Source organism: Nonomuraea aurantiaca (assembly GCF_020215705.1).
In the GTDB taxonomy this organism is placed as follows: domain Bacteria; phylum Actinomycetota; class Actinomycetes; order Streptosporangiales; family Streptosporangiaceae; genus Nonomuraea; species Nonomuraea aurantiaca.
This window is the reverse complement of sequence record NZ_JAIWNB010000046.1, coordinates 1-46629: the sequence shown is the minus strand read 5'-3', so window position 1 is coordinate 46629 and position 46629 is coordinate 1. Positions and strand designations below refer to the sequence as shown.

Below are 46629 nucleotides of genomic sequence, written 5' to 3'. Positions count from 1 at the left end.
TGGAGGCGAACTGCTTGTAGAAGCCGCCGTGGGTCAGTCCGGCCGCCTTCATGAGGTCGGCGACGCTGACGTGGGTGCCCTGTTCGCGGAGGAGCCGGGAGGCGGTTTCCACGATCCGCCTGCGGTTTTCCTGTGCTTGCGCCTGTGACACGCGGCCCATCGGCCACCCCCTCATTTGGATGTCGGCTGTCATCTATCCTATGCTTCCAGCTTAGATTACAAACGTAATCTAAATGAGCCCGCAACGCTGGGAGCAGACATGGAACTGAAGAACGCGGTCGCCGTGGTCACGGGCGCCAACCGAGGGCTGGGTCGCCATCTGGCCCTCCAACTGCTGGAGCGCGGCGCGAAGGTGTACGCGGCGGCCCGCCGCCCGGAGAGTGTGGACGTGGCCGGCGCCATCCCGCTGCGTCTGGACGTGACCGACGAGGAGTCCATCCGGGCCGCGGCCCGCCTGGCATCGGATGCGACGCTGCTGGTCAACAACGCCGGGATCTCCACCGGCACCCCGCTGATCGCCAGCGACCTGGAGGCGGTGCGGCTGGAGATGGAGACGAACTTCTTCGGCCCGCTCGCCGTGACCCGGGCCTTCGCCCCTGTCATTGAGGGCAACGGCGGCGGCGCCGTGGTCAACGTCCTGTCCGTGCTGTCCTGGTGGCACCCCGCCGCGACCGGGGCCTACGCCGCGGCCAAGGCCGCCGCCTGGGCGCAGACCAACGCGGTTCGCGAGGAGCTGGCGCCGCGCGGCATCACCGTCTCGGCGCTGCACGTCGGGTACATGGACACCGACATGGCCGTTAGCGTTCCCGCCGAGCAGAAGACCGACCCCGCCGACGTCGCCGCCCAGCTCCTGCACGGCATCGAGAACGGCCTGCCGGAAATCCTCGCCGACGAGGTCACCCGGAACATCAAGCAAAGCCTGTCCACCACGCCGAACCCAGCCTGAACCGTCCCGCACGCGGACGAGAAAGGGAAACGATGATGAGGGCCTTCATGGTCGACAGCTACGGCGGCGAGGCTGGTGTGCGGGCCGGCGAGAGGCCGGACCCGCAGGTCGGCGCGGACGACGTGCTGATCCGGATCCACGCGGCAAGCGTCAACCCGCTCGACCTCAAGACCCGGGACGGGGAGTTCAAGGCGATCCTGCCGTACCGGGTCCCGTTCGTCCTGGGCAACGACCTGGCCGGGGTGGTGGTCGAGGTGGGTGCGGCCGTCAGCCGGTTTGCGGTGGGCGATGAGGTCTACGCGCGGCCCGACAAGGACCGGATCGGCACGTTCGCCGAACTCATCGCCGTGCACCAGGACGACGTCGCGACCAAACCGGCCACGCTGACCATGGAGGAGGCCGCGTCCCTTCCCCTGGTCGCCCTGACCTCGTGGCAGGCGCTGGTCGAGCGGGCACACCTGCGACCGGGCCAGAAGGTCCTCATCCACGCGGGCTCCGGCGGCGTCGGCACCATCGCCATCCAACTGGCCAAACACCTGGGCGCGCACGTGGCCACGACCACGAGCACCGCCAACGTCGACCTGGTGAAGAGCCTGGGCGCGGACGTCGTCGTCGACTACAAGAAGCACGCGTTCGAGACGGTCCTGCACGACTACGACGTCGTCCTGGATCCCCTCGGCGGCGAGACCCTCACCAAGTCCCTGCGAGTACTCAAACCCGGCGGGAAGATCATCAGTATCGCGGGCCCGCCCGACGCCGCCTTTGCCCGGGAACTCGGGGCGAATCCGATCATCCGGCTGGCGATGACCGCGCTGAGCTTCCAGACCCGCCGCCACGCCCGACGCCACCGCGTCACGTACTCGTTCCTGTTCATGAAGGCCAGCGGCGACCAGCTCCGCGAGCTCACCCAGCTCATCGACGCGGGCGAGATCCGGCCCGTCGTCGACCGCGTCTTCCCGTTCAAGGAAACCCGACAAGCACTGGCCTACCTCGAGGCAGGACGCGCCAAAGCCGGCAAGGTCGTCGTCACGATGACCTAAGAAACAGCTCTTAATCGAGATCCACACCGGCTGGTCTTAGTGAACAACTCATAGTTGTGTGACTTCGGTCAACCGGTTGTTTGACGAGCCTACTAGCTGCGCGTTTTGATCTCTCCATCAACGAGTGGTTGTTTCTGGGAGATGGCGGGGTGCGTGTTGGGAAGGTCGCTGGAGTGGCAGTTCAGGTGGTACTGGGCCGCGTACGCGGTCAGCACGTTCGGCACATGGCGCCGGTCTCCTCCTCCCCCGACACGACCACACGCCCCACCTCAAGGACGCCGACCAGGCGCCACCCGAAAGGCAAACACTCCTATGAGCACCGCCGCCGCGCTAGACCCCGCAAGCACCGCCCTGCTCGTCATGGACTATCAGCCCGCGATCCTCGCGCTACTCCCAGAAAGCGACAGTGAAGCCCTGCTGGGACGCATGGAAAAGGTCATCGCCGACGTGCGCGCCAGTGGCGGCACCGTCGCCTATGTCCGGGTCGGCTTCACCGAGGCCGACTGGGCCGCGATCCCGCCCACCAACAGGTCCTTCGCACCGATCGCCCAGCACCGTCTCATGCACCACGCAGACCTTGACACCGCTATCCACGAACGTCTCGCTCCCCAGGACGAAGACATCGTCGTGCGTAAGATCCGTTACGGAGCCCTCTCCACCAGCGACCTCGACCAGCGGCTGCGCGAACACGGCATCACCACTCTGATCATCGCGGGCATCAGCACCAGCGGCGTCGTCCTGTCCACCGTCCTCGACGCGGCCGACCGCGACTACCAGCTCTACGTCCTGGCCGACGGCGTCGCCGACCCTGACCCCGAAGCGCACGACGTCCTGCTCCATCAGGTCTTTCCCTCACGGGCACACATCCTCGAAACCGCCGAGCTGCACACCCTCCTGCGGGCCGACTGACGCCGGCCTGGCCCGCTGGACGAAGGCCGAGGCCATCCGGCGGACACGCGAGCGGGACCCGTACATCGACCTCGCCCTGTGACCTACCGCCGGCGGGCCGGTGGTTTCGCGGCCGATTGTCGGTGAGGATGGGGGTGTGTCCGCGCGGCTGTCCTGGTTGGCTTCGGTGCGACGCTCGCGCAGGGTTCCGGCCGGGGTCGCGATCGTCCTGGTGGTGCTGGGCGTCGTCGCGACCGCCGTCTCGCTGGACGCGCCGTCCGACGGCAGCATCGTGCGGCTGGGCTGGTCGACGTGGCGTCTGGACGGCGTCGTGGTGGACATGCCGGCCGCGCCCTCGGTGCCTGGGCTGCGGACCGGGGACCTGGTGATCGCCGTCGCGGGCAGGCGCCTGGCCGACGGGCTCGGCGCCGTCTCTCGTCCCGGCCTGGGCGCGAGCGTCCCGTACGGCGTGGCCGGCAAGGACGCGGTCGTGGCGGTACGCGTCGATCGGCCCGACCCGTACCCGCTGCTCGTGCAGGGCTGGGGCAACCTCGTGTTCGTCCTCGCGCTGGCGGGGCTGGCGGCCGCCCTGTACCTGCGGCGGCCCGAGGCGCCCGCGACGGCCCCGCTGCTCGTGCTCGCGGCCGGGCTGCTGGGCAGCACGCTCACCGTCGCCGTCGGGCTGCCCGTACTCACGCTGGCCACCGGCGGCCCTCAGCTCTGGCTGTTCCACATCAACGCGATCGTGTCGTACTCCATCGGCTGGGGAGCGTTCCTGGCCTTCGTGCTCGCGTTCACGGCTCGCCAGCCTCTGTCGCCCCGTACCCGCAAGACGATCGCCGTCGCGTACGCCGCGCCCCTGGCCGCGATGGCCGCGTGGAGCGGGGTCGCGGCGCTGGTGGCGCCTGACACGCTGCGGTGGCTCGGTCTGCTGCACAGCGGTCAGACGGCGGTGGTGGCGCTGGTGCTGGTGGCCGGGACGGTCTGGGGCGCGATCAGCTATCGCGGCAACCCGGATCCGCTGATGCGCGGGCGGATGCGCTGGATGCTGGGCGGCGGCGCGGCCGCGGCCGTACTCGGCATCGCGGGCTGGCACCTCCCGGAACTGATCATCGGAACGCAGCCGCTGCCCTGGGGCGCGCTCGGCCTGACGGGGCTGCCGTTCGTGGCCGGGATCGGGGTCGCGCTGCGCCGCCACCGCCTGTTCAACGTCGAGAGGCTGGCCAACCGCTCGCTGGTGTACGCCACCGTGGTCGCGATCCTGGTCGCCGGGTACGCCACCGTGGTCGCGATCCTGGTCAGCGTGCTGCGGCTGTCGGGCACCGTGGCCGCCGCACTCGCCGCGGCCAGCGCGGCGCTCGCGCTGGCGCCGCTGCGCAACGCGGCGCAGAGCACCGTCAACCGGGTGATGTACGGCGACCGCCACGACCCGGAGGGGGCGCTGACCCGCCTCGGGGCACGGCTGCAGGCGGTGCTGCTGCCCGCCGAGATGCTACCGGCGATCGTGGAGACCGTGGCCCGGTCGTTACGCGTGCCGTACGTGGCGATCGACCTGGTGGACGGCGCGGGCGAACGCCACTCGGCGGCCCGGCACGGCGTCGCGGCGGGCGAGGTGCACGCCGAGCCGCTGCGCTACCACGGGACGCTCGTCGGGCTGCTGCTGGTCTCGGCGCGCGGCTCGGACGACCCGCTCGACCCCATCGACCTCAGCCTGATCGCCTCGCTGGCGCAGCAGGTGGGAAGCGCGGTGCAGGCGGTACGGCTGCACGACGACCTGGCCCGCTCCCGCGCCGAGGTGGTGGCCTCGCGGGAGGACGAACGCCGCCGGCTGCGCCGCGACCTGCACGACGGGCTGGGACCGACGCTGGCCGCGATCGGGCTCAAGGCCGCGCTGGCGGCCCGTGCCGTACCGGGTGACTCGGCGGCGCGTTCCCTGCTCGGCGAGATATCCGCGGAGGCGAGCGCGTCGCTGACCGACATCCGGCGCCTGGTCGAGGCGCTGCGCCCGCCCGCGCTGGACGAGCTGGGCATCGTCGGAGCGGTACGCTCCCGGGCGGCGACCCTGGCGGGAGCAATGCCGATCGAGGTCATCGGCGAGGAAGGCTTGCCGCCGCTGCCCGCCGCGGTCGAGACGGCGGCCTACCGGATCGCCGTCGAGGCGATCACCAACGCGGTCCGGCACAGCGGCGCGACCGGCTGCACCGCCGAGATCGCGCTGGCGGCCGACGGCGTCGAGGTGACGGTACGCGACGACGGCCCCGGGCTCGATCCTGAGCGGGCGCCCGGGGTGGGGCTGCGTTCCATGCGGGAGCGGGCCGCCGAGGTCGGCGGGGAATGGTCGATATGCTCCCTGCCCGAGGGGGGCACCTGTGTGCGCGCCTTCCTGCCGGCGGCGACGGGCTCACGGTCACCTCCCGGATGCGGGCCGCCGCTCTGCCCACGCGTGCGCTGATCCTGACGATGTACGACGACGACGAGAACGTCCTGGCCGCCCTGCGGGCCGGCGCCCACGGCTACGCGCTCAAGGGCGCCGGCCCCGAGGAGATCACGGCCACGGTCCGCGCGGTCGCCCGCGGCGAGGCGGTCTTCGGTGCCGGCGTGGCGACGCGGCTGCTCGCGCACTTCTCCAAGGCCGTCGTGGCCTCCCCGTTCCCGCAGCTCACCGAACGGGAACATGAGGTGCTCGGACTGGTCGCCCGGGGCCTGGACAACACGGCGATCGCGCGGCGCCTCGGCGTGAGTGGCAAGACCGTGCGCAACCACGTCTCGAACGTACTGACCAAGTTGCAGCTGGCCGACCGGCCCGCGGCGATCGTACGTGCCCGCGAGGCGGGACTCGGCGGAGCGCCCGAATCCTCCTGACGCCCCCTTTCGCCGACACCGCGTCCGGGAACAACCTCCCGGATCGACCGGGACCCGTGACCCATGACGACGGGACACGGTATCGCCCACCCTGAGGGTGACTGATCGACGAGCCACCTTCAGGAAAGGACGATCCCATGCGCGGTACCCGAAGGACGCTGGGCGCCATATCGACCGCTGCGGCCCTGATCGCGGGGCTGACCTTCGCCACCACCGGAACCGCCCACGCGCAGGGCACCACCGCCCTGGCCACCAAGACCTTCACCTTCGGAACGATGCGGGCGGGCGACTGCACGATGTTCTCGGGCGCCCGATGGACCTTGACCTCCACCGGCAAGGCCTCCTTCGACGGCACGGTCACCAGCAGTGATGACGGCGACGCCTGGCTGATGTGGGCGAAGATCAAGGACGAGAACGGCGCCGTGCTCGGCTGGCTGCGACACACCCGCTCCAACCCCACGAACCTGACGAAGTTCGTCATGAACATGCCCAGCCACACCGAGCCGTACCGGTGGCAGATCAAGGACACCGAGGCGGAGTTCGACCCCGCGCTGTTCCCGCTCATCCAGCACATGTCGCTGAGCAAGCACTGCTGAGCCCGCACCGCCGGGCCTGACGACGGACATGAGAGCGCGGGCGCTCGGCGGGCTGGGGCTGCTGGTCTCGGCGATGCTCTGCCTCGCCGGGACCCTGACCGCATCCGCCGAGGTGATGTGGGGGGCCGGCGCATGGGCCGGGGCGATGTGGGGGGCCGGCGCATGGGCCGGGGTGGCGGCGACCGCGACGGTGTACCGCGACGTCGCGCGGCACGCAGGACGGGGGCGGGCCGCCGTCGCACTGGCCCTGCTCGGGGTGGTCGCCTCGGCCTGGATGGTCGAGGCGACGCTGTGGGCCGCCGGCGGGCGGTGGGTCGCGGCGCAGTCCGTCCCGCGGCTCGCCTTGGCCTGTGCCGCCGCCGTCGGCATCGCGCTGCTGGCGTACGGGCTCACCCGCGCCGGACTAGTCCGGCCGGCGGCTGGAGCGGCCATCGCGTTCGCCGCGCTGCTCGGCCCGCTCACCGGCGATCCGGGAGCCCCCTACCTCCTGGGCGCCGGGCCCCTCGGCGTCGCTCTGCTCGCCGGCGCGATCCGAACACGCATCCCGGCACGGAGGTCGCAGGACGGCCCGGCTTGATCCATAGGATACGAAAGGAAAGATCGTCATGACCAACCCGAACTTCTCATCGTGGCAGAGCCAGCAGAACGCCAGCCAGAACGCGGCCAGGGCGGCCCAGTGGGCGCGCCAATCCACTCAGGACTCGGCGCGGCTGGCGCGCCGGTCCGGCCGGTCGAGCTTCGTCGGCAACGCGATCGCACTGCTGATCGTCATCGCCGTCCTCGTCGTCGCCGCGCCGTTCGTCCTGGAGATCATCGCCCGCGTCGGCTTCTGAGGCTTCCAGGGATGTGTTCGCCCCGCCGTCGCCGCGGGGTGGCTGGGGGCGACCTGCCAGACCATGCTGCCCCGCATCGACCTGCCGGAGCTGCTGCTGGAGGCGCGCGCCTGAACCGGGCTCCTGGACGCCAAAGGTCGCACCCGCCGGAGACTCGTGCGCTCAGGGGGTAGCGCGGCGGCGGAAACGGTGAGGAAACACGCCGCTGTGTTGCATGTCCGCGTGACTCGATACCGATCATCATCCTCGCCGCCGGCATGGTCCAGGCGAAGGATGCTTGGCCTGCTGGGGGCGCTTCCGTTAGGAAGCATGAGCGGCCCGTCCGGCTTTGGCGTCAAAAATCCCCTGGACCAGAGCGGGACAGGCGGTCCCGCCGTCGCCGCCGGAATCCAGGAAATCATCCGCAGGCCTGAGTTCCAGGGCTCTCGCTGGGGCATGAGGTTCTGTTCGCTGCGTTCGGGCGAAGACCTCTATGCGATGAACACAGATCAGCTGTTCATCGCGGGGTCCTCGTTCAAAATCTTCCCCGCCGGCACCGCCTTCTCGACACTAGGCGACGGATACCGGTTCCGTACCCGGCTGCATCGCACGGGCCCGATCGTGCGGGGCGTCCTGAAGGGCGATCTGGTCCTGGTCGCGGGCGGGGACCTGCTGCTGGGCGGCCGCGTCCAGCGCGGCGGCAGGCTTTCCCTGCCGGATCCCGACCACACCTACAACGCGAAGCGGCTCGCCGGCGACCCACTGGGCACTCTCCGGGACCTCGCTCGCCAGGTGAGAGCCCAGGGGATCCGCCGCGTCGAAGGCGGCGTCCTGGTCGACGCCTCGCTGTTCCGCCAAGGGCTGGAGGACGTCTTCAGCGACGGCATGAAGGCGGCGGTGTCCCCCATGATGGTCAACGACAACGTCGTGGACGTGTCGGTACGGCCAGGGGCGCGGGTGGGCACGCCGGGGCTCGTGCGGCTGTCTCCGGACCTCGGGTACGTGCGGATCACCAACGAGGTGACCACCATCGCCGCGGGCACGGCGGACGCGCGACGGCTGACGTTCACCGGCGACGTCACGAACCCGGACGGTACGCATCAGGTGCGACTGGCCGGCGACGCCGTCCTCGGCGGCCAGGAGCAGTTCATCGCCTACCACGTGCCCGAGCCGACGCGTTTCGCCGAGATCGCCTTCACCAACGCACTCCAGGACGCCGGGGTAGGCGTGGACGCCGACCGGCAGGCAGCGACGGACCGCGACCGACGGGCGGCGTACGCCAAGACCCGCGACCTCCTGGTTGAGCACCTCTCACCGCCGTTGTCGGAGGAGGTGAAGGTCATGCTCAAGGTGAGTTCGAACGTGCATACCGTCCACTTCCCCTATCTGGTCGGGGCGATCGCCGGACACGAGGCGCGCAACGCCAAGCAGCGGGGCGACGAACTCCAGAGCCGGCTCTTCCGGCAGGCCGGACTGGACCCGAACCCGCCGGGCGCCTCCGACGTGAAATACACGCCCGACTTCTTCATCGGGTTCCTCCGCCACATGGCGCGACAACCGTACTTCCACGCCTTCCACCGGGCCATGCCCATCATGGGCAGAGACGGAACCTTGGCCGGCGTTCAGGTGGACTCGCCCGCCGCGGGGCATGTCTACGCCAAGACCGGCACAGCCGGCACGACATCCCCCGCCACCGGCAAGCCGCTGCTCACCAAGGCGCTGGCCGGATACATCGAGCTTCCCGACGGCTCCTGGACGGCGTTCGCCGCGTTCATGGAGCAGGAAGCCGCCTCTGCCGATCTCCTCACGGTCGCGGGCCAGGCGCTGGGCGAGATTGCGACAGTCGTTTACAACGAGACGAGCCCTTCATGACCCACGAACCATCGACCTCGCGTACCTCCCGGCGCTCGGTACTGGGCCTGCTGAGCAGCGTTCCGGTCGCGGCCGGCCTGCTCGCGGCCGGCCGGCCCGCGCAAGCGGAGGCCTCGACCTTCCGCTCGATACCCGCAGATCTGCGGCCCGGCGGAAAGTTCGACCGTTTCGTCGCCGACCAGGCCGCCAAGGACCTGTTCTCCGGCGTCGTGCTGCTGGCCTACCAGGGCAGGCCGGTGCTGCGCCGCGCCTGCGGCATGGCGAACAAGGCCGCTTCCCTTCCCAACCGGTTGGATACCCGTTTCGATCTCGCGTCGGTGACCAAGGCCTTCACCGCTGTGGCGGTCGCCCAGCTTGCGCAGCAGAGAAAGATCGCTTTCCACGAGAAGATCGGCACCTATCTCCAGGGGTTCCCGGCGGAGATCGGCCAGACCGTCACCGTCCACCAGTTGCTGACGCACACCTCCGGCATCGGCAGGCCGGCCGTCGGCACGGAACCGCCGACCAGACCGGAATGGGACACGGTCCAGAAGCTGTGGGACGGCACCGCCAAGGCCATCCGCGCGCTGCCGCCGCAGTTCACCCCCGGTACCCAGTACCGCTACAGCAACGACGGTTTCTTCCTGCTCGGCGAGATCGTGGCCACGGTGTCAGGGCGGTCCTACTACGACTATGTCCGCGAGCACATCTTCGCGCCGGCCGGGATGACCCACTCCGACTTCTTCACCAAGCCCCAGGTGACGGCCGACCCGACCATCGCACGCCCATATGCCACCCAGCGGTCCGGCCCGCGTGTCGACTTCACCACCAGCGACTTCTTCCCGTTCGTCGGCGGCCCGCATCGCGGCGCCTACTGCAGCGCCACCGACGTGCTCGGCTTCGTGCGCGCCCTGCGGAACGGGACGCTGCTCAGCCCGGCCTATGCCGAACTGTTCACCACGGCAAAGATGATCATGCCTCCGTCAGAACAGCAGGGTCTCACCCGCGAGCACCTGTTCTACGGCTACGGCTTCATCGACGCCATCGTCAACGGCCGGCACGTCGTCGGCCACTCCGGCGGCTCCGCGGGCGCCGCCAACAACCTGGACACCTTCCCGGGCCAGAACTGGGTGGCGATGATCTTCGGCAACTACGACACCCCCATAGCCCCCATCGTCGAGATGGCACGACAGATCATCACCTGATACGCCCGGCCGAGTGCCGGCGCGATTTCCCGACATATTCGACTCCGAGGGAGTTGTTCCTTTGAATCACGCGACCGTTGTCCGCACCATCACCGCGGCGACCCTGCTGCTGGCCACCACCTCGCCGGCCACGGCAGCCTCAACTCGCAGCGCTGCGACAGGGGACGTTCAACAGGCGATGGACGCCCTGGCCAAGACTCCCGGCGTGGTCGGCGCCATCGGCGGGGCGTACGCGGACGGCAAACCGGCCGGCCAGGGATCCGCGGGCTCCCGGCTGCTCGACGGCAAGGGAGGCACGATTCCCGCGAACTCCCGGTTCCGCATCGGATCACAGTCCAAGCAGATGGTGGCCACCGTGCTGCTCCAGCTGGTCGAGGAGGGCAGGCTCGGCCTGGACGACAAACTCGGCGATCTGCTGCCCGAGGTGGCCGCCGACGGGCTGGTGGAGCTGGCCGACGAGATCACCGTGCGGCAGTTGATCCAGCACACGTCCGGCATCCCCGACTGGTTCCACAAGGGCTCCTCAACGACACCGGCGTTCGACGTCTTCGACTTCACCACTTATTACCGGCCGATCGACATAGTGAAGATGACCCGCGGGTGGCCACGCACCGGGGCACCCGGTGAGAAGTTCGCCTACTCCAACACCAACTACACTCTCATCGGCATGATCATCGAGAAGGTGAGCGGCCACACTCTGGCGGACGAGCTCAACCGGCGTCTGTTCCGGCCGCTGGGCATGACCCGGACCTACCAGCTCACCAAGCCTCCGCAGGGCATCAAGGGCCCGCACGGGCACGGGTACTACCCCGACTCCACCGGCAGGCTGCGCGACGTGCACCGGTTCAACGCCAGTTACGGCAACGGAGCCGGAGGCGTGGTCTCCACCACGCACGACGTCAGCGCCTTCCAGCGAGCCTTCACACAGGGCAGGCTGCTGCCGCCATCCCTGCAGCAGATCCTCACCCCACCCCCTGCGGGCGGAGGCGGGCAGCAAGGACCAGGCCTGTGCGGAGGAAAGTTGAAAGGTGACATGCCCGGCGGGTCGGCACCCGGCCTGACCGCGTTGACCTTCGCCTCGGCCGACGGCCGGCGCCAGTTCGCCATATCCGTCACGGTGAGCACCGCCGACACCCGCAGCGTCATCCCCGCGATGATCAAGGCCGTCGAAGCGGTGCTCTGCCCGGTGAACTGAAGCCACGTTTCAGCAGCCTCATGGCCGCCGAGGCCGCCAACGAAGGCGTCCGCAGCGTGAGGCTGACTCGCCTGTGTGCCGAGCTCGGCGACGGCTTCCGGCTGTCGTACGAGAGCGCGGCCCGCTCCGCCGAGGTCCTCGGCCTCGACGTCGGCGACCTCGTACTGGAGGCCGAACGCGGCCGCGTACGCCGCAAGGCCGGCGCCATCGATACGAACCAGACCACCATAGGATTTCGACCCGATCGGCGCCGGCTGCCGGGGTGCGCCTCTCGGCATGGGGCTGTCCGTATGTCGCGGGAACGATGGCTTCGTAGGTGCAGCGTTCGGCGTCGTTTTTCGCTACTGCAGTTGGTCGCGGCGGCGGGTGAGGTAGGCGGTCTCGCCGGTGTTGCCGGCCAGTTCAATGGCCCGGTCGTAGGCCGCGCGTGACTGCCGGCTGTGGCCCAGCCGGCGCAGCAGGTCGGCGCGGGTGGCGTGGTAGGCGTGATAGCCGGCCAACGCCTCGGCGAGGCGGTCAACGATGGCCAGCGCCACCTCCGGCCCGTCGAGCTCGGCCACGGCGATGGCCCGATTGAGGGCGATGATCGGCGAGGGGTCGAGGCGGACGAGCTGGTCGTAGAGGGCGAGGACCTGCGACCAGTCGGTGTCGCGGATGTCGCGGGCGGAGGTGTGCACCGCGTTGATCGCGGCGAGGATCTGATAGCGGCCCGGAGCCACCCCGGCGGCGGCAGCGGCCAGGCGCTCGCGCACCAGCCGATGACCTTCGGCGATCAGTTCCGCGTCCCAGGCGCCGCGGTCCTGCTCGGCCAGGGCGACCAGTTCGCCGCCGGCCGAGACCCGGGCGGGGCGGCGGGCCTCGATGAGCAGCATCAGCGCCAGCAGGCCGGCCACCTCTCCGTCCTGCGGCAGGAGTGCGCGGATCAGGCGGGTGAGCCGGATCGCCTCGGTGGTCAGGTCGTGTCGTACGGGATCGGTGTCGGACCCGCTGGCCAGGTAGCCCTCGTTGAAGACGAGGAACAGGACGGCCAGGACGCCGGAGACACGCGCCGGCAGATCGTCGGCGGACGGCATCCGATAGGGGATGCGAGCCGCCTTGATCTTGGCCTTCGCGCGGGTGATGCGCTGCTCCAAGGTGCTCCCCTGCACCAGGAAGGCACGGGCGATCTCGGGCACGGTCAGACCGCCGACCATCCGCAGCGTCAACGCCACGCGCGCTTCCATCGCCAGCGCCGGGTGGCAGCAGGTGAAGATCAGCCGGAGCCGGTCGTCGTCGACGGCGCCCAGCGGCTCGGGCGGGGCGTTGTCGTACACCATCTGGGCCTCCTTGTGCTTGTCGTCGCGTTTGTTCTCGCGCCGGATCCGGTCGATGGCCTTACGGTTGGCGGTGGTGGTCAGCCACGCGCCCGGGTTGGGCGGCAGGCCGTCGGCCCGCCACCGCTCGACGGCGGTCGCGAACGCCTCGGCCGCTGCCTCCTCGGCGATGCCGAGGTCACCGAAGCGCCTGGTCAGTGCGGCCACCACCCGCGCCCACTCGTCGTGGTGGGCCCGGGTGATCGCCTCTTCGACGTCGCTCACTGGAACGGACGCACCTCGATCTTCCGATCGCAGACCTTCGACGCCTCGGCGGCGAGCTTGAGCGCCACATCCAGATCGGGGGCCTCCCACACCCAGACGCCGGCGAGGTACTCCTTCGACTCCACGAAAGGCCCGTCGCTGAACACCGCCTGCTCGCCCCGGTTGTCGATGACCGTGGCCGCGTCGGTGTCCGCGAGTCCGCCCGCGAAAACCCAGTAGCCCTCGGCGATCAGCCGTTCGTTGAACGCGCTGATGGCAGGCTGCCTGTCCGTGCTGCCGGGATTGCTCTTGTCATCGATCACGGAAACCAGGTAACGCATCTGAAGATCATCTCCTGTGGTGTCAAGACAGCGTGGTTCGGTGGTCCGGGACTTCAGGCCGTTGCGTACCGCGGGCGCCCGGCCGGCCGGTAGACCTGGATCGTCACGCCCTTCGAGTCGACCCGCGACTCGACCAGGTCGAGCGCGAGATCCGGACCGCTCTCCGGGAACAGTCTCGCCCCCCTGACCGAGGATCACGGGGACCACGATCATCATCATCTCGTCGACCAGGGCGTTCTCCAGCAGCCACCGGGTCAGGATGCCACTGCCGTGCACCTGCAGCTCACCCCCGGGCTTGGCCTTCAGCTCACCGATGGCCGCCGCGAGGTCACCGCGGAGAACGGTCGTGCCCTCCCAACGCGGAGCGGTGAGCGTGGTCGAGGCAACGTACTTCGGGGCCGCGTTCAAGGCCACGCCGATGGGATGTGCGCTTGATCCCCAGGAGGTGAACAACTCGTAGGTGCGCCGGCCGAACAGGAACGCCTCGGCGCGCTGGCAGGTCTGCGTGATGAATGTCCTGGTCTCGTCGTCACCCGCCCCCCGGGCCCATCCGCCGCGCTCGAATCCGTTCCTGCGGTCCTCATCCGACGCGCCGCCGTTCCCCTGCATCACTCCGTCGATGGTGACCTGAGTCACGGTCGTCAGCTTCATGAGCGCGGTTCCTTTGCCTTGGCGCCGCCCCTTACGGGCGGCCTCACCCCTGCTACGAACACCACCGCGCCGATCCGACAGCTCCTCCCGGACTTCTTCGAAGAATTTTCCGGGACGCCGGTCGTCATCGATCCGACCGCACGACAGTGTCGGCGGCGACCGCGCTCCATGCGAGCTGGTGATCAAGCGGCCGGCTCGACGTCGGTGAAGTCGGCCTCCTTACGCCACCATGGATGGCATCCACACGGGGGTCAGCCGTTGGTGACCCAGTCCATGTGTTCGATCCAGTGGTCGAGCAGCGCCCGATCCCCCTGCAGTTCCAGCGTAGGAGCCGCATCCAAGGGGCGACGCCTGCTGATCACGAGCAGGAGCTCGACGGCTGGGCCGCGTACCACGACGTCCGCCTTGGTGTGCGCGCGTTCCAGCACGACCATGTCCGGATCCCGGCGTGCCACCCACTCCCCCGACGCGTCGGTTGCGTGGAAATGCAGAGTCTGACCGCCTCCGCGCATCGCGTCGGCGAAGCCCGGCCTGTTCTCCCAGTAGCCGCGGGAAGTCATCATGTCCAGCCAGTCCTCGATGGCCGCAACGGCAAGCTCCGGCGCCAACTCGTACCGCATGCCGAGCGCCGCAGCCGCGTCCGCGCGATGCACGCAAGCCTCGCCGAACAGCCGACGTGACCAGAACGGCACGCCGGCGGTGCCGCCCGACGGATCCCACACCGGCGTGTCATCGGCGGCCGATGCGAACGCCTGTCTCGCCTCGGCCGCGCCGTCGCTCAGCCAGGCGCGCCACTGGCCCGAATCGGTCGGACCCGGAACGTAGCCGGCGTACGCCCTGCTCGACAACGGCCTTCACATACGCGGGTGTGTCCATCGCTGTACCTCCAAGTGGCCTGTAGACCGCGTTCAGGACGAACCGCGCCCGGCGCTCGCGGGTAATCTCTTTCGTTGACTGACTAAAGCATAAGAAAACGAGCCGTAGTAGGACATTGTCCGGACATTGTCCAGGCTTTGGAGGGGCGGCAAAGTAGAGGCGGCGGTATTTATGCAGCTAACGCGGGAGGTCTGGCCGGCCATCCTCCTGAAATGGTGCAGAGTCACTCGACTATGATTCACGCGCCACCGGAGCTCTGGTCCCGCTGATCGGTTCCAAGTCCAACGGATCCGCCATCTCACCGCTGACCAGATCATGCAGGGTTCCCCGGCCGCGCCGCAGAACAGAAGGCGAGCCATACCCAGTGATGCAGGAACAAGTGAGAGGGGATAGCGCCATGGAACCGGGTTACGTCCTTGCCGGCTATCGGGTCGCTACACGCGCTGATCGTCAAGATTGGCAGGATAGCGGCCTCCCTGGTCCTGGTCTGGTGTCGCTGAGCGGCTGCGTGGTGGATCTGGTGCCAGTGGATGCCAGTGGTTGGGATGACTGGTTCGCCAGTCCCCACGAGGCTGAGATCGCCCGAGATCAGGCCGGCAAGTCGGGGTTGCACGTGCTCGGGGTCGGATTCGCTTCCGCCGATGTTCCCGGACTGCTGGCCGATATGGCCGACGGCGGCTGGGACGCATCGGCCGGCAGCCTCCCGGAACGGCTGACCCGGCGTGAGAAGTTCCCCGACTCCGGCCACCGGCGACTGGGTTTCGAACTGGTCGGTTTCGGCAGCGGAAGCTGGCACACCTGGACCTGCATCGGGAACCTCGTCACCGACGTCCACCAGGCCACCGGCGTCCAGCCGGGACCCAGTGGGCTGATCCAGGACGAACAAGACGCGCGCCGGGCCGCTCAATGGCTCACCGACTCAGGCCTCGGCGATCCGAAGGTGTTCCTCTGGGCGGCCGCACTTCTCACGGACACCCCGCGAGCGACCCTCCAGACCCAGGAATAGCACCCGGCCGCAACAACACCCTTCCACGGGGATCGTGCCTGCCGAGGTCCGGACCGATTCGCTGGACGGGACCCCGAGAGCAAGCGATCATGGCTTCATATGCCAGCAAATCAGCCAGTAAGAGCACTTTTCGGGCGGGAGTCCGAACAGCGGCGTCTCGGCGATTTCCTGGACGGCATCCGCATGAGCGGCGGGGCGATGCTGGTGCGCGGCGAGGCGGGGATCGGAAAGTCGGCCCTGCTGCAGGACACGGCGGGGATCGCCGCCGCGCGTGGCATGCGGATCTTGCGGACAGCGGGTGTGGAATCAGAGACGCACATGCCCTTCGCCGGCCTGCACCAGGTGCTGCTCCCCCTTCGTACCGAGATCGGGGAACTGCCCGCCCCGCAGCGCGACGCGCTGGGAGCGGCGTTCGGGATGACCGACGCCCGGGTGCCCGACCCGTTCCTCATCGCCTTGGCGGCGCTGAACCTGCTGAGCGAAGCCGCCGCCCGCTCGCCCGTCCTACTCCTGGTCGAAGACGCTCACTGGCTGGACCGCGCCAGCGCCGACGTGCTCGCCTTCGTCGCGCGACGGCTGGACTCCGAACCGATCGTGCTGCTGGCCGCGATACGCGACGGTTTCCAGAGCCCCCTTGACGGCGCAGAGCTGCCGGAGCTACTCCTCGATCGGCTCGATGACAGCGCTGCGACCGCCTTGCTCGACGCCGGCAGCCCCACCCTGACGCCGGCCGTGCGCACACGGTTGCTGCGGGAGGCCGCGGGAAACCCGTTGGCCCTGGTCGAGCTCCCGATCGCCGCAGAAACCCAGGACGGGAAGGGACCCCTACCACCGGAGTGGCTGCCGCTGACCACCCGGCTGGAACAGACCTTCACCGCCCGCATCTCGGGGTTCCCGCCGATCCTCCGGACCATGCTGCTGGTCGCCGCCCTCAACGACAGCACCGCCCTTTCCGAGACCCTCGACACCACTGCGCTGATCACCGGCGTACCGGTCACGGCAGACGATCTGGCCCCCGCTGTCACCGTACGGCTGGTCGACGTGCACGAAGCCGGAATGTCGTTCCGGCACCCGCTCATGCGCTCGGCGATCTACCAGGGGGCGAGCATCTCCCAGCGGCACGCGGTGCACGCCGCCTTGGCCGACGTCCTCACCCGCTGGCCGGACCGTCGCCTCTGGCACCGCGCGGCATCCACCCCCAGACCGGATGAGACCATCGCCGTCGAGCTGGAGACCACGGCCAAAAGCGTGCGACGTCGGGGCGACCTGCTGTCGGCCGTCACGGCGCTGGAGCACGCCGCCAGACTCAGCGAGAATCCCGCTCACCGGTCCGAACGGCTGGTGCGCGCCGCCGAGTACGCCGCCGAAATGGGACGGCGCGACATCGTCACGCGACTGCTGGGCGAAGGCGAGCGGCTGCAACTGTCGGCCCAGCAGCGAGCCCGTATCGTGTGGATCCGCGAGACCTTCGAGGACGGCATCCGCGACGACAGCGCGGCAGCGCACTCCCTGGCCGACCTCGCCGAGAGCATGGCGGCCCAGGGACACGTCGAGCTCGCACTGAAACTCCTGTCCAGCGCGTCCTTGCGATGCTTCTGGGCGCATGCTGACGAGCGGTCGCGGCAACGCGTCGTCACCGTGGCCGAGGGCCTGCCCGTCGACGACCTGGACGGGCGGTTGCTGACGGTCCTGGCGTTCGCGGCTCCCATCGAACGGGGCAAGGTCGTGATCGAGCGACTACGCCACCTGGCCGCCCACCCGACCGGCGACCGGCTGGCGGCCCGCCTGCTCGGCAGTTCGGCGTTGATGGTGGGAGCATTCGACCTGTCAGAGGAATTCTGCGCCGCCTCGCTGCCGGCCCTGCGCGCGCAGGGCCGGCTCAGCCTCCTGGCACGAGACCTCGGGGCACAGGCGTGGAGCGCGGCCCGGCTGGCCGACCTGAGCGTGGCCATTCCCGCGGCCGAGGAGGCCGCCCGTCTGGCGCACGAGACATCCCAGCCGCTCATGCACGCCATCGCTCAGGCCACGGGCGCGGTGCTCGCCGCGCTACGCGGCGAACAAGATCGCGTGGAGAGCCTCGCGGCGGCGGCCGAGCAGGTGGCCCTGCCCATCGGAGCCCGCCCCGTGCTGGCCACGGTGCAGCATGCGCGAGGGCTCGCCGCGCTGGGCCAGGGACGTTACGCCGACGCCTTCGACCACCTGCGACGAATGCACGACCCCGCCGATCCCGCCTTCCACCTGGCGCTACGCTGCTTTTCCATCGCCGAACTCGCGGACGCCGCAGTGCACAGCGGTCAAAGCCGCGCAATCGCCGGCACCATCGAGGAACTGGAGACGGTGGCGCTCACCACACCGTCGCCGTCCTTGCACGCCGACCTGCGCTACGCCCGCGCCGTTCTGGCCGATGAGGCGGCAGCAGAACCCTTCTTCGATGCCGCGCTCGGCGCCGACCTGCGGCGATGGCCCTTCGTGCGAGCCCGGGTGCAGCTGGCCTACGGCGAATGGCTGCGGCGCCAACGGCGTACGGCCGAGTCGCGGGCGCCCTTGCGCACGGCTCGCGAGACGTTCGACGCCTTGGGAGCCATCCCCTGGAGCGAACGAGCGCGCCACGAACTGCGGGCCTCCGGCGAGAGCAGCCGCAACCGCAACCGCGAAGCACGCGACGTGCTGACCGCACAGGAACTCCAGATCGCCCAGATGGCGGCCGACGGCCTGACGAACCGGGAAATCGGCGAGAAACTCTACCTGTCCCATCGAACCGTCAGCTCCCACCTCTACAGGATCTTCCCCAAACTGGGGATCACCTCGCGATCGGCGTTGAGCACAGCCCTGCGCGTAACAGCCTGACCTCACCGCCTCGCTCGGGTGACGCTCAGTGACGCAGTCATGTGACGTACGCGAGGCACGCAGAGGGCTTCCTACGGTGAGGCCATGACCACAGGCAGATCCTTCAAGAACGGCAGCACGCCGACCGTCGTACTGGTCCACGGCGCCTTCACGGACGCCTCGAGCTGGGCGGGCGTGATCACCGAACTCCAAGCCTCCGGGATCCCCGTGACCGCGGTGGCCAACCCGCTGCGCGGACCGGCCACCGACGCCGCCTACCTCGCCGGCGTCGTCGCCGCGATCGACGGTCCGGTCCTGCTGGTGGGCCACTCCTACGGCGGTGTGGTCATCACCCGGGCCGGAGCCCAACCGGGCAACGTGGTCGGGCTGGTCTACGTGACCGCTTTCGCCCTGGACGCAGGGGAGAGCGTGCTGGACCTCACCGGCCGCTTCCCCGACAGCCTGCTGGGCCCGGCGCTGCGGCCGGCCGTCTTCCGCACAGGCGATGGAGAGGAGGCCGTGGAGCTGTACCTCAAGGACGACCACTTTCCGGCGGTCTTCGCCGCCGACCTGCCTGAGCGCCTCACCTCGGTGGCGGCCGTCGCGCAGCGCCCCATCGCGGCCGTGGCGTTCGAGGAGAGCTCTCCCGCCGCGAGCTGGACGAGTCTGCCGTCCTGGTACGTCGTCGCGACCGCCGACCAGGCGATCCATCCCGCCGCACAGCGTTTCATGGCCCAGCGCGCCGGGGCCGACACCATCGAGGTCGACGCCTCACACGCGATCGCGTTGTCACAACCGGCAGCCGTGGCCGGCCACATCCGCACCGCCGCGACCGCGACCCAGGCGGTCAAGCACACCCATCCGGCATGACAGCCGTGTTCTTGAGGAGCAACCGATGACCACACCGACCATTCCTGTCATCTTCATCCACGGCCTATGGCTGCACGCCACCTCCTGGTCCCCCTGGACCGAGCTGTTCACGACCGCCGGCTACGACGCGACGGCCCCCGGCTGGCCGGGCGACGGCGAAAGCGTTGAACTGTCCCGAAAAAACCCCGACAACATCGCCGACCACGGCATCGACGACGTCGTCGCCCACTACACGGAGATCATCAACGCCCTGGACGTCAAGCCGATCCTCATCGGCCACTCCTTCGGCGGCATGATCGCCGAGAAGCTCCTCGGGCAAGACCTGGCCAGAGCCGCGATCGCGATCGACGCCGCACAGATCAAAGGGGTACTGCCGCTGCCGCTGTCGGCGCTGCGCTCGACCCTGCCGGTGTTCAAGAACCCGGCCAACAAACACCGGGCCGTCTCCCTCACCCTCGACCAGTTCACCTACGCGTTCGGCAACGCCATCCCCGCTCAGGAGGCCGCCGAACTGTACGAACGCTGGACCATCCCCGCACCGGGCAAGCCGCTGTTCGAGGCCGCCGCCGCCAACTTGTCCCCCCACTCCCCCGCCAAGGTCGACACCGGCAACAACGCCCGGGGACCGCTGCTGCTGATCGCCGGCGGCAAGGACCACACTGTCCCCGAGACCGTCACGAAGGCGACCCTCAAGCAGTACCGGGACTCCACCGCGATCACCGACTTCCAGGAGTTCCCCGACCGCGGCCACTCCCTGACCATCGACCACGGCTGGCGTGAGGTGGCCGAGACGTGCCTGACCTGGCTCGCCGGGTACGACCTGTAGACGAGCGAAAGCGATCCGCCGCGGACTGTGCCACAGAAGGGGATGCCATGGACTTGAAACTGCACGGCAAGGTCGCGGTGGTGACCGGCGCCAGCAAGGGAATCGGACTGGCCATCACCCAGGCCCTGGTCGAGGAGGGAGTCCACGTCGTCGCCGGATCACGCCGAAGCACACCCGAACTGAAAGAACTGGGCGGAAGAGGAAGCGTGCAGGCGATCGAAGTCGATCTCGCCACCACCGCGGGCCCAGCCCACCTCATCGCCGCCGCGCTGACACACGGCCGCCTCGACATCCTGGTCAACAACGTCGGCGCGGTCGCGCCGCGCCTGACAGGATTCCTGAACGTCACCGACGAACAATGGCTGCACAGCCTGACGCTCAACCTGATGGCGACGATACGCACCACCCGCGCCGCGCTGCCGACCATGCTCGCCGCCGGGCATGGCAACATCGTGACGATCAGTTCGGTCAACGCCTTCCTGCCCGACCCGGCAGTGATCGACTACAGCGCCGCCAAAGCCGCCCTCACCAACTTCTCCAAAGCCCTGTCGAAAGAGGTCGGGGCCCACGGCATCCGAGTCAACACCATCAGTCCCGGCCCCGTCACCACGGACCTGTGGCTCGGAGACGAAGGCGTCGCCGCGACCGTCGCCCGCGCGAGCGGCGCCGACCCGCAAGCGGTGGCCGAGCAGACCGCCGCTCAAGCCGAGACCGGCAGGTTCACTCACCCGCACGAGATCGCCGACCTGGTCCTGCTCCTGTGCAGCGACCGGGCGGGGAACGTCACCGGCACCGACTTCGTCATCGACGGAGGATTCACCAAAACCCTGTGAAACCGGCCGCTTTCAGGATGAGCGATGGAACTGGCCGGGCGGCATTCTTCGAACTGTCTGCGCTGGTCTCCTTCACCGCTCCACCGCTGTCCTGTCAGTAAGATCATCCCAATGTGGGTTTTGGGCTTATGCGTTCTGACCCCCTTCCTGACCGGGATCACCGCCGCCGAACGCGAGCGGATGCGCGCCGAGCGCCTGGCCCGTGGCGAGCCCTACGACTACGACCTGTGGGAGGACGATGCCCAGGCTGCCCGCGACCACGGCCAGGACGCCGAGACCGACGTAGACGCCGACGTGGCCGTGCGCCGGACGCGGGTCGTCGACGTCGCCGTCACAGAGGTCCTCGCCCCGGCGGAGGTCCTCGACCCGGCGCTGCGCGACACGGACGCCAGAGTGCTCCGTGTCGTCGAACACCGCGATGTCGTCGAACGCGGCGATGATGAGCCGGACCCTGACGGTGGCGCCGACCCGGCGCCGGCGGCCGCCGCGCCCACCACCGTGGCCACCACTGTGCATCAGTTCAAGGTGGCCTTGCGGGAGGCCCGGCCGCTGGTCTGGCGGCGCATCCAGGTGCCGTCGGCCGCCAGCCTGTTCGACCTGCACAACGTGATCCAGATCGCGATGGGCTGGCAGAACTACCACCTGCACCTGTTCGCCAAGGACTGGGTCGAGTACGGCGACGGCAATCGCCTCCTGGCGCTACTATCCGATCTTCACCGACAGCCGGTATGCGATGCTCCATGCCGAGGAACAGCATCGTGATCACGCCGTGCAGGAGCAGGCCTACGCCGACTTGATCGATGGGCGCTTGCGGCACACTTGTCCGGATATTTGTACATATTGGCGAATGTCCAAAATGCCTCGCGGTCGTCTATAGGATCGCCGACCATGAACAAGAAGATCTCTGCTGTTCTCGCGTCTGCCGCCGCAGTCGCGTTTGTCTCGCTCACTCCGATCGCCGCGCAGGCGGAGCCCGTACCGGATGATTGCCACCACGGGATCGGCTGGCAGCCCAACACCACGTGGGCCAGTTGCAACAAGGGCTCGGGTTACGTGCAGGCCATCGCCAAGTGTTCCAACGGCAGTACCACGAAGACCGTCAAGGGTCGCTGGGTGACGGTCCCCAGCGAACAGTCTGTCGCCGTCTGCCCGAGCACACACAAAAAGGCCGTGGGTCACAGCTTCGACATCAAGAAGTACTGACCCTGCGCCCCTTCCACCTACAGCCCCTCGCCGGTGGCACCACACGGTGCCCACAGGCGAGGGGCGTCCCTCTGATCAGTCGATCCAGAACGGGTCCCCGGCCTCTCCGGCCCAGACTCGGCCGCCGCCCTCCAGCCCGGTCACGCGGCCCGTCACCCCGTCGGCGACAAGTGCGCCCCTCAGCGTGCGGGTCCGCAGCGTCAGAACCGGTCAGCCGGTGCAGTTCGTAGGCCTGGGCGCCGTCCGCCTCCTTCGCGGCGAAGGCGAAACGGTAGGTCAACTCCTCGACGGCGTCGCCGTTCGCGTCGATCTTGAACTCATACCTCCCGTCCGGATGGAAGCCGCGCGCGATGTCGGTCCCGGCGATCGAGTGCGACACGTTCATGACGAACGCGTCCCCTGCTCGCCACGGAAGACGTACAGGTCGGTGATGTCGAGGCAGGGGGTCCTGGCGGGCCGCTGGGGAGTCAAGATGGTGCGACATGGCCGGTCTCGCTTTCTCTGGCAGGGCAGGAGATCACTGAGCGGCACGAAGCCGCCGTTGATGATCAGATCGAGGGTGCCGAGCTTGCTCGTTCTCCAACCGTAAAAGGGCGGTCAGGGCATCTCTTGAGTCACTCGCCTGCCAGAATCGCTGGCTGGGGGTGTGCCGGTCAGCGCCTCCCCTGCCGAAGCGGCCCGCGACGCCTCGGCAACCACTCCACATTTGCCCCGGATTCGACAGCGACCTCACCGGGATCCGCAGTCGCTTGACTCAAGCCCGAGCCGCCGCAGCTTGCCTAACGTCCTCCTTCATCGGCCAATGGAACATCAGTGAAGGAAGACGATGAAACGCATCATCCTGGCCCTCACGGCCGCCATCCTGCTCGCCCTGGCCCCTCTCGGCACAGCCACCGCCACCGCGGAGGCTCGCAGCACAGCCAAACCGACGATCGTGTTCGTCCATGGAACCTTCGCCGACTCCAGCGGCACGGACTATGACGTCTACATCAAGCCGGACAGCTTCCGTGCCGTGTTCGCCGCCGACCTGCCCGCGAACACCGCCGCGCTCATGGCCGCCACCCAGCGCCCGCTGTCGATGACGGCCAACAACGAGCAGTCGGGCGAGTCAGCCTGGAAGACGCTCCCCTCCTGGGCCCTCATCACACTCGATGATCGCGCGATCCCGGCCGCGGGGCAGCGGTTCATGGCCGAGCGAGCACACGCGCGCATCCGCACCGTCCACTCCTCGCACGCGGTGATGGTCTCGCACCCGGATGCCGTCGTCTCGATCGTGCTGGTCGCCGCAGGCAGCCTCGGCTGATGGACGGGAGGCCGGCATGGAACTCGGACTTGACGGCGAGGTGGCCATGGTCGCCGGTGCCTGCTCTACCAACGGGCCTGGAGCACAGGCGAGCGCCCGGTCGTGCTGTTCGATCTGGCCACCCACCGCCTGGTGGAGGCCAAGCTCCTGCTGCCCGGCAAGATCGCCGCACTGGCCCGCTTCGCCCACCCCGCCCGCGCCCAGGCCGTCGCCGAACTGGCCGGCGATCGCAAACTCGCCACCCTGCTCGCCTTCGCCGCCACCGTGGCCCCCCAGTCGGCCGACGAGGCGATCGAGGTGTTCGACCTGGCGGTCGGCGACCTGCTGCGCACCTCGGCGTTCAAAGCGAACAAGGAGCGCCTGACCTGGCTGGGCGATCCTGCCTTTGTCGAACTTCGGAGAGATGCCCGGGCGGCTAGGAGATGCACCCGGCGTGGGACGAGGTCGTCGACGCGGAGAGCTTCAACCCGTCGGGCACAGGACGGCTTGGCCGGCCTTGACCATCGCGGGGATGATGGCGTCGTCGGTGGTGCTTCGCGTGACGGAGATCTCGAACTGCCGCCGGCCATCGGTGGAGTAGAGGATCAGTGTGGTGTAGCCAAGTCCCGAGCCGCCCTGCATGTTCAGGTCTTCTTCGCAACTTTCCGTGCCCTGCCGCGCGCTGCGGCTGCCATTGCCGCCGGCAGAGCCACCGGCGAGGACCTTCCGCAGCGACGGCGGCAGCAGCCGGCCCTGGTCGAAGGCCCGCTGGAAGGTGCTGACGTCATGCGTGGTGGAGACGACGTTGCCGGCGCCGAAGCCCCAACTGGCGTTGGCGCGGTGCATGTCGCGCAGGGTACCGGTGGAGTCGGGGTAGTAGCCGTGCCCGTGCGGGCCCTTGATGCCCTGCGGGGGCTTGGTGAGCGCGTAGGTTCGGGTCATGCCGAGTGGGCGGAACAGGCGCTGGTCCATCTGGTCCGCCAGGGTGCTGCCGGTCACCTTCTCGATGATCATGCCGATGAGGGTGTAGTTGGTGTTGGAGTAGGCGAACTTTTCGCCCGGCTCGCCGGTGCGCGGCAGGCCGCGCGTGGTCTTGACGATGTCGATGGGCCGGTAGTAGGTGGTGAAGTCGAAGACGTCGAAGGCCGGTTCGGTCGAGCCGCTCCGGGACCACCAGTCGGGGATGCCGGAGGTGTGCTGGACCAGTTGCCGGACGGTGATCTCGTCGGCTCGTTCGACCAGCCCGTCGGCGGCCACCTCGGGCAGCAGGCCGGCGAGTTTGTCGTCCAGGCCGAGCTTGCCCTTCTGGACGAGTTGGAGGAGTACGGTGGCCACCATCGCCTTGGTCTGTGAGCCGATGTAGAAGCGGGAGTCGGCCGGGATCGTGCCGCCTTTGCCGTTGAGCAGCCGCGACCCGGCGGTGCCCTGGCCCGCGGCCTTGCCGTCCACGTACGCGCCACCGATCACGCCCACGACACCGGGCGTCCTGGCCAGCTCCTCCATGGCCTGCTGGACGTCGCCGGCCGCGCTGGCGGCGGCCGTCGCGGGCGAGGCGCTGGCCAGCAGCAGAACTGCCGCGGTCGCGGCGGCAACGGACATGTGCTTCAAGATGAGAACTCCTTCGAGGGGACGAAAAGGGTCGACATGGCGCGGGCGGATCACCTGATGACCCGTCGTGCCGTCTCGCCGATGGACGCCATGGAGGCGTCGGAGATGCCAGGGGCCACCATCGCCAACACGTGACAAGCCGCCGAGTCTCACGGCACGCTCCGCAACTCGCCCGCCGGTCAACCCCGATCCACTGTCGGCCAGTCGTGTCCTCATCTCGTCCGCGCCGTGTCATGATCAAGTCACGGTCGCGCCGACAGTGACCGCTGCTCAAGAAACCGTGAGATGCGGCAGACGCACATTCGGAACGTCCAGGTGACAGGTCCGTTCGGCGGCCCCCGGTCTGCACGGCGCGCTCGCCTGAGGACTTCAACGGCTTCTCCGGCTGGCCGCGCTTCGGCAACGATGGGGTCATCGCCGACAACGATCGGCCGAGCAGGAGAAGATGATCAAACTCAGCTCGCTGCCGGCCAACTGCGCGATCTTCCACACTGCGCGGGGCATGACCGAGGTGCTGTGCCGGCTGCTGGCCCAGGGCTCGCCATCCTGACTGCCAGGCGCGAGAGCACCAGCACCGAGCAGCTCGCCACGGCTTCCGGGGCAGCACGGCGCCGCCACCGTCCCTTCCGGCAGATCCACCGCCCGCCATACGAACTCCGCCACGGCGCCTTCTCCAAGCCGGCGAGCCTGACGGGCCGCGTGACCAGGCGTTATCTGCCAGCACGGCACCGCCGCCAAGGCGCGCGGGATTACGGCTCAGGCAGCGAGATCAGGGCGGCAGGGACCTCGACGGGCCGTTCGATGGGTGCCAGGTGGCCGGTGTCGGGCAGGTCGGCGCGCCCGGAACTGGTGCTCCCACATGCGCCGGTCGGCGACCCCGGCATGCACGAACACCACCGCCGGTGCGGACGTGGCGGGGCCCTGCTCGTCGAAGGCGATCTCCACCCCATCGATGATCAGCGTGTCCGGCAACCTACTCCCGCCCGTGGGCCCGCAAGCGGCTCGTTCGCCGCAAGCTCACCCCCCACCACCTTGCGGCGGATCTCGATGTCGCGCATGTCCGTCACCGCGACACGCAGCAGCAGCCGGTAGGGGTGCCCCTGCGCAATCCAGTGCCGCCATAGCCGACCCGGTGGCCTCGTGCTCGCCGTCGCCGCTTCCCGGCGCCTGGCCTGCGCGCCACGCCAGTGACCCGCCGGGCCTCGTGGGCGGCGGACAGCTGTGGGCGCTGTCGACCGAGCAGGTGCGGAGCCGCCGCTGCGCCTGGCCGTCGGGGCCGACGCCGGTCGACGGCATCCGGGCCGTGCTCGAATCCCGCGCGGCCGAGCTGGAGAAGTCAGCTCAGCGCGGCCGCCTTGCGCAGCAGCACTGAGCGTTCGCGCTGGTTGGCGCACAGCCGGGCCGCCAGCTCCAGCTCGGCGCGCGCTTCCGGTCGTCGGCCGAGCCGGGCCAGCAGTTCACCACGTACGGTCGCAACCAGATGTGAACCGGGGAGCCGGTCCAAGGCGATCAGCTCGTCCACGATGGCCAGGGCCTGCGCCGGGCCCGAGGCCATGGCCACGGCGACGGCCCGGTTGAGCTCGACCACCGGCGAGGGCGCGACCCGGCCGAGCACCTCGTAGAGCAGCACGATCCGCTCCCAGTCGGTCGCCTCGACGGAGGGCGCCGCGGCGTGGGTGGCGGCGATCGCGGCCTGCAGGCCGTAGGGGCCGAGGCCGCGCGTCGATGCCTTGGCCAGCGCGGCCAGCCCGCGGCGGATCGCCGAGAAGTCCCACAGCCGCCGGTCCTGGTCCTCGAGCAGGATCGGTGAACCGTCCGGGCCGGTCCGGGCCGGGAAGCGCGCGGCCGTCAACTCGCACAACGCCAGCAGGCCGTGCACCTCGGGCTCGTCCGGCTGCAGCGCGGCCAGCGTGCGGGCCAGCCGGATCGCCTCATACGCGACGTCGGGGCGCAGCAGCCGCTCGCCCGACGTGGCCGTCGACCCCTCGGTGAAGATCACGTAAAGGACACTGAGCACGCCGCCCAGCCGTTCCCGGCGCTCGGCGGCCGCCGGCAGTTCGAACGGCACCCCGGCCGCCGCGATCGTCTTCTTGCCCCGGGTGATGCGGGCCTGCACGGTCGGCACGGGTACGAGGAACGCGCGGGCGATCTCCTCACTGGACAGCCCGCCGACCACGCGCAGGGTCAGCGCCACCCGGGCCTCAGGGGAGAGCACCGGGTGGCAGCTGATGAACATCAGCGCCAGCACGTCGTCATCGATCTTGTCGGGATCGATGTCCTCGTCAACCGCCGAGCCGGCCGCCGGGCCGACCGCCAAGTCGGCCGCCAGCTCGGCGTATCGGTCCTGCAGGGCGGTCCGGCGGCGGATAGCGTCGATCGCCCGCCGCCGGGCCGTGGCCATCAGCCAGCCGGCCGGATTGGCCGGACAGGCGAGCGGCCACGACACCAGCGCCTCGGCCACCGCCTCCTGGGCCGCGTCCTCGGCCAGCCCGAAATCGCCGGTGAACCGGGTCAGCGCGGCGACGATCCGCGCCGACTCGATCCGCCAGACGGCCTCGACATCGGCCCTACCCATCACATCTGCCCGTTGCTCTCGCGCCCGGCCCCGTCCTTGACGATCACTGGGCGGCCTGCGGAACCTCGTCGCTCCCGGCCACCCGGCGGACCTCGATCTTGGATCCGGGGGCCGCCGGGACCCGGCTGGCCCACTCGACCGCCTCCTGTTGCGAGGCGACATCGAGCAGGAAGTAGCCGCCGAACAGTTCCTTGGTCTCGCCGTACGGCCCGTCGGTGACCACCGGGGCCTGGCCGCTGAAGTCGACCACGACGCCCCGGCTCGGATCGTCCAGTCCTTCGGCCGCCAGGAGAACGCCGGCCTTGACCATCTCCTCGATGAACTGGCGGGTCGTGGCCATCATCTCGTCGATGTCGGCCATCATGGCGGCGTTCGACTCGTCGGTGCCCCGCATGATCAGCATGTACTTCGCCATCGCGTTCTCCTCATCCGGCGGGGCCGCCTCTCGGCCCTCGCACCCATACGTCGAACGGGCGGCCCGCGGATCGACACGGCCCCGGAGAAATCTCTCGCCGCGCCGCGGCCGATCCCTCCGACCCGCGTTCCGCCCATCAGACCGGCCCCTGAGCGATGGGCGCCATGCCGATCAGAAAGCTTAACGTCGCAGCTTTGGAAGAGTACGTCGTTGACCAGGCGATCAGGGAGGGCATGGACGCGGCGCCGTAAAAGGATTGGACGGGGTGATGCCCGGGCTTGTAGCTTGCGTTCGACCGTGACACCGCCCCAGGAGGTGAGACCCATGAACGCTGTAGCGATGTGGGTGCTCCCCCGTTCCGTCACGGCCGGCGATTGATGTAGGTGTCGCCGGGAGCGCCTCGCCAACAAGGCACTCCCGAAAGGCAACACCTATGCACTCTCCGCAGTTTCCCGCCGAGCCGCCGTCGACCGATACGGTCGACCGCGACGTCCCCGGACTCCGATCGCCGGCCTCCGACGCCGATCGCGCGCCCCACATGTTCGATGTGATCATTGCCGGGTGCGGGCCGACCGGCGCGATGCTGGCCGCCGAACTGCGGCTGCACAATGTGCGGGTACTCGTTCTGGAGAAGGAAACCGAGCCCAAGTCGTTCGTCCGCATAGTCGGTCTGCATATTCGCAGTCTCGAGCTGATGGCGATGCGCGGACTGCTGGAGCGCATTCTCCCGCATGGAAGACAGCGTCCGGCCGGCGGATTCTTCGCCGCCATCCCCAAACCCGCGCCCAAGGGCCTGGATTCCGCGCACGCCTATCTGCTGGGCATCCCACAGCCGGTCATCGAACGCCTGCTCGAAGACCATGTGATCGAACTCGGTGCGGAGGTCCGGCGCGGTTGCGCGGTCGCCGGTTTCGAGCAGGACGACGAGGGGGTGACCGTCGAGCTGGCCGACGGGGAACAGCTGCGTTCGCGCTACCTCGTCGGCTGTGACGGCGGGCGCAGTACGGTGCGCAAACTGCTCGGCGTCGGCTTCCCCGGCGAGCCCTCACGTATCGACACGCTGATGGGCGAGATGGAAGTGGGCGTGCCGCAGGAGGAGATCGCCGCCAAGACGGCCGAAATCCGCGAGACCTATCAGCGATTCTGGCTCCGGCCCTTCGGCGCAGGGGTCTACAGCGTCCTGGTCCCCGCCGCCGGAGTCAGCGACCGCGCGGAACCGCCCACCCTCGAGGATTTCCAGCGACAGTTGCGCACCATCGCCGGAACCGATTTCGGCGTGCACTCCCCGCGCTGGATGTCCCGCTTCGGGGATGCCACCCGGCTGGCCGAACGTTATCGGGTCGGGCGGGTGCTGCTGGCCGGCGATGCGGCACACATCCATCCACCCACCGGCGGACAGGGCCTCAACCTGGGCGTTCAGGACGCAGTCAACCTCGGCTGGAAACTGGCCGCACAGATCCGCGGCTGGGCGCCGGAAACACTGCTGGACACCTACCAGGCCGAACGTCATCCGGTCGCCGAGGACGTACTGGACAACACCCGCGCCCAGATGGAACTGCACTCCACCGAACCGGGCCCGCAGGCCGTGCGCAGGCTGCTCACCGAACTGATGGACTTCGACGAGGTGAACCGCCATCTGATCGAGAAGATCACCGCGATCGACATCCGCTACGACTTCGGCGAAGGCCCCGACCTGCTCGGCCGCCGCCTGCGCGACATCGACGTGAAACAGGGCCGCCTCTACGATCTGCTGCATCGCGGCCGCGGCCTGCTGCTGGACCGCACCGAACGCCTGACCGTCGGCGGCTGGTCGGACCGGGTCGACTACCTCGCGGATCCCACTGCGGCACTGGATGTTCCGTGCGTCCTGCTACGCCCGGACGGCTACGTCGCCTGGATCGGCGACGATCAGCAGGACCTGGACGACCACCTCTCCCGCTGGTTCGGCGAGCCCGCCCACTGATTTCGGCTGAGCAACCGAAAGGCCCCGTGAGGAGGGTTGGCCTCCTGGCGACGGCGAACCGGATCGCCGTCACCCGGTCGTCGGGATGCTACGCGGCCGGCCACCAACGCCTTCCCGTGAAGGTCGGTCGCGTAGATCGCCTCCGCCGTCGTCGCCTCGTACACCACGAGCTTCTTGACCAGCTTGAACGCGGTGACCGGCGGCTCAGTTCGGTGAGTGGGCCTCGACTGTCTCCGGTGTGGCGAGGACGGCGGGCTTGAGAGTCCGCGCGCACCACTGCGCGAATCCGGTGGCCGGGGCCGCCTGCGGCGAGCGGTCGACGCCCGAGTCCAGGCCCTGGTCCTTGGCGCGCTTCATGTCGACCATGCCCTCGACGAACGCCTCGTTGAGGCCGTAGCCGAGCAGGGTGGAGCGCAGCTCGTCGAGCGGCTGGCGCTGGTAGCGGACCGGACGGCCCAGCTCCTCGGTCATGATGCGGGCCAGGTCGTTGGGCGACAGGTCCTGCGGGCCGAGCACCGGAACGCTGCCGACTCCGGTCCAGGAGCGGTCCAGCAGCAGCCCGGCCGCCGTCGCGGCGATGTCGGCGACGGCCACCAGCGGGGCCGGACGGTCCGCGGCGACGGTGTCGGTGAAGACGCCGTTCTCGCGAATCGAGTCGGCCTCCTCCAGCAGGTTCTCGAAGAAGGACGGGCAGGCCAGGGCGCGGTAGGCGACGCCGGAGCCGGCGATCAGGTCGTCCATGGCCAGGGAGGCGGTGACCAGCCCGGCCTGGGCGGCCTGCGGGGTGCCGCGGCCGAGCGCCGAGACGCCCACGACATGGCCGACGCCGTGGGCGGCGAACGCCCGCGCGGCCGGGCGGGTGAAGCCGCTGTACGCCTCGTCGGGCGTGGCCGAGGCGTCCGGCGGCACCAGCCAGAAAACGGCGTCGGCACCGGTGAAGGCGCGCTCGACGGTCGCGGCGTCGCCGTGCGAGCCGGTGACCACCTCGACCCGGCCGCGCACGGCCTCGGGGAGCCGGGCAGGGTCGCGGACAACGACGCGCAGCTCCTCTCCGCGGACGGGCGCGGCCTCGACCAGCAGCGACAGGAGCCGCCGGCCGATGTTCCCGGTGGGGGCGGTAATGACGATCATGAAAACCTCGCGGTCTGTGTCGGATCGGCAGACCTCTTGATCGTGCAGACCCGAGCCGCATTGCCACAATGGGAACTTCAGCATCCAATCATTGCCCGAAACGGAATGATGCCGGTGAGCAGCCCAGCCCCGAACCTCGACGCCAATCTCGCCGTCGCCCTCGACGCCCTGCTGACCGAGCAGAGCGTCACCCGTGCCGCCGCGCGGCTGCGCACCTCCCCCGCCGCGATGAGCCGCACCCTGGCCCGGCTGCGCCGGGTGCTCCAGGACCCGCTCCTGGTGCGGGCAGGACAGGCGATGGTGCCCACACCCCGCGCGGAGGCGCTGCGGGACGAGGCCGCCGCGGTGGTGCGCCGGCTGGCGGAACTACTCACCCCGAGCGGCGGGATCGACCCCGCGGCACTGCGGCGTACCTTCACCGTCCAGGCCTCGGACCTGGTCGGCGCGGCGCTGGCGCCGGGTCTGCTCGGGCTGGCCCGGCGCCGGGCGCCGGGCGTCTCGCTGCGGGTGCTGGCCGAGGAGTGGGAGGCGGGCCCCGCGCTGCGCGAGGGCCGGATCGATCTGGAGATCGGAGCCATCGACCACGTCGACCCGGAGACCCGGGTCGAAGAGCTGGTCACGCTGCGGATGGCGGCCGGCGTCAGGGCCGGGCACCCGCTCGCCGAAGGAACCCTGACGCCCGCCAGGCTGGCCGCGGCCGAGCACGTGGCGGTCAGCCGCCGGGGACGCTTCACCGGCCCGCTGGACGCGGCGTTGGCCGAGCAAGGGCTCAGCCGGCGGGTCAGCGCCGTCCTGCCCGGACATCTGGCGGCGATGGCGCTGGCCGCGGTCGGCGACGTGGTCTGCCTGGTGCCGACCGCGCTGCCGGGCGAGCCCCCTTCACCACTCAGCGACGTGGCGCACGCGCTCGGACTACGCTTGCTGGAGATCCCGCTGCCGTTGCCACCACTGACGATCGGCATGGCCTGGCATCCGCGCCACACCGCTGACGGGGCCCACCAGTGGCTGCGTGGCGCCGTGCGCCGGGTACTCCGTACGGCCCGGGAGGAATAACCCATGGCGCGGGTCCGCGCATACCCGGGCGCCCGGACCCGGATCGTGGCCAGAAGCCTGGGACAGTCGCGGCATCGTGTCGCGACCGCGGGTTGAACACGTCCCCCGGCGGGGTTCCGGATTCAGCGGCCGGCTGATTCGGCGCCCGCCTGGCCCAGTTCGGCCAAGCGGGTCAGGGCGGGGAGGGCGTCGGTGATCGCCTGGCGCTGCTCGGGGGTCAGCTGGGCGATGAGCGGGACCAGATGGCGGGCGCGGTCGTCATGGCGGGAGCGCCCGATCTGGCGTCCGGCCTCGGTGATGTGGACCAGGACGGCGCGCCGGTCGCTGGGGTCGGGGCGGCGTTCCACGAGTCCGTCGCGCTCCAGCCGGGTGACGAGCTGGGTGATGCCGGGCTGGCTGACCTGCTCGGTCTTGGTGAGGTCGGTCAGCCGCATGGGGGTGCCGCGGGTGGCGAGGGTGTCGAGCACCGACAGCGTCGTGAACGACAGCTTCTCCAGCACGGGGAGGCGGATGTAGAAGCGGTTGAAGTTCTCGATCGCGGTGGCGAAGGCGTCCACGTCCAGGTCGCCGTCGCGGTCGGCGTTCTGGGCGGGGTCGAGGTCCGAGTCGCGGTCGCCCAGTGTGTCGTCCGGCGTGGTGTTCACGCCGGAAATATATCGCAAACTTATTTAAGTTGCTTATGATATCCGGCATGACACTTAGATTGGGCATCAACGGGTTCGGGCGGATCGGCCGGAACGTCTTCCGCGCGGTGGCCGCTCGCGCCGACGCCGACATCGAGATCGTCGCGGTCAACGACCTCGGCGACGTGGCGACCATGGCGCATCTGCTGGCGTACGACTCGATCATGGGCCGCTTCCCCGGCGAGGTCGCCGCCGAGCCGGGCGCGATCCGGGCCGGTGACGCGACCATCAAGGTTCTGGCCGAGCGTGACCCCGCCGACCTGCCGTGGGGTGACCTGGGCGTGGACGTGGTGATCGAGTCCACCGGGATCTTCACCAAGGCCGAACAGGCCCGCGCGCACGTGGACGGCGGCGCGAAGAAGGTCGTCATCGCCGCGCCGGCCAGCGGGGAGGACGTCACGATCGTGCTCGGCGTGAACCAGGACGTCTACGACCCAGCGCGCCACACGATCATCTCCAACGCCTCGTGCACCACCAACTGCCTGGGTGTGCTGGCCAAGGTGCTGCACGACGCGGTCGGCATCGAGTCGGGCATGATGACCACCGTCCACGCCTACACCCAGGACCAGAACCTCCAGGACGCGCCCCACAAGGACCTGCGGCGGGCGCGGGCGGCGGCCCTCAGCATCGTGCCCACCTCCAGCGGGGCGGCCAAGGCGATCGGTCTGGTGCTGCCGGAGCTGCGGGGCCGGCTGGACGCGTTCGCGCTGCGGGTGCCCGTCTCCAACGGCTCGGTCACCGACCTGACCGTCACCACCCGCCGCGCCACCACCGTGCAGGAGGTGAAGGACGCCTACGCCGAGGCCGCGGCCGGTCCGTACAAGGGCCTGCTGACCTACACCGACGCGCCCATCGTGAGCAGCGACATCGTCGGCGACCCGGCCTCGTGCGTCTTCGACGCCGAGCTGACCCGCGTGATGGGCTCGCAGGTCAAGGTCGTGGGCTGGTACGACAACGAGTGGGGGTACTCCAACCGCCTCATCGACCTGGCCCTCATGCTGTAGAAACCTCGGGTCGACTGCTAGGGCGGCCGGGCGGGGCGGGCAAGTGCCGGCGAGCGCGTCCGCGTGTTGCGGAGCGGCCCGCGCCGGATTCCGTTCGGATTCACATCCACCTTGATGCCACGATCCTGAGCTGGGACGATCGAGACGATGGATTCCGCCGAACGTCTCGCGCTGACCGTGTTATGCGGTGAGCTGCCTGAGCTGCGTGCCGAATGCGCTCGCCAGTCCGAGCGCCACCAGCGGCTGCTCGGCGCCATCGAGGCTGCGGCTCGCGCGCGGCAGCCGATCATCCCCATGCTGGGGCAGCTGCTCGGCAGCGACGGATCCGGCGTCCCGCGCACGCTCGGCAGCGCGCTGCCGGGTAGCGGTCCCGGCCGGGCACACGAGGAGGCGTTCAGCTGCCCGGACGGCGCGTGTGACCGGGTGGAGGTCCCCTTGCCCGGCGGGCCGATTCCAGTGTGCGGGGTGACCTCCGCGCCGATGCGGCCCAGGTAGCGATCGTGGGCGATTTCTTCGCCGAGCTGGCCAAGAAGCTCGCCGAGCGATGGGTCTCACTGCTTCTGCTTCCCGGGGTGCTGTTCCTCGCCACCGCGGCGCTCGGCGTTGGCCTGGGGCATGCTCATGCCCTCGACGGGGACCTGGCGGCCAGGGAGGTGTCCGCGTTCTCGGAGGGGTTCGCTCGAAAGCCCGTGGGGGCCCAAGTGGGCCTGCTGGTCGCCGTGCTGGTGGCGACCGGCGGGGTCGGGCTGCTGGTGCAGGCGATGGCCGGCGTGACGCGTACCTTGTGGCTGGGCCAATGGCCGTGGCCGTTCGGCGGCCTGCGGAGCGGGCTCGTACGGCGAAGACGCTTCCGCTGGCATGCGCTGCTGGAACGCCGCCGGGATCTCACCCGCGCCCATCCAGCCGAGACCAGGACCGCCGGGCAGCAGGAGCAGATCGATCAGGCGGCGGCCAGGGTCAACCGCGTGGCCCTGGCCGAGCCGGGCCGGCCGACCTGGCTGGGTGACCGGATCCACGGTGCGGAGAAGGTCGCACAGGACCGCTACGGCCTGGACCTGCCCTTCGTCTGGCCGAGGCTGTGGCTGGTGCTGCCCGAGGCCGCGCGTGCCGATCTCATGAACGCCAACACCGCGCTGGCCGCCGCGGTCGCCATCGGCAGCTGGTCGTGGCCCCTGGCCGCTCTTGCCGTCATGTGGTGGCCCGCCGCCCTGGGCGCGGGCGCGGTCGGCGCCGCCGGATGGGTACGCGCCCGCAGCGCCGTGGCCGAACTGGCATTGCTCGTCGAGTCCGTGGTGGACCTGCACGGCCGTACGCTCGCGGTGGCACTGGGCGTGGCCGACGACGGGCGGGCCGGGCCGCTCACCGTTGAGGAGGGCAGCCGGGTCACCGCTGTGGCACGGAAAGGACGCTGAGGTGAGGATCCGTGGTGCGCTGTGCCGCCTTCGGCTCAATCTGATCGCCCGCCGGATCCGCCGTCGGCTCGCGGCCTATCAGCGTACCGGCGACGACCGGACCGTGCTCGCCGACGCCGCTCTCGCGGACGCGCTCCGGCTGTGGCACGGCGCCGTGCGGCGGGAACCCGCGGACATGACCGGCCTGGAGCGGGAATGGCTGTTCAGGGCGCATATCGCCATCGGGTGGCTCTTTCACGCCCGCTGGGTGGCCACGCAGTCGAACTTCGAGCTGTCCCAGGCCGTTTTCCACCTGGCGCCGGTCGCGCACATCCCTGATGTGGTCCCCGAGTCGCTGCGGCCGCTGATCGGCCCCGACGCCGACCCGGAGATCCAGGCCGACACGGCGACGGTCATGCTGGCCGAGTTGCACACCACCTCCGAACCGTCGTACCTGACCGCTGTCATCACCCTGCTCGCCCAGGCGGCGGCCGGGACACCCGCCGGCAGCCCGGCACTGCCGCTTCTGCTCACGAACTTCGGGGTCGCCTGCCGCCACCGCTACCAGCGCCACGGCAATCCCGGCGACCTCGATACCGCGGCTTCGGCCACGGAGGAGGCGCTGGGCCTCGTGAGCGCGCCGAGCTACGAGTGGTTCGCGGTGGCCGTCAACCTCACCGCGATCTACCAGCAACGATATGAGCTCTGCGGCGATGTGGCCGACCTGGACGAGGCGATCCGGCTGGGCGACCAGGTCGTGGACACCGCGCCCGACGACCATCCGCAGCTGCTGGTCGCGATCGCGTACCTCGGCATCGGCTACCAGCTGCGTTACCTGAGGGACGGCGGGCTGACCGATCTGCTTCGCGCGATCACGCTGACCGAGACGTCGGTCGAGGCCACCCACCCGGACGACCCGGACCGGCCGGGCCGGTTGAACAACCTCAGCATCGCGTTGCTCCAGCGCCACCAGCGTCTGGGCAAGGTGTCGGATCTCGACCGCGCGATCGAGCTGTCGGAGGAGAGCCTGGCCGCGGTGCCCGACGACCATCCCGAGCGGGTGATCTACCTCAGGCAGCTCGTCGCCGTACTGGCGCGGCGCCACGAGCACGGCGGCGATCCGGGGACGCTGGACCGCGCGATCGAGATCGGTGAACAGGGGCTCGCGCTCGTGTCCGGCGACGCGGACCAGGCCAAACAGCTCGCGGACCTCGCCCTCGGCTACCTGTGGCGGTACGAGCGCGGCGGCGACGGCGCGGACCTGCGACGCGCGGGCGAACTCGCCCAGAACGCCCTCGCGCGGCTGCCGGGCGGCCACCCCGCGACCGCCGCGATCGTCTCCATGACCACCGACATTCACTCGGCACGCCGCGCCGGTTCACCCGCCGTGACGGTGGACGAACTGCGGCAGCTTGCCGAGCTGGCCCGCGGCGCCGTCCGCTCGGTGCCCAGCCACAGCGTCCGCGCCTTCGCCAAACTGGCCGCGCTCGCCGGCGACCTCGGTGACCTGCCGCTCGCCGCCGACCTGTACGCCGCCGCGGTCGCGCAGCTGCCCGCCGCGGTGTCCAGGCGCAACGCCCGCGTCGATCAAGAAGAACGGGTCGGCGAGTATCCGCACCTGGTGGGCGAGGCCGTCGCCGCCCACCTGGCCGCGGGCGACCCGGATAGCGCCGTCGCCGTGGCGGAGCAGGGCAGAGGCATCCTGCTGGCCGACGAGGTCGACCTGAACGCCGATCTCGCCGAACTGGCGGCACGCGAACCCGAGCTCGCCGAGCGCTTCCGGGACGTACGCGACAGGCTTCGCACGACGTCGCAGGTCAGCCCCGGCGGGTTCATGGTGTACACCACCGACCTGGTCAACGACCGCACGCAGCTGTGGGCCGAGTACGACGACCTGGTCAAGGAGATCCGGCGTGGCTTCCCGCGCTTCCTCGGCCGGCCGGACCTGGCCGAACTGCGCGCCGCGGCGGAAGGCGGCGCGGTGGTGCTGGTCAACTCGGCGCGCAGCCGCGGCGACGCGGTCATCATCACCACCGAGGACATCACCCCGGTCGCGCTGCCCGACCTTTCCTGGACCGACGTGGCGGCGCACGTGGCCGAACTCGTCATCGCCATGCGGGCATCGGCGGACGGCACGCTGACCGGTGCGCTGCGCCTGCAGCGGGTGGTCAAGGAGACTGTGGAGTGGCTGTCGGCCACGATCGCCGAGCCGATCGGAGCCGCCCTGTCCGGAGTGGACCGGGTCTGGTGGCTGCCCATCGGCATGCTCGGCGTCCTCCCTCTGCACACGGCGCTCCCCGACCACGTGGTGTCCTCCTACACGCCGACGCTCCGCGCGCTCGCCCGGGCACGGTCGCGCACGCCGGCCACGGTACGCCGCCAGCTCACCGTCGCGGTCAGCAGCGCACCCGAGCTGCCCACTCTCAACGGCACCGCCGAGGAGGCAGAGGCGCTGCACCAGCACCACCCCGGCATCCTGCTCGTCGACGAGGACGCCACGACCGACCGGGTACTCGCCGAGCTGCCCGGCAGCACCTGGGCCCATTTCGCCTGCCACGCGGCAACCGACGCCGAGAAACCGTCGTTCGGCGGCCTCGTCCTGCACGACGCCCTGCTGCCCATCGGCGCGATCGGCGCAGTGCCCCTCGACCAGGCCGAGCTGGCTTACCTGTCGGCATGTTCGACCGCCTTCAGCGGGATCTTCCACGCCAACGAGTCGATCCATCTCGCGTCTGCGTTCCAACTGGTCGGCTTCCGCCACGTCGTCGGCAGTCAATGGCCGCTCGACGATGCGACGGCCGCGGCGGTCGCCCGCGAGTTCTACCGCCGGCTGGGCGGACCTGACGCGTACGACGCCGCTCGCGTGCTGCACCGCGTCATGGGTGACCTGCGCCGAACCCACCCGGACAGACCTGATCTTTGGGCGGCACTCGTCCACCACGGCCCTTAGCGCTTCGACCGGAAACGATCAACTGAAGGGCGACCGCTCCTCCACCGATCTGGACCGGGCAACCCAGCGTGCCGGACAGCCGGAACCGGCGGATCCGCACGTTCAACCGCCAGGAGTTTCAGCGGACCCGTCCGCAGTCAGGAGAGGGGCTCGAGAACGAGGACTGGGATGGCGCGGTCGGTCCGCTTTCGGTACTCCTCGTAGTCGGGCCATGTCTCCACCGCCATGGACCAAGACTACGTCCCGGGGTTCCGCTCGCCGCTTCGCGATCAGGTCGGTCATATACGCGGCGCCAGCTCCCCCATGTCGGCGGCGATCTCCTGCTCGGACTTCCCGGCCACCGACAGGGTGGAGGAACTCCAGCGCTCGAACTTCTCCCGATCGGACGACGGCACGCCCAGCAGCGAGCTGAGCATCTCGACGGGCAGCGGTACCGCGTACTCGGCGACGAGGTTGCGTACCCCGCCTCGGGCGATCATGCCGTCGATCAGCTGTCGGCCACCGTCTCGATGGTCAGGCCGGGCTCATGGATGCCAGGATCCGCACGGCAACGCCATACCGACCGTGCAAGCTGCCGCGGCCGCCCTCTACGTCACGCCTGTGATGCTGATCTTCCTCTTCGCCCAGCGCTACTTCATCCGCAGCGTCGTCACGTGCGGCATCAAGGGATGAAGAACGGAGCCGTAGCCGAGCGCGGCAATGCCATGAAACTCTGACCATGAAAACAACAACACGAAGGGCACTGTGTGACTGACACCAAACTTCGCTGGGGCATCCTCGGGACCGGGTACATCGCGTCCCGGTTCGCCGAGCAGGTGCCGACGTCGCCGGTCAACACGGTCGTCGCTGTGGGCAGCCGATCGCTCGTCTCGGCCGAAGCGTTCGACAACCGGTTCGACATCCCCCGCCTGCACGGTTCGTACGACGACCTGCTCGCCGACGCGACGGTGGATGCGGTCTACATCGCTACACCGCACCCGCAGCACCCCGAATGGGTGATCAAGGCCGCCGAGGCGGGCAAGCACGTGCTGTGCGAGAAGCCGCTCGCGATCAACCGGGCCTGGGCCGAGGCGATGATCGAGGCCGCGGAGCGCAACGACGTCTTCTTGATGGAGGCGTACATGTACCGCTGCCTGCCGCAGACCAAGCTGATCGCCGAGCTGGTCCGCGATGGCGAGCTCGGCACCGTGCACCAGATTCAGGCGTCGTTCGCGTTCCAGGCGCAATTCCAGCCCGAGAGCCGGCTGTTCGCCGACGAACTGGGCGGTGGCGGCATCCTCGACGTCGGCGGTTATCCGGTCTCGATGGCCCGGCTGATCGCCGGCGCGGCGATCGGCCGCCCGTTCGCCGATCCGGCCGAGTTAACCGCGGTCGGGCAGGTCGGGGAAACCGGCGCGGACGAGTGGGCCGTGGCGACGTTGTTCTTCGACAGTGGGATGACCGCTCAGGTCAGCACCGGTGTGCGGCTGAAGGACGAGAACCGGGTCCGCATTTTCGGCAGTAAGGGCTACCTGGAGATCGAGGACCCGTGGTTCGGCGGCGACGGCAAGCCGGCCCACGTCACCCTGTACAAGGTAGGCGAGCAGCCGCGCGACATCTCCGCCGAGCCGGCCCTGATCTACGCCGCCGAGGCCGACGCGGTCGCGGCCGCGATCGAACAGCGGCAGGCGCCGGAGATGACCTGGGCCGACACCCTCGGCAACCTGACCGTGCAGGACGAATGGCGCAAGGCGATCGGGCAGCAGTACGCGAGCGAACGTGACGACGCGAGCGTTCCGACCGCGACCGGCGGCCCGCTGGCCCGGCGCGACAACGCCCCGATGACGTACGGCAAGGTGCCCGGCCTGGACAAGCAGGTTTCCCGGTTGGTGATGGGCGCGGACAACCAGGAGACGCTGACGCACGCCGCGGTGATGTTCGACGACTTCGTCGAGCGCGGCGGCAACACCTTCGACACTGCCTACATCTACGGCGGCGGCCTGGGCGAGAAGCTGCTCGGGCAGTGGATGGCGATGCGCGGGAACCGGGACGAGGTCGTTGTCATCGGCAAGGGTGCGCACACGCCGCACTGCGACCCGGAGTCGATCACCCGGCAGCTGCACGAGAGCCTGGAGCGGTTACAGACCGACCACGTCGACCTCTACCTGATGCACCGGGACAACGAGGAGGTGCCGGTCTCGGACTTCGTCGAGGTGCTGGACGAGCACTTCCGGGCCGGCCGGATCAAGGCGTACGGCGGGTCCAATTGGTCCACCGCCCGCTTCGACGAGGCGAACGCGTACGCCAAGGCGAACGGCAAGCAGCCGTTCACCCTGCTCAGCAACCACCTGAGCCTCGCCCGGGCGTATGACGTGCCCTGGCAGGGCTGCCGGCACGTCGCCGACGACGCGTCGCAGGCGTGGTTGCGGGAGCGGCAGGTCGCGCTGTTACCGTGGTCGAGCCAGGCCCGCGGGTTCTTCACCGGCCGGGCCACGCCGGAGGACCGCTCGGACGAGACGCTGGTCCGCTGCTTCTATTCCGACGAGAACTTTGAGCGGTTACGCAGAGCTCGGGAGCTGGCGAAGCAGAAGGGCGTCGAGCCGACCGCAATCGCGCTGGCCTGGTTGCTGCACCAGCCGTACCCGGTGTTCCCGCTGATCGGCCCCCGGCACATCACCGAGACTCGGACGTCGCTCCAGGGTCTGTCGGTCGAGCTCACCGACGACGAGGTCGCCTGGCTTGAAGAAACGCGCGGAGAAGTACACCGGCCCGGAGACCCCGCCGCTTGACCTCGCCGACGCTGATACGCACGAACTGGTCGGACGCATACTCAAGGAGGTCTGCGCCCTGACGGCGGGACCGTACGTCCACATCGGAGCGGACGAGGTGTTCGGCCCCCCGACGCGTCGTTCGCCCACGCGGTACGCGAACTGCGCGCTCTCGTACGGGCGTCCGGAAAGCGCCCGGTCGCCTGGCAGGAGTCCTCGCGCGCCGGTGTTCCAGGTTCATGAAATTGCTTGCTTCAGATCGTCGGAGGCGCCTGGGATGAAGTCGAGAATGCTGTTGAGCGAGTAGGCGGCGGCTTCGGGGGCGTCGCCGTCGAGGGGGATGCCGGGGAAGTGCGTGGCGAACACCTCGGTGAGCGCCCGCCCGGCACGAGAACACCAGCCTGCTCACCCAGATGATCGCCGATACCTGGAAGCCCGGCTCACCGAGATCGTCATCAGGCTGGATCACAGCGACGACGACGACGCCATCACGCCCGAGGCCACGATTGGAGGTCCTGGAGCCGGTGATTGCCCTCCTGCAGGGCCTCCCAGGGCAGGAGCGGCAAGCCCTCGCCGAACTGATCAACCAGTGCGCGCAGAAAGGAACCGACCCAGAGCGGCATCTGACAGCCTGGGAAACACCCGAAACCCTAGACCTACTGGCCTGAGAACATCACTGCACACCAAGACTCCGCCCCGGCACGATGGACGCTCTTGACCTCAAGAGAACTTAAGGTTCTATCGTCCATGTCATGAGCACAATGAACATTGCTGACCAGACGAGCCAAGCCGATATCGAAGCGATCGAGCAGGTGGTGGCCACGGTTGAGCACTCCCAGAACAACGAACTCCCTGACGAATTCGTTGCTCTGTTCCGAGCTGACGCGATCTGGACAACGGGCAGCGGCAAGCGCCTCTTCGGCCGTGATGCGATCTCGACGTTCACTCACCAGGTGCTTCCCGGCGGGATGCAGGGTGCGACGGTCACGTTTGAGGTGGAACATGTGCTGTTCATCCGTCCCGACGTCGCAGCCGTGAAGGTGTGTCAGGTCTATCGGAACCCCGACGGGACGGAGGAGGTGGGCACGCCGCTGTTCGTCATGGCAAAGGAGGACGGGCAGTGGCGCCTGACCGCCTGCCAGAACACCAGCGTGCTCAGCAGCGACTGACCGCAGTCGACACGATGGCCCTGGACATCGGCGCCCCGAGGGCCCCGGTGCAACAGAAGGTCATGTCGGACGGCACCGGGAGCTGGGGCACCTACGTGCCCGGCTCGCTGCGGGTGGTCGACGGCCCGGGCAGCGGGGACAAGACCGACCAGGCGGGCGACGACCAGGGCGAGTTCGACGCCGACAAGGTCTCCTTCACCCTGGGCGACGACGCGACCCCCGCGGCCGGCGGCTCGCTGCCCAACGCCGCGAGCCTGCCCGGCGGCACCACCGTGGAGTTCAAGGTCAAGGTCGGCCGGGACGCCGCGGGCAGGCAGGTGACCAACCAGGCGACGGTCGGCTCCGAGAACCGCCTCGGCCCGGAGCCGGAGCAGTTGACCTCTACCAGCGGCGACGCCGTTACCAAGGTCAACCCGGCCGTGGACCTGAGCGTGGTCAAGTCCGCCGATTCGACCAAGGTGACCGTCGGCCAGACCGTCACCTACCGCGTCACCGTACGCAACGCCGGCCCGAACGACGCGACGGGGGTCATGGTCAAGGACATGCTGCCGTCCACCCTCACCTTCCTGTCCGCCACGGCCTCCAACGGAACCTACGCGGCGGCGAGCGGGATGTGGACCGTCGGCGCGCTGGCCAGTGGCGCCTCGGCCACGTTGACCGTCCATGCCAAGGCCACAGCGGTCGCGGAGACGACCAACACGGCCACCGCCGACGCCACGGAGCTGGATCTCGATCCCGCCAACGACTCCGACAGCGTCAAGATCTGCATCGACCCTGAACCCTTCTGCCCGTACTGCATCAAGGAAAGCGGACAGAAGCCGAGGAACTAGCGACAGGACCACGCCGGTCGGCGCATCCGACCGGAAGCCCCCCTGCCACCGATCGCCTCGTGGCAGGGGCGCGGTCGTCCAGGCTGAACAGCCGGGCGCGCAGCGACAGCCGCCGCCCGTCGCGCTCGGCGCGGGCGTATCCGGCGATGGGCGAGTGACAGCGCGGCATCGTCGACATCCGATTCTTCGAAAGTGCGGACTTCCGCTTATTTCTTGATCTCGTAGCGCAGAAGCACCACGCCGATTTCGAAGGAGCCGGCCTCGATCAGCTTCAGATGAGCCCCACCACGCGTGCCTTGAACGCGCTGCTGGTGGTCTCGGCCGGCGCCGCAGCTGGTGGAAGGTGTAGATGTGTGGCGCAGCCCAACGGGCCGTTCTCGTGGCCGAGGCTGTACCACTTGCTCGGACGAGCCATAACGGGAGAACCTGGCGGGTTGCTGACCCAGGTTCTGGCCGCCGAATTCCCAGTGGACGAGGAAGATGTCGTAACCAACGGGGTCAGTAGACAGCCGAGTGGACTGCCCTTTACAAAGTAGATCACTGTGCGATGAGTTCCGGCGAGCCGACCTCAGCTCGTCGCTCACCTCACTGCACGCTGGTCAGGCGTATGAGCTGACCGCTCTCGACCGCGACCGTGATCTACGCGGAGCTACTTGGCGCTGGGGACACATTCGGGAGAAGCCCCCCGGCTCCGGTGGCCGGAAAATCAGTCGCCTCCGCGTACGCCCTGCGGCAGCATGGTCACGGACGGTTGTCGGGTTTGGGAGGGGCGGATGGCTGTGCTCGGATCGCTTCAGGGCTCCGGAGGTGTTTCGTCCGTACGAAAGTCGGCGGTCCTGCTCGCGCTGCGCCACTACTCCGGTGAGCTCGTGCGCCAGCGGCGCGTCGCGGTGCCCGCGCTGACGATGCCCGCACTCGGGAACATCTGCCTGTTCTACCTCGCGCCGCTGGCGGTAGCCGGCATTGTGGGGCAATTGTCCGCCGGCGGTGACGGCTCCGTTGGCGCGCTCCTGCCGTACGTGCTCAGCTTCGCCGGGCTGCTACTGGCCGGTGAGGCGCTGTGGCGGATCGGGCTGCATTTCCTGAATCGTACGGACGCCCGCGGCATCGAGCACCTCGGCGTGGTGGGCATGGAGGAGTTGCTGACCAAGGACACCGCGTTCTTCCACAACAACTTCGCCGGCTCGCTGACCAAACGGGTGCTGGGGTTCTCCTCCCGATTCGAGGACTTCGTCGACACGCTGACCTTCTCCATCATGGCCAAGGTGGTGCCGATCGCCTTCGCCTCGGTGGTGCTGTGGACTTATCACCCGCTGCTGGTCTTCGTTCTGCTGGGCCTCATCATCGTCACGGGCTGCGTCGTCGCGCCGCTCATCCGCCGCCGCCAGGCGCTGGTCGACAAGCGTGAGGCCGCCAAGGTGCGGGTCTCCGGCCACGTCGCGGACGTCCTGGCGAACATGGACACCGTACGCGCGTTCGCCGCCGAGGACCGCGAGGCCGCCGAGCACCGTGTAAGGATCGCCGAGCAGCGGAGACTGTCGCTGCACTCCTGGGACTACGGCAACCTGCGGGTGGACACCGTGGTCGCACCCATCTCGATCCTCACCAGCGCCCTCGGCCTGCTGCTGGCCGTCGCGCTCCGGGGCGGTCTGGGCGTGGAGGCCATCGTGGTGACCTTCACCTACTACTCGAACACGATCAGCGTCATGTTCGAGTTCAATCAGATCTACCGGCGCATCGAGAGCGTGCTCACCGAAGCCGCCCAGTTCACCGAACTGCTGCTCGTACCACCGAGTGTGGTCGATCCGGCCGACCCGCAGCCGCTGCGCCCGGCTGACGCGAGCATCCGCTTCGAGCGGGTGACGTTCGCCCACGCCGGCGGTCCGCCCCTGTTCGAGCGCCTGGACCTGGACATCCCCAGCGGCGCCAAGATCGGACTGGTCGGCCAGTCCGGCGGCGGCAAGAGCACGCTCACCCGGCTGTTACTGCGCCTCATGGACGTCGACGGGGGTCGGATCCTGATCGGCGGCCAGGACATCGCCCGCCTGCGGCAGGCCGACCTGCGCGGCCTCATCGCGTACGTGCCCCAGGAGCCGGCCATGTTCCACCGGTCGGTGCGCGACAACATCGCCTTCGCCCGGCCGGGCGCCACCGACGCGGAGATCATGCGGGCCGCGCGGGCGGCGCACGTCACGGAGTTCGTCGAGTCGCTGCCGAAGGGCTTCGACACCCTGGTCGGCGAGCGTGGCGTCAAGCTGTCCGGCGGCCAGCGGCAACGGGTCGCCCTCGCCCGCGCCATTCTGCGCGACGCCCCGATCCTGCTGCTGGACGAGGCGACCAGCGCCCTGGACTCGGAAAGCGAGATCCTCGTCCAGGAAGCGTTGTGGAAGCTGATGCGGGACCGCACCGCGCTTGTGGTCGCGCACCGCCTGAGCACCGTCGTCCGCATGGACCGGCTCGTCGTGCTGAACCGCGGCGAGATCGTGGAGCAGGGCACCCACGGCGAGCTGCTCGAGTCCGAGGGCCCCTACGCCCGGCTCTGGCGCCACCAGTCCGGCGGCTTCCTGATGGAGGACGACACCCCGGACGCGCTTCACCGATGAAGGGGCCTGCAGCGCCCGCTTCGGGTGAAGCTCACGCGGTGCCCGCGTTGTAGGTCCACTTCTGGTTGCCGCCGCCCCAGCAGGTGTACAGCTGCAGCCCCGTGCCGTTGCCAGTGCCGGCGCCGACGGCGTCGAGGCACAGCCCGGACTGTACGCCCACGATCGTGCCGTCGGAGTTGACGCGCCACTTCTGGTTGTCGCCACCCCAGCAGGAGTAGATCTGGATCTTGGCGCCGTTGCCAGTGCCCCCGGCGTCCAAGCACTTGTCGCCGTACCTCAGCTCCCCGGCCGTGGTCTGCGCCCACTGTTGGTTGCTCTGACCGTTGCAGTCCCACAGCTGCACCGCGGTGCCGTCGGTGGTGCTGGAGTTGGGCACGTCCACGCAGCGGCCGGAGGCCGTGCTCTTGATCTGCCCCGCGTCGCCGCCGCCGGGCGGTGGCGACGTGCTGCCGCCGTTGAGCGCGTTGAGCACCGCGGTGTAGGCGGCCTTCTTGTTACCGTTGCCGTCGAAGAGCAGCGGGGTGGCGCCGGCGCCGAGCCAGGAGTCGCTGTCGCGAACCCCCCAGACGGTGATGCCGGCACAACGCGGCACCGCCAGGCAGTCATTGACGACGTTGGCGTATGTGGTGGCCGAGCCGCCCTGGATGTCCAGCTCGGTGATCTGCACGTCCACCCCGAGGGCGGCGAAGCTGGAGATGGTGGTGCGGTAGTTGCCGTTGTAGGGGCTGCCGCTGTTGAAGTGCGACTGCAGGCCGACGCAGTCGATCGGCACGCCGCGCTGCTTGAAGTCGCGGACCATGTTGTAGACGCCCTGCGTCTTGGCCCAGGACCAGTTGTCGATG

General features: G+C 69.4%; 43 protein-coding genes and 1 pseudogene. 30 read left to right on the top strand and 14 right to left on the bottom strand.

Annotated elements, in window-relative coordinates; genetic code table 11:
- Positions 1-160, bottom strand: a 160-nt coding sequence (locus LDL49_RS52100; protein ID WP_225302408.1) for a TetR family transcriptional regulator, incomplete at its 3' end; no start/stop codon positions are given.
- Between the two features lie 99 nt (positions 161-259).
- Between LDL49_RS52100 and LDL49_RS52095 the strand changes: the two genes are divergently transcribed.
- From LDL49_RS52095 to LDL49_RS52045, 11 genes are all read left to right on the top strand, one after another.
- Entirely contained in the window at positions 260-946 is a 687-nt protein-coding gene (locus tag LDL49_RS52095) for an SDR family oxidoreductase (RefSeq protein ID WP_225302402.1), read from the top strand.
- A 47-nt stretch (positions 947-993) separates the two neighbouring features.
- Positions 994-1986, top strand: coding sequence for an NADP-dependent oxidoreductase (locus LDL49_RS52090; protein ID WP_225302401.1), 993 nt, complete (start codon positions 994-996; stop codon positions 1984-1986).
- A 312-nt stretch (positions 1987-2298) separates the two neighbouring features.
- Positions 2299-2895 (top strand): cysteine hydrolase family protein, encoded by a 597-nt coding sequence (locus LDL49_RS52085; protein WP_225302400.1) that lies wholly within the window; start codon positions 2299-2301, stop codon positions 2893-2895.
- Between the two features lie 136 nt (positions 2896-3031).
- Positions 3032-5326: a sensor histidine kinase gene (locus LDL49_RS58910; RefSeq protein WP_225302399.1), complete on the top strand. Its 2295-nt coding sequence runs from the start codon at positions 3032-3034 to the stop codon at positions 5324-5326.
- Entirely contained in the window at positions 5293-5736 is a 444-nt protein-coding gene (locus LDL49_RS52075; protein ID WP_225302398.1) for a LuxR C-terminal-related transcriptional regulator, read from the top strand. Before LDL49_RS58910 ends, LDL49_RS52075 begins: the two co-directional genes overlap by 34 nt.
- Before the next feature lie 137 nt (positions 5737-5873).
- Positions 5874-6332, top strand: a complete 459-nt coding sequence (locus tag LDL49_RS52070) for a DUF6294 family protein (protein ID WP_225302397.1) — start codon at positions 5874-5876, stop codon at positions 6330-6332.
- Between the two features lie 28 nt (positions 6333-6360).
- Positions 6361-6909, top strand: a complete 549-nt coding sequence (locus tag LDL49_RS52065; RefSeq protein ID WP_225302396.1) for a hypothetical protein — start codon at positions 6361-6363, stop codon at positions 6907-6909.
- 28 nt (positions 6910-6937) lie between these two features.
- Entirely contained in the window at positions 6938-7165 is a 228-nt protein-coding gene (locus tag LDL49_RS52060; RefSeq protein ID WP_225302395.1) for a hypothetical protein, read from the top strand.
- Between the two features lie 273 nt (positions 7166-7438).
- Positions 7439-9016 carry a D-alanyl-D-alanine carboxypeptidase/D-alanyl-D-alanine endopeptidase gene (gene dacB, locus LDL49_RS52055; RefSeq protein WP_308016299.1) on the top strand — a complete coding sequence of 526 codons (1578 nt, stop codon included), beginning with the start codon at positions 7439-7441 and terminating at the stop codon, positions 9014-9016.
- Entirely contained in the window at positions 9013-10200 is a 1188-nt protein-coding gene (locus tag LDL49_RS52050) for a serine hydrolase domain-containing protein (protein ID WP_225302393.1), read from the top strand. The genes dacB and LDL49_RS52050 overlap by 4 nt, the downstream gene beginning before the upstream one ends.
- 61 nt (positions 10201-10261) lie before the next feature.
- Positions 10262-11395 (top strand): serine hydrolase domain-containing protein, encoded by a 1134-nt coding sequence (locus tag LDL49_RS52045; RefSeq protein WP_225302392.1) that lies wholly within the window; start codon positions 10262-10264, stop codon positions 11393-11395.
- Positions 11396-11736: 341 nt separating this feature from the next.
- Here LDL49_RS52045 and LDL49_RS52040 read toward each other — a convergent pair whose 3' ends face one another.
- The 3 genes from LDL49_RS52040 to LDL49_RS52030 all read right to left on the bottom strand — a co-directional run bounded on the left by LDL49_RS52040 (position 11737) and on the right by LDL49_RS52030 (position 14791).
- The gene (locus tag LDL49_RS52040; RefSeq protein ID WP_225302391.1) at positions 11737-12972 is read right to left on the bottom strand and encodes an RNA polymerase sigma factor; all 1236 of its coding nucleotides are present in this window, start codon (positions 12970-12972) and stop codon (positions 11737-11739) included.
- Positions 12969-13943 (bottom strand): dihydrofolate reductase family protein, encoded by a 975-nt coding sequence (locus tag LDL49_RS52035; protein WP_225302390.1) that lies wholly within the window; start codon positions 13941-13943, stop codon positions 12969-12971. Before LDL49_RS52035 ends, LDL49_RS52040 begins: the two co-directional genes overlap by 4 nt.
- A 251-nt stretch (positions 13944-14194) precedes the next feature.
- Complete coding sequence (locus LDL49_RS52030; protein ID WP_225302389.1) at positions 14195-14791, bottom strand: maleylpyruvate isomerase N-terminal domain-containing protein; 597 nt, start codon at positions 14789-14791, stop codon at positions 14195-14197.
- 425 nt (positions 14792-15216) lie between these two features.
- Here LDL49_RS52030 and LDL49_RS52025 point away from each other — a divergent pair, with 425 nt between their 5' ends.
- The 8 genes from LDL49_RS52025 (at position 15217) to LDL49_RS51990 (ending at position 23686) form a co-directional block, all read left to right on the top strand.
- Positions 15217-15825, top strand: coding sequence for a hypothetical protein (locus LDL49_RS52025; protein WP_225302388.1), 609 nt, complete (start codon positions 15217-15219; stop codon positions 15823-15825).
- Between the two features lie 99 nt (positions 15826-15924).
- Positions 15925-18672, top strand: a complete 2748-nt coding sequence (locus tag LDL49_RS52020; RefSeq protein ID WP_225302387.1) for a helix-turn-helix transcriptional regulator — start codon at positions 15925-15927, stop codon at positions 18670-18672.
- Positions 18673-18756: 84 nt separating this feature from the next.
- Positions 18757-19521, top strand: a complete 765-nt coding sequence (locus LDL49_RS52015) for an alpha/beta fold hydrolase (protein ID WP_225302386.1) — start codon at positions 18757-18759, stop codon at positions 19519-19521.
- A 25-nt stretch (positions 19522-19546) separates the two neighbouring features.
- Complete coding sequence (locus LDL49_RS52010) at positions 19547-20347, top strand: alpha/beta hydrolase (protein WP_225302385.1); 801 nt, start codon at positions 19547-19549, stop codon at positions 20345-20347.
- A gap of 47 nt (positions 20348-20394) precedes the next feature.
- Positions 20395-21180 (top strand): SDR family NAD(P)-dependent oxidoreductase, encoded by a 786-nt coding sequence (locus LDL49_RS52005; protein WP_225302384.1) that lies wholly within the window; start codon positions 20395-20397, stop codon positions 21178-21180.
- A 111-nt stretch (positions 21181-21291) separates the two neighbouring features.
- A complete protein-coding gene (locus tag LDL49_RS52000) occupies positions 21292-21942 on the top strand; it encodes a plasmid pRiA4b ORF-3 family protein (RefSeq protein WP_225302383.1) in 651 nt (216 codons plus the stop codon).
- Positions 21943-22068: 126 nt separating this feature from the next.
- Positions 22069-22383, top strand: a complete 315-nt coding sequence (locus LDL49_RS51995) for a hypothetical protein (RefSeq protein ID WP_225302382.1) — start codon at positions 22069-22071, stop codon at positions 22381-22383.
- 826 nt (positions 22384-23209) lie between these two features.
- A complete protein-coding gene (locus tag LDL49_RS51990) occupies positions 23210-23686 on the top strand; it encodes an alpha/beta fold hydrolase (RefSeq protein ID WP_225302381.1) in 477 nt (158 codons plus the stop codon).
- A gap of 462 nt (positions 23687-24148) precedes the next feature.
- Here LDL49_RS51990 and LDL49_RS51985 read toward each other — a convergent pair whose 3' ends face one another.
- On the bottom strand, positions 24149-25264 hold the full coding sequence (locus LDL49_RS51985) for a serine hydrolase domain-containing protein (RefSeq protein ID WP_225302407.1): 1116 nt from the start codon (positions 25262-25264) through the stop codon (positions 24149-24151).
- Positions 25265-26405: 1141 nt separating this feature from the next.
- Here LDL49_RS51985 and LDL49_RS51980 point away from each other — a divergent pair.
- Positions 26406-26645 carry a hypothetical protein gene (locus LDL49_RS51980; RefSeq protein ID WP_225302380.1) on the top strand — a complete coding sequence of 80 codons (240 nt, stop codon included), beginning with the start codon at positions 26406-26408 and terminating at the stop codon, positions 26643-26645.
- Here the strand turns inward: LDL49_RS51980 and LDL49_RS51975 are convergent.
- Positions 26610-27848 carry an RNA polymerase sigma factor gene (locus LDL49_RS51975; protein ID WP_225302379.1) on the bottom strand — a complete coding sequence of 413 codons (1239 nt, stop codon included), beginning with the start codon at positions 27846-27848 and terminating at the stop codon, positions 26610-26612. The two genes, LDL49_RS51980 and LDL49_RS51975, sit on opposite strands and share 36 nt — an antisense overlap.
- A pseudogene (locus LDL49_RS51970) lies at positions 27848-28263 on the bottom strand (YciI family protein). The gene LDL49_RS51975 and the pseudogene LDL49_RS51970 overlap by 1 nt, the downstream one beginning before the upstream one ends.
- Positions 28264-28801: 538 nt before the next feature.
- On the opposite strand from LDL49_RS51970, the gene rox reads away from it, so the two are divergent.
- Complete coding sequence (gene rox / locus LDL49_RS51965) at positions 28802-30226, top strand: rifampin monooxygenase (protein ID WP_225302406.1); 1425 nt, start codon at positions 28802-28804, stop codon at positions 30224-30226.
- A 204-nt stretch (positions 30227-30430) separates the two neighbouring features.
- On the opposite strand, the gene LDL49_RS51960 is transcribed toward rox, so the two are convergent.
- Positions 30431-31357 (bottom strand): NAD(P)H-binding protein, encoded by a 927-nt coding sequence (locus tag LDL49_RS51960; protein ID WP_225302377.1) that lies wholly within the window; start codon positions 31355-31357, stop codon positions 30431-30433.
- Positions 31358-31471: 114 nt separating this feature from the next.
- Here LDL49_RS51960 and LDL49_RS51955 point away from each other — a divergent pair, with 114 nt between their 5' ends.
- A complete protein-coding gene (locus LDL49_RS51955) occupies positions 31472-32410 on the top strand; it encodes a LysR family transcriptional regulator (RefSeq protein ID WP_225302376.1) in 939 nt (312 codons plus the stop codon).
- A gap of 122 nt (positions 32411-32532) precedes the next feature.
- On the opposite strand, the gene LDL49_RS51950 is transcribed toward LDL49_RS51955, so the two are convergent.
- Positions 32533-33054: a MarR family winged helix-turn-helix transcriptional regulator gene (locus tag LDL49_RS51950; RefSeq protein ID WP_225302375.1), complete on the bottom strand. Its 522-nt coding sequence runs from the start codon at positions 33052-33054 to the stop codon at positions 32533-32535.
- A 47-nt stretch (positions 33055-33101) separates the two neighbouring features.
- On the opposite strand from LDL49_RS51950, the gene gap reads away from it, so the two are divergent.
- From gap to LDL49_RS51930, 4 genes are all read left to right on the top strand, one after another.
- Complete coding sequence (gene gap / locus LDL49_RS51945; RefSeq protein WP_225302374.1) at positions 33102-34097, top strand: type I glyceraldehyde-3-phosphate dehydrogenase; 996 nt, start codon at positions 33102-33104, stop codon at positions 34095-34097.
- A gap of 147 nt (positions 34098-34244) precedes the next feature.
- Positions 34245-34592, top strand: coding sequence for a hypothetical protein (locus LDL49_RS51940; protein ID WP_225302373.1), 348 nt, complete (start codon positions 34245-34247; stop codon positions 34590-34592).
- Positions 34593-34597: 5 nt separating this feature from the next.
- Positions 34598-35509 carry a hypothetical protein gene (locus LDL49_RS51935; protein WP_225302372.1) on the top strand — a complete coding sequence of 304 codons (912 nt, stop codon included), beginning with the start codon at positions 34598-34600 and terminating at the stop codon, positions 35507-35509.
- Position 35510: 1 nt separating this feature from the next.
- Positions 35511-38438: a CHAT domain-containing protein gene (locus LDL49_RS51930; RefSeq protein WP_225302371.1), complete on the top strand. Its 2928-nt coding sequence runs from the start codon at positions 35511-35513 to the stop codon at positions 38436-38438.
- Positions 38439-38575: 137 nt separating this feature from the next.
- Here the strand turns inward: LDL49_RS51930 and LDL49_RS59575 are convergent, their stop codons facing one another.
- Both LDL49_RS59575 and LDL49_RS51920 read right to left on the bottom strand, forming a co-directional pair.
- Positions 38576-38665: a nitroreductase/quinone reductase family protein gene (locus LDL49_RS59575; protein ID WP_225302370.1), complete on the bottom strand. Its 90-nt coding sequence runs from the start codon at positions 38663-38665 to the stop codon at positions 38576-38578.
- Positions 38666-38716: 51 nt separating this feature from the next.
- Positions 38717-38917 carry a hypothetical protein gene (locus tag LDL49_RS51920; RefSeq protein WP_225302369.1) on the bottom strand — a complete coding sequence of 67 codons (201 nt, stop codon included), beginning with the start codon at positions 38915-38917 and terminating at the stop codon, positions 38717-38719.
- A 267-nt stretch (positions 38918-39184) separates the two neighbouring features.
- On the opposite strand from LDL49_RS51920, the gene LDL49_RS58905 reads away from it, so the two are divergent.
- A complete protein-coding gene (locus LDL49_RS58905) occupies positions 39185-41206 on the top strand; it encodes an aldo/keto reductase (RefSeq protein ID WP_225302368.1) in 2022 nt (673 codons plus the stop codon).
- A 216-nt stretch (positions 41207-41422) separates the two neighbouring features.
- Here LDL49_RS58905 and LDL49_RS57855 read toward each other — a convergent pair whose 3' ends face one another.
- Positions 41423-41551 carry a hypothetical protein gene (locus tag LDL49_RS57855; RefSeq protein WP_263656611.1) on the bottom strand — a complete coding sequence of 43 codons (129 nt, stop codon included), beginning with the start codon at positions 41549-41551 and terminating at the stop codon, positions 41423-41425.
- A gap of 386 nt (positions 41552-41937) precedes the next feature.
- Between LDL49_RS57855 and LDL49_RS51910 the strand changes: the two genes are divergently transcribed.
- Positions 41938-42354 (top strand): SgcJ/EcaC family oxidoreductase, encoded by a 417-nt coding sequence (locus tag LDL49_RS51910; protein WP_225302367.1) that lies wholly within the window; start codon positions 41938-41940, stop codon positions 42352-42354.
- Positions 42306-43184: a CLIPPER-2 domain-containing protein gene (locus LDL49_RS51905; RefSeq protein ID WP_225302366.1), complete on the top strand. Its 879-nt coding sequence runs from the start codon at positions 42306-42308 to the stop codon at positions 43182-43184. Before LDL49_RS51910 ends, LDL49_RS51905 begins: the two co-directional genes overlap by 49 nt.
- 206 nt (positions 43185-43390) lie before the next feature.
- Here LDL49_RS51905 and LDL49_RS51900 read toward each other — a convergent pair whose 3' ends face one another.
- A complete protein-coding gene (locus tag LDL49_RS51900; protein WP_225302365.1) occupies positions 43391-43768 on the bottom strand; it encodes a hypothetical protein in 378 nt (125 codons plus the stop codon).
- Between the two features lie 189 nt (positions 43769-43957).
- Between LDL49_RS51900 and LDL49_RS51895 the strand changes: the two genes are divergently transcribed.
- Complete coding sequence (locus LDL49_RS51895) at positions 43958-45787, top strand: ABC transporter ATP-binding protein (RefSeq protein WP_225302364.1); 1830 nt, start codon at positions 43958-43960, stop codon at positions 45785-45787.
- A 31-nt stretch (positions 45788-45818) separates the two neighbouring features.
- On the opposite strand, the gene LDL49_RS51890 is transcribed toward LDL49_RS51895, so the two are convergent.
- Positions 45819-46629, bottom strand: an 811-nt coding sequence (locus LDL49_RS51890; RefSeq protein WP_225302363.1) for a ricin-type beta-trefoil lectin domain protein, incomplete at its 5' end; no start/stop codon positions are given.

Excerpts from the sequence above, each read along its gene's own strand:
- LDL49_RS52095 (WP_225302402.1), top strand. The coding sequence starts at position 260 with ATGGAACTGAAGAACGCGGTCGCCGTGGTCACGGGCGCCAACCGAGGG.
- LDL49_RS52090 (WP_225302401.1), top strand. The coding sequence starts at position 994 with ATGGTCGACAGCTACGGCGGCGAGGCTGGTGTGCGGGCCGGCGAGAGG.
- LDL49_RS52085 (WP_225302400.1), top strand. The coding sequence starts at position 2,299 with ATGAGCACCGCCGCCGCGCTAGACCCCGCAAGCACCGCCCTGCTCGTC.
- LDL49_RS52075 (WP_225302398.1), top strand. The coding sequence starts at position 5,293 with ATGCGGGCCGCCGCTCTGCCCACGCGTGCGCTGATCCTGACGATGTAC.
- LDL49_RS52070 (WP_225302397.1), top strand. The coding sequence starts at position 5,874 with ATGCGCGGTACCCGAAGGACGCTGGGCGCCATATCGACCGCTGCGGCC.
- LDL49_RS52065 (WP_225302396.1), top strand. The coding sequence starts at position 6,361 with ATGAGAGCGCGGGCGCTCGGCGGGCTGGGGCTGCTGGTCTCGGCGATG.
- LDL49_RS52060 (WP_225302395.1), top strand. The coding sequence starts at position 6,938 with ATGACCAACCCGAACTTCTCATCGTGGCAGAGCCAGCAGAACGCCAGC.
- dacB (WP_308016299.1), top strand. The coding sequence starts at position 7,439 with ATGCTTGGCCTGCTGGGGGCGCTTCCGTTAGGAAGCATGAGCGGCCCG.
- LDL49_RS52050 (WP_225302393.1), top strand. The coding sequence starts at position 9,013 with ATGACCCACGAACCATCGACCTCGCGTACCTCCCGGCGCTCGGTACTG.
- LDL49_RS52035 (WP_225302390.1), bottom strand. The coding sequence starts at position 13,943 with ATGAAGCTGACGACCGTGACTCAGGTCACCATCGACGGAGTGATGCAG.
- LDL49_RS52025 (WP_225302388.1), top strand. The coding sequence starts at position 15,217 with ATGGAACCGGGTTACGTCCTTGCCGGCTATCGGGTCGCTACACGCGCT.
- LDL49_RS52020 (WP_225302387.1), top strand. The coding sequence starts at position 15,925 with ATGCCAGCAAATCAGCCAGTAAGAGCACTTTTCGGGCGGGAGTCCGAA.
- LDL49_RS52015 (WP_225302386.1), top strand. The coding sequence starts at position 18,757 with ATGACCACAGGCAGATCCTTCAAGAACGGCAGCACGCCGACCGTCGTA.
- LDL49_RS52010 (WP_225302385.1), top strand. The coding sequence starts at position 19,547 with ATGACCACACCGACCATTCCTGTCATCTTCATCCACGGCCTATGGCTG.
- LDL49_RS52005 (WP_225302384.1), top strand. The coding sequence starts at position 20,395 with ATGGACTTGAAACTGCACGGCAAGGTCGCGGTGGTGACCGGCGCCAGC.
- LDL49_RS52000 (WP_225302383.1), top strand. The coding sequence starts at position 21,292 with ATGTGGGTTTTGGGCTTATGCGTTCTGACCCCCTTCCTGACCGGGATC.
- LDL49_RS51995 (WP_225302382.1), top strand. The coding sequence starts at position 22,069 with ATGAACAAGAAGATCTCTGCTGTTCTCGCGTCTGCCGCCGCAGTCGCG.
- LDL49_RS51990 (WP_225302381.1), top strand. The coding sequence starts at position 23,210 with ATGAAACGCATCATCCTGGCCCTCACGGCCGCCATCCTGCTCGCCCTG.
- LDL49_RS51985 (WP_225302407.1), bottom strand. The coding sequence starts at position 25,264 with ATGTCCGTTGCCGCCGCGACCGCGGCAGTTCTGCTGCTGGCCAGCGCC.
- LDL49_RS51975 (WP_225302379.1), bottom strand. The coding sequence starts at position 27,848 with ATGGGTAGGGCCGATGTCGAGGCCGTCTGGCGGATCGAGTCGGCGCGG.
- rox (WP_225302406.1), top strand. The coding sequence starts at position 28,802 with ATGTTCGATGTGATCATTGCCGGGTGCGGGCCGACCGGCGCGATGCTG.
- LDL49_RS51960 (WP_225302377.1), bottom strand. The coding sequence starts at position 31,357 with ATGATCGTCATTACCGCCCCCACCGGGAACATCGGCCGGCGGCTCCTG.
- gap (WP_225302374.1), top strand. The coding sequence starts at position 33,102 with ATGACACTTAGATTGGGCATCAACGGGTTCGGGCGGATCGGCCGGAAC.
- LDL49_RS51940 (WP_225302373.1), top strand. The coding sequence starts at position 34,245 with ATGGATTCCGCCGAACGTCTCGCGCTGACCGTGTTATGCGGTGAGCTG.
- LDL49_RS59575 (WP_225302370.1), bottom strand. The coding sequence starts at position 38,665 with ATGGCGGTGGAGACATGGCCCGACTACGAGGAGTACCGAAAGCGGACC.
- LDL49_RS51920 (WP_225302369.1), bottom strand. The coding sequence starts at position 38,917 with ATGATCGCCCGAGGCGGGGTACGCAACCTCGTCGCCGAGTACGCGGTA.
- LDL49_RS51910 (WP_225302367.1), top strand. The coding sequence starts at position 41,938 with ATGAGCACAATGAACATTGCTGACCAGACGAGCCAAGCCGATATCGAA.
- LDL49_RS51895 (WP_225302364.1), top strand. The coding sequence starts at position 43,958 with ATGGCTGTGCTCGGATCGCTTCAGGGCTCCGGAGGTGTTTCGTCCGTA.